The following is a 57,671-nucleotide window of genomic DNA, read 5'->3' as shown; positions in this document are numbered from 1 at the left end:
CTGGGCCGATCCCCTCGCCGCGTGGGCGCGTAGCCTCGCTGACGCGGGCGTGACGAAGATCACCGGCCGCCTCGTCGGCGACGGGCGCGCGTTCGATGCGGGCGACACCTATGCGCCGGGCTGGGACTTGAACCACCTCGACCGGCAACCGTGGGCGCCTGCCACGAGCGGCCTCAGCTATGCCGACAACCTGCTTCGCTTCCGTGTTGAAGGCACACGGGCAGGCCGGGCGGCGCGCGTGACGGCGCAACCCGAGAGCTTCTTCCGGCTCAACAACGCGGTGAGCACGCACCGGCGGCGGCGCGGCTACAGCCCGCTGCGCATCCAGCGCCGCCTCGGCACGAACACCTACGACGCCTCCGGCTCGGTGTCGTACCGCTATGCCGGGATCAACAGCATTCCCGTCGAGGCGCCGGTGCTCTACACGCTGCACCACTTCCAGCAGCGCCTGGAAGCCGCCGGGATCGAGGTGGACGCGACGCTGGTGGACGCCGCCGACCTCACCAGTCCGCCGACGGCCGCAGGGGAGCCCCTCTTCGTCCACCGCTCGCCGCCGGTGTCGTGGCTCGTGGACGAGATCAACAAGCGCAGCGACAACCTCTACGCCGAGCACCTCTTCCGCGCCCTGTCGTCGCGCGGCACGCTCTCGGGCGGGCGCAGCGCCGTGGTCAGCTTCTTCGACCGGCAGGGCCTCCCGACGCGCGGCCTCTCCGTGCGCGACGGCTCGGGGCTCTCGCGCAAAGACCTCATCACGCCTGAGATGCTTGGCCGCCTCCTCGCCGTGATGGTCGGCCACGAGCACGGTGCCCTCTACGTCGCCTCGATGCCCGGCGGCGGCGAGCGCGCCACGACGCTCTCGACGCGGCTCGAAGGCGTGCCGGTGGCCGCCAAGACCGGCTCGCTGGAGTATGTCCGCGCGCTCTCGGGCTACGCCACCGGCCCGGACGGCACGCGCTACGCCTTCAGCGTGATGGCCAACCACTACACCACGCGGTCGGGTCGCATCACCGATGCCATCGACCAGCTCGTTGCCGCCATCACGAGCGGCGGCCTAGCGCAAGGGTAGCCGTCGTTCCAGGCAGGCGCGGGGCGTAACTTGAGCGCTTCGCTGCTCCCACCCCGCCCTGCCCTTCATGCCCGCCTCGCTCCGCCTCGTGCTGACCGGCCTCGGCGTGGTGGTGCTGCAGTGGCTGCTGTTGAGCCGGCTGCCGGTCTTTGGCGTGACACCGGATGCGGTGCTGCTCTTCGTGACGGTAGCCGCTTTGCGCTATGGGCGCGTGCAGGGGGCCGTGGCTGGCTTCGGCGCCGGGCTGCTTGCGGACTTGCTGGTCAACCCCAGCCTGCTCGGGCTCCAGGCGTTCTCGAAGACGATCATCGGGTTTGTGGCGGGGCAGTTTCGGACGGAGCAGAACGAGATGCTGCGCTCAGGCCCTGCGCAGACGGCGATGTCTGCGCTGGCGGTGGCGCTGGTGCACAACGTGATCGTGGTGTTCGTGCTGGCGCTCACACAGGACACCCGCACGCTCTTTCTGGTAACGGGCCTGTGGTTGGGCTCGGCGGTCTACACGGCGGGCATCGCGCTCATCGCGGCGCTGCTGCGGAGCCGGTAGGATCGCGGGGCCAAGGGACCGAAACTCGCCTCATTTTTTTAGGGCGTAACAGTTTCGTAACCGCTTTCGGAAGCCCGGTCGCCTCCCTAACCTGCCCCTTCGTCATTTCTTGATGGGCTAGAATCAGGGCATGGAGCGGCAAAAAAACCGCTTCCTTCATGGATAACCGTGAGGCGACGGGGCTGCACTCGTGGGCTATCGACGTGCCCTTAACATTTTTAGTTGGACGACTCCCAGGCATTAATTCAATTGGCAGTCATCCATCTGGCCCGTCAGTTCGGCAGCCTGAGCGCTCCATCTCCCTTCCAAGGCGCACTCAGCCTGCACCCCTCCACGAACGGCGGCGTCGCGGTCATCTCCCCCGCCACGCTCTATCCCCACCCATCCGGATGACCCCGATGTCCCGCTTCCTCACCCTTCTCCTTGCCGCGCTTGTCGCGGCGCCTGCCTCCTTCGCCCAACTCGGCCTCGGCGCCGACGTCATGAGCCGCTACGTCTGGCGTGGCTACGACTTCGGCGAGTCGCTCAGCATCCAGCCCTTCCTCGACTACACCGCCGAGTTCGAGGGCGGCTCCGTCACCGTTGGCACCTGGGCGTCCTACTCCGTCGGCACTGACTTCGGCGGCGCCAACGAGCACGACCTCTACATCTCCGCCTCGGTCGGCCCCGTCTCCTTCGGCGTCACCGACTACTACTTCCCGTCCCTGGGTGCCGCCGACGACGACGGCGACTTCGACTTCTTCGACTATGAGAACGCGCACCTCATCGAGCCCTTCGTCAGCTTCGACGGCACCGAGACGATTCCCGTGTCGCTCTACGCCGCCGCCATCGTCTTCGGCAACGGCGACCTCAACAGCAGCGGCGACCAGAACATCTCGACCTACCTCGAAGCCAGCTACGCGCTGCCGCTCGACGAGGTCGAGCTCGGCCTCGCGCTCGGCGTCGTGCCGATGGAGAGCGCCTTCTACCTCACCGACGGCTTCGCGGTCGTCAACGTGACGCTCTCGGCCACGCGCGAGATCGCCCTCAGCGACGAGTTCGCGCTCCCCGTCATGGTCGGCTACACGCTCAACCCCGAGCTCGAGCGCACCTACCTCGTCTTCGGCGTCAGCTTCTGAACGAGAGGCAAGTGGCAAGAAGCAAGTGACATGGGTCTCCCCTTGCTACTTGATACTTGCCCACTTGTCACTCCTGTCCACTTTTCTCGTCCATCACCACCCCATCCAACACGCTTCCACCCATGTCCCGGAACCGTTCCCTTCTCCTCGCTGCGCTGTTCGTCGCGCCCGCGGCCCTGGCGCAGGACAGTCCTGACGCAGGCGTCGCCGCTGCCGAAACGGTGCAGGTCAACCTCAACTACGTCTGGACGATCATCGCCGCCGCGATGGTCTTCTTTATGCAGGCGGGCTTCGCGCTGCTCGAAACCGGCTTCACGCGCGCCAAGAACGCGGCCAACATCATCATGAAGAACGTGATGGACGTCGGCGCGGGCTCGCTCGTGTTCTTCGCCGTCGGCTTCGCGCTCATGTTCGGCACGACCGCCGGCGGCTGGATCGGCACGGATGGCTTCTTCCTGAAGGGCATCGAAGGCCAGGACCAGTCGTGGATCTATGCCTTTTTCTTCTTCCAGGCCGTCTTCGCCGCCACCGCAGCCACGATCGTCTCGGGGGCCGTCGCCGAGCGGACCAAGTTCACGGGCTACCTTATGTTCTCGATCCTGCTCACGGGCCTGATCTACCCGGTCTTCGGCTCCTGGGCCTGGGGTGGGCTGTTCAACGGCTCGGGCTGGCTCGAAGGCCTCGGCTTCATCGACTTCGCGGGCTCGACGGTCGTGCACTCGGTCGGTGGCTGGGCCGCGCTTGCGGCGGCTATCGTCGTGGGCCCGCGCATGGGCAAGTACATCGACGGCAAGGCCCAGCCGATGCCCGGCCACAGCCTCCCGCAGGCGGCGCTCGGCGTGTTCATCCTGTGGCTCGGCTGGTTCGGCTTCAACGCCGGCTCGACCACGACGGGCGACACGTCCATCGGTCTGATCGCGCTCAACACGTTCCTCGCGGCCGGGGCTGGTGCCGTCGGCGCGATGGCGATCACGTGGCTGCGCACTGGCAAGCCCGACGTCTCGTTTACGCTCAACGGCGTCCTCGCAGGCCTCGTCGGCATCACGGCGGGCTGCGCCAACCTCACGCCGGACTTTGCCATCATCACGGGCTTCCTCGCGGGCATCATCGTCGTCTTCGCCGCTATCGGCATTGAGAAGGCGGGGGTGGATGACCCGGTCGATGCCATCGCAGTACACGGCGTCTGCGGCGCATGGGGCACGCTCGCGGCCGGGCTGTTCAACGCCGAGGCAATGTTCAACATGGGCATCGTGGGCGTGCAGTTGCTGGGCATTGTGGCCGCCTTCGCCTGGACCTTCCCGGTGGCCTTCGTCCTCTTCACGCTCCTCAAGAAGACGATGGGCGTCCGCCTCAACGGCGAGATCGAAGAGATGGGCCTTGACCTGCACGAGCACGCCATCTCGGCCTACCCCGAGTTCACGGAGCCGGTGGACGAGAACAGCTACGCGACCGTCTGACACACCCGACCAGACCGCTTGCGCGGCTGCCACCTGCCGCCGTCCTCACCCCGAGGGCGGCGGTTTTTTGTGCGGCTGGCTTTTTTTTCAAGGCTATGACATTTTGTTGTCACTACTCACGGTTTATGTTGGAATCGAATCACACGCCACCCTATCCTTTCCACGGCCATGCCGCTCGTCCGACAGACTCGTCTTGCCTTTCAGGAGGGCACATCCGACAAGGTCTACGAGGTCGACCTCCACGAGGAGCCCAGCGGCTTCGTGGTGACGGTCCGCTACGGTCGCCGCGGCCAGGCGCTCCGCGAGATCCCGAAGACGAATCTGCCAGTGGACCGCGACGAGGCCGAGGCGCTCTTTGACAAACTCGTCACCGCGAAGACCAAGAAGGGCTATGTGGAGACGCCCGCCAACTCATCCACGTCGCGCCGTCCCGTCGATGCGGAAGCGCGGGCTGCGGCCATCGTCGCCCGCATCGACGCTGCGCTCGCCAACCCTGATGCCGAGACCGATTGGCCGGTAGAGCGCGTCGTCTGGCGCGCGGGCGAGCTCCGACTTACTGCGACGCTCCCAACGATCACAGCGCTCCTCGACCGCCTCGCCGCCTCGCTGATGGAAACGTGGCCCAGGTCGAAGAAGGATGACCGGCTGCTGCGCGCCTACTGCGCGCTCTGGGCGCTCGCCCGCACCGGTCGCGCTGTTGAAGACCGCACCGCACCCGAGTTGCACGCCGCACGCAAAGCGATCCTGAGGCTGCTCGATGCGCAGGGGCCGAGCCGGTGGGAGCGACTGCGCGCTGAGCACGTCCACGACCTCGCCCAGGAAGCCCTGCACCATCTCGCCAACGACGAGGAGCGCGCGGCCAACCGCCGGATGCAGCAGACCGGCTTCGCCGATGTCATTGAGCGCCTCGCGGACCCCGATGCTCGCCGCGCTCAACTCGACACCTGGCTCGGTGCCATCGCCCCGTCCGACCTCTACGACCTGCGCGATGCCATCGGCCTCGCCCTGTACGATGTGCCGGGCGCGCACGAGACGCTCCTCGCCTTCGCCACGGAGGCCCCGCTCGCCGCGCCGTTCGTCTACTGGCACCGCAGGCTGTTCAAGCTCGCCGAACTCCGCGACGCCGCCGAACTGTACGGCCGGCTCGCCTACCGCTTCGCGACCGAACCGTCTGGCCTGAGCGCGTTCGACACCGGCTACGAGTGGAACCACGACGACGGGAAATACCGCACCGTCGGCCGCCACCTGACGAAGAATGAGGAGACGGGTTACGTCGAGTACCGGCAGACCACCTCGGAGTACGACCGCAGCTCGTGGCGCGACCGCACCATCAGGAGCGAGACGCAGATCCGCACACCCGACGGCCCCGAATGGATCGACACGGACGACCTCACGCCGAATCGGGTGTTCGAGGAAGCCGCGCTGGGCTATTCCGAGAAGACGCGGGCCTACCTCCGCCGTCGCGCCTGGCGCACGCTGCGCAAGCTCGGCGAGGCGGACGACCCGGCCTACGTCAAGATGGCCGTCGGCCTGCTGCTCGCCTACACCGACGCCGACGCCGACGAGCCACGCGAGGTGGTCTTCCAGTGGTACGACTGGCAAAACCGCGCGATGCGGGCGCGGACGACGCGCTACGACGCCTTTGCGCCGTACATCGCTTTCAACCACGTGCTCTACGCCAACAGCCCGCGCTTCGAGCTAAAGAAAGGCAACAAGGCGTGGTCGCTCCGAGACGGCGTCGAGACGGGCACGCCCGCCGAGACGCGCGAAGAGGCATTCTCGCACCTGTGGGACGCACAGCCCGAGGGCCTGCTGCACCTCGTCGCCGAGAGCCGTTGTGCGCCGGTCCACGCATTCGCCGTGCGCGCCCTCCGCGCCAACCCTGACTTCCTCGACCGCCTCGGCGTGGACGAGGTCCTGCTGCTGCTAGGGCGGCCCTACGCCGACACCGTCCGCCTCGGCCTCGATCTGGCGCAGCGGCTCTACGATCCTGCCGACCCAAATGTCGCGCTCGTCCGGGCGCTCCTCGACGCGACGCTGCCTGAGGCTCGCGCCCTCGCGCTAGGCTGGCTGGCCGACGCCCCGGACGCGCTCCTCACCGACTCGGCGTTCGTGGCCGACCTGCTGGCACATCGCTACGACGACGTACGCAGCGCGGTCCGTGATCTCCTCGCACGCAAGCGACCGGCTGGTCTGGACGACGAGGCGCTCTTGATTCGCTGCATGGCGCTGCTGCTGACGTACGAGGTCGACTCAGACGCGGCCAACATCGATGCAGCGCGCTTGCGCGACCTTGGCGAGGCGATGGTGACGCTACTAGCTGGCGCGGTGCGGCGGCTTGCGCTAGGGCTCATTGAGGACCTCGTCCGGCACCCATTCCCGGCGGTGCAAGCCGTGGGAGGCCGACTCCTCGCGCACCACGGCACGCCGCCCGAGGCGTTGCCCGGCGCCCTCATCGCCGCGCTGATGACGGCCGACGACGCGGAGGTACGCGCCACCGGCCTCGCCCTTTTCGGTCGCCTTCCGGACGATGTATTGCTCGACCAGCCAGAGGTGCTCGACGCGCTCGCGCAGTCGCCGCAGGCCGATGTGCGCGCGAACGTACGCCCGGTGATCCTGCGCTTAGCCGCGAACCACCCCGACTTCGCTGTTGCGATGACCAAGCGCTTGCTGCCGCCGCTCTACCGCACCGAGCGCGTCGGCGGGCTGCACGCCGACCTCGCCGCGCTGCTCACGGACGATGCCTTCTCGGAAGCGCGTGCCGCCTTCGACCGCGACCGGCTGTGGGGGCTACTCCACGCACGTCCGGTCCCAGCGCAGGAGTTGGGGGCCCTCGTCCTCGCCGAGCGCGACTGGAGCGGCACCTTCACGATCCGCCAGATCACGCGCCTCGCCAGCCACGAGGTCGTCGCCGTGCGCGACGCCGCCTGCGCGATGGTCGAGCGGCAGACCGACCGCATGCGCGCCCACCCCATCGACGCGCTCACGCTGCTCGACGCCGCCTGGGACGACGCCCGCGCCTTCGCCTTCGACTTCTTCGCGCGGGCCTTCGACGAGGACGTGTGGACGCCCAAGTTGCTCGTACACGTCGTGGACAGCGTGCGCTCGGACGTGCAGGCCTACGGCCAGACGCTCCTCACCCGCTTCTTCGACGAGGGCGACGGGCCGACCTACCTCCTCCGCCTCAGCGAGCACCCCGCCGCCAACGTCCAGTGTTTTGCGAGCAACTACCTCGACGCCCACGCGGGCGGCCACCTCGACCGGATGCAGGCGCTGGAGCCCTACTTCCGCGCCGTGCTCGGGCAGGTCAACCGCGGGCGCGTCGCCAAAGACCGCGTGCTCGCCTTCCTGACCCGCGAGGCCGCGCGCACCCCTGAGGCCGCCGCCTTCGCCGCGCCGCTCCTCGCGCACCACTCGGCCACGATCGCCGTGGGCGACAAGGCCACGCTCATCGCTGCGATGCGCGACCTTCAGGACGCCCAGCCTGACGTCGACCTCGCCCTGCTGGAGCGCGTGCCCGTCCCCGTTCACCCCGCCTCCAATGAGGCTGCTTCCTCCGAGGTGACCGATGCAGTTTGACTATCGCTACGCCGGGTCGTCCACGGCGACGACCACGCCCGACGCCACGGGGCTGTCGTTCGCCCCGGACACGCTGCGCAAGCCGACGCACTTCGTCGGCACGCTACGGCAGCACCTTCCCTTCCGCGAGGCCATCTCAGCGCTGCACGACGTGGTCGTGTCGGACCTCCGCTTCAAGCCGAAGGACCGCACGGAGTACGAAGCCTGGCTCGCCCAGCAGGAGGAAGCCTTCCTCGCCGACGCCATCGCCCGCCACGGCGACGTGAGCGCCCGCATCAGCGACGTGCGCGCTGAGCTATCGGCGCTCTGGAACACCGAGCGCTCCGTCATGAAGCCGTTCTGGGACGCCCGCCAGCGCTTCTACAAGTACACCTACAAGAAGTACCGCGACCTCTGGTTCGTCCTCGACCCGGTCATCACCGTGCACCCCGACGAGGTCTTCTTCGAGTGCTTCAGCCAGGACGAGTCCAGCTACGGTCGCCTCAGCTGCAGCCACGAGGTCTTCGACACCATCGACGACGTCGCCTATGGGACGACGAACGTGGACTACTCGGCCGCACTCTACGATGCGTTCCAGAAAATTCGCACGTACAAGACGACCGAGTTTGCCATCGACCCGAGCGGGTTCGAGGTGCAGACCGAGCACGAGGACGCCTACAAGGAGGTCAAGATCGACCTGCCCGACAGCTGGGTGCGCGGCTTCCTGCAGGTGTCGAGCGCGATGACGCTGCCCGCGCGGCGCGTTGACCTGCACCCGATGGACGTGCACAACCTGCTCTTCGTGCTCAAGCGCCGCAAGGAGCGCGAGGGCCCGCGCTCGATGCGGTACCACCTCACGCCCGGCGCGCCCGTCCGCGTGGTGTTCGAGCCGTGGAACGTCGAGGTCGTCTGCCCGCGCTCGATCTACCGCGGCGACGAGCCGGACGAGATCCGCGTGTGGGGCCGCCGCCGCCTGACGATCCTGGAGCGGCTGATCCCGGTCGCGCGCTCGTTCTCGATCTTCCTTCTCGGCACCGGCCTGCCGTCGTTCTACCTCGCTGACCTGGGCGACCTCACCTTCACGCTCGGCCTCTCGGGCTGGACGGCCAACGACTGGTCGCGCCAGGGGCAGTTCGACCTCATGGCCCCGCGCGCTGATGTGGACGCCGCGACGAAGCAGCAGGTCTTCCGCGCGCTCGCCGAGACGTGGCACGAGGCCCCGCAGTCGCTCGCCCGCCGGACGGGCCTCGACCGGAGCACGGTGCTCGCCGCGCTGGGTGCCTACACGCAGGCCGGACGCGCCATCTACGACCTCAACAAGGGCGTCTACCGCGTGCGCGAACTCAGCCGCGAACCGCTCCCGCTCGACCGCCTCCGCTTCGCCACCGAGCGCGAGCAGGAGGCCGACCGCCTCGTCACCGAAGGCGCGGTCGAGGTGACGGCCGAGCCGCAGCAGGACGGTCGCCTCGTGCTCAGCGGCACCGTCCGCGACGGCACCCAGACCTTCGCGCCGACGCTCACCATCGACGCCGACGAACGCATCGTGGCGGGCTCGTGCTCGTGCCACTACTTCGTCAGCAACAAGCTCATGAAGGGACCCTGCGTCCACATGCTCGCGCTCCGCCGCGCTCATGCCCAGCGCGGTCGCTTTGCCGGTCGGCTGAATTAGTGCCGCCGTGATGCGGTGAAGCCGTGCGGCCGTGTTCGCACCCTCCACCCTGTTCTTTCTCGATTTGACGGCGGCGGGGCTGCCTTGCATCGGGGCCCTCAGTCTTTTGGCTGGGCGTCCCCGGGTGGCGGATCGCCATCCACGCGCAGAGTACTGCCCCGCTTCACTGGCTCGCTCATAACAGAGTGGGACACTGCATAGGTAGTCGCGTTGCCGTGTGACGCCCGAGGCGTCGAACGGCGACTACCTATGCGGTCCCACGGGGAGTTGACCGGTCCAGTCCTGTGGTTCTTCGAAGGCCCTCGCCGCCGTCATGCATTATCTCGCCAGCTGTGGCTGGGACAGCCTTGCACCGAGCCCTTCGGGGCTCCGGGCGGCGGATCGCCGTCCACGCGCAGAGTACGTACCCGCTTCCCTGGTCGCGCTCATAACAGAGCGGCCCGCTGGTCCCTACCCGCGATGACCGTGGGGCTTCCGAGAAGCCCATGCGTCGGGTAGGGACCGGGGCCGCGAGGAGTTGAGCGGCCCAGGCCTCAGGATCTACGAAGGCCCCAGCCCAGCAGCGAGCTTTTTTCCACGACGACCGCGCTCGACGATGGCCGACGACACGACCAACGATACCGCTCCGACGCCTGACGACCCCACTTCTGGAGACGGCGCCTCGCTCGACAGCGTCCAGCCGAAGTCGCGGCAAGAGCTCTATAAGCGCATCCGGGAGACCTCGCGAGACGAGCTCGTCCTCGAAGAGATGAAGCGCTTCGGCTTCTGGGACGACAGCGCCATGCCGTCGCCGCCCGAGACGCTCATCAAGCGGCGGGGCGAGCTGCAGCGCGAGTTGAACGAATTGCTCCGCGAAAAGCGGCTCGTCGAGGACCGCGAGCGGCTGCTGAAGGAACAGCGCCAGGTCCGGATGAAGGAGGCGATGGAGCGCCGCAAGGAGACACACGAGCGCCGCAAAGCCGAGCGCGCCGCCCGCGCCGAAGCCTGGGCCGAGCGCCAGTCCAAGGAGGTGACGTACCTCGGCGATGGCGTCTCCGGCGGCCTCAACCACACCGACCCCGACACCGAGCGGCTTGCTGAGAACGGCCTGCCTGTCTACCGCACCGCGCTCGACCTCGCCAGCGCGATGGGCATTGAGCTGAGCGAACTGCGCTTCCTCACGTTCGCCCGCCGCGTGGCGCGCGTGTCGCACTACCGCCGTTTCCTCATGCCGAAGAAGCGCGGCGGCACGCGCCGCATCTCGGCGCCGATGCCGCGCCTCAAGCGCGCCCAGCGCTGGGTGCTCGACCACCTCCTCGCCGCCGTCCCGCTCCACGACGCCGCGCACGGCTTCGTGCCAGGCCGCTCCATCGCCAGCAACGCCGCGCCCCACGTCGGGGCCGACGTGGTGGTGAATATGGACCTCCAGAACTTCTTCCCGACGGTAACCTATCGCCGCGTGAAGGGCCTCTGGCGCGCGCTCGGCTACGGCGAACAGGTGGCGACCGTCCTGGCCCTCCTCTGCACCGAGCCCGACACCGACGAGACGCGCCTCGACGGGCAGACTTACTTCGTCGCGAAGGGCGAGCGCGTCCTTCCGCAGGGCGCACCGACGAGCCCTGCGCTGACCAATGTCCTCTGCCGCCGCCTCGACGCGCGCATGGCAGGCATGGCTGACAGCCTCGGCCTCGCCTACACCCGCTACGCCGACGACCTCACGTTCTCGGGCTCCGGCGAGGCCGCGCAGCACGTCACGAAGCTGCTCTGGCGTTCGGTGCAGATCATCACCGACGAGGGCTTCACGCTGCATCCGGACAAGCTCCGCGTGATGCGACGCGGCGCCCGCCAGGAAGTGACCGGGCTCGTCGTGAATGAGAAACTGAGCGTGGACCGCCGCACGATGCGCCGCCTCCGCGCGACGCTCCGCCAGATCGAACTCGACGGCCCGAAGGGCAAGCACTGGGGCGACGCACCGGACGTACTGGCGGCGGTGCATGGGTTTGCGAGCTTCGTGGCGATGGTGGACGCCGAGCGCGGTGCGCCGCTCGTGGCCCGCACCCACGCGCTGCTCGTCAAGCACCGTTGGGCTCCCGACCGTTCGGCCCAGCGCCCGCGCTATCGTCGTCCCATCAACGCTGCCACCCTCGACGACCTCGGCGCCGAGGAATCCTCGATGCGCTCGACGGAAGACACCGACCGCAAGAAGCCGTGGTGGAAGCTCTGGTAGCCGGGGATCAGTCGATCCGCCGCCGCCACGTCGAGCCTGTCGGACTGTCCATCACCTCCACGCCGAGGGCGTCGATTTCGTCGCGGATGGCGTCGGCGCGGGCGTAGTCCTTCGCCTTGCGCGCCGCCACGCGCTCGGCGAGCAGCGCTTCAACCTGTTCGGCGAGCGGGTCTTCGTCGGCTTCCTCAACTACGGCTTCGGAACGGACGATGCCGAGGAGCGCGTTGATCTGGTCGAGGTAGTCCTTCGCGCTCGTCGCCATGGCGAGGCTGTCGAGGCCGCTCTTGGAGCGCGCGTCCTTGCGCTTGCCCATCGACGCGATGATGTTGACGCCGCGGTAGGCCGCCGCGAGCGCCGTGGGCGTGTTGAGGTCGTCGCAGAGCGCGGCGAGCGTGTCGGCGTAGGCCTTCGCGAGCGGCTCGGCGAGGTGGTTGGGGCCGCGCTCGTCGTACTGCTTCTCGGTGTGGAACGCGAACGCGTCCTGCACGGCGGCGTCCACCTCCTGGTAGCGGCGGCGCATCTTGGCAGCGTCGGTGAGCGCCTTGCGTGTGAAGTTGAGCGGCTTGCGGTAGTGCCCGGCGATGAGGGCGAGGCGCAGCGCGAGCGGGTCGGCCGGAGCGCCATAGTCGTCACGCCCGCCGTCGGCCGGGTCGCTCGTGAGATCCCGCACGGTGAGGAAGCTGCCGGTGCGCTTCGACATCTTCGCGCCCTCGACCTGAAGGAAACGCGTGTGGACCCAGTGCCGCGCGAACGTCTTGCCTGTGAGGCACTCGGCCTGCGCGATTTCGCACTCGTGGTGCGGGAAGCGGAGGTCCTCGCCGCCCGCGTGCAGGTCGATGGTGTCGCCGAGGTACTTCTGCGCCATCACCGAGCACTCCAGGTGCCAGCCGGGGAAGCCCCACGACGTACCCTCGTCGAACGGGCTGTGCCACTGCATGAGATGCTGGTCGTCCTTTTTCCAGAGCGCGAAGTCGCGCGGGTCGCGCTTGCCGTCGTCCGTGACCACGTCGCGCGACTCGGCCGCGGCTCCCACGTCGAGCGCGTCGGCCTCCGTGTTGCCGGAGAGTTTGCCATAGTCGGGGAACGACGCGACGCTGAAGTAGACGCCCTGCTCGGTTTCGTAGGCGTGGCCCTTGTCGATGAGCGTCTGGACCGCCTGGATCTGCTCGCGGACATGCTCGGCCGCACGGGGCCGCACGCTCGGCTCGCGGAGGCCTAGCGTGTGCCAGTCCTCGACGAGGGCCTCGGTATAGTGTCGTGCGAGGTCCCACACGTTGGCGAAGCGCTCGCCCTCCTTGCTCTTGAGCGCCTTCGCCATGCGGTCTTCGCCGGCCGCGTCTGCCGCGTCGTCCTCCGTGAGATGGCCGACGTCGGTGACGTTCGAGACGTATTCGACCTGCCAGCCGAGCGCCTCAGCGGTGCGAACGATGAGGTCGGCGGTGAGGAACGAACGGAAGTTGCCGATGTGGGCGTAGCTGTAGACGGTCGGCCCGCAACCGTAGAACGTCAGGCGCGGCGTGCCGTCCTCGGTCGTCGCGGCGGGGACGAGCGGCTTGGCGTCGCGGGAGAGCGAGTCGTGGAGAACGAAGTCGGGCACAGGTCGGAGGTCGAGGGTCGAGGCAGATTCAGCGTGTGGTGCCACGCGCTGGCTCACTTTACTTCCAACTTCGCACTTCACACCTCTCACTTCCCATGTACCTTTGATTTTTCGCACTTCCTCGGTCTCCCCTGTTTCCATGTCCGTCAACATCCGCACCGAGCGCGAGGGCGCGGTGCTCCGCCTCATCATCGACCGCCCCGCCAAGAAAAACGCGCTCACCACGGCGATGTACGACGCTATGACGACGGCGCTGACCGAGGCCGCCACCGACAGCGCCGTGCGCGTGGTGCTCATCCACGGTCAGGACGGGGACGGCGGCGCGAGCGTCTTCACGGCGGGCAACGACCTCGGCGACTTCATGATGAACCCGCCGCGCGGCGAGGACAGCTCGGTCTTCGGCTTCCTCCGCGTCGCGACGACGTTCCCGAAGCCGCTCGTGGCGGCCGTCGCCGGGCCTGCCGTCGGCATCGGGACGACGCTGCTCTTGCACTGCGACCTCGTCTACGCGGCCCCGTCGGCGCGCTTCCAGATGCCGTTCGTCAACCTCGGCCTGTGCCCGGAGGCGGCGAGCAGCCTGCTAGTCCCGCGCCTCGTCGGGCCGCAGAAAGCCGCCGAGTGGCTGCTCTTCGGCGAGCCGTTTTACGCTGAGGATGCCTACCGCTACGGCCTCGTCAACGAGGTCGTCCACGAGCCCGACCTCCTGACGGTGGCGATGCAGCGCTGCGAAGCGCTCGCCACGCGCCCGCCCGCCGCCGTGCGCCTGACGAAGCAACTGCTCCGCGCCCCCGACGCCGACGCCATCCAGGCAACGATCCGCACCGAGGGCGCCCACTTCATCGAGCGCCTCACCTCGCCGGAGACGGCCGAGGCGCTGACGGCTTTCATGGAACGCCGCCCCGCGGACTTCTCGAAGTTCGAGTAGGACACACCAAGCTAGGCGGCCCGACTCATCCGGACGTCGAGCGGGTCGCCAGCGACGGGGCGGAGCTGCACCGTCTCGAACGGCATATCGACACCGGCCTCGGTGAGCGTGGCGAAGACCTGCTCGCGGAGGTCGAAGCGGGCCTGGACGTGCTCGCGCTCGTCGCGGAGCCAGGCTTGCAGTTCCAGCGCGACGTTGTAGTCGTTGAGCGCTGTCACCACCACGCGCGGCGGTGGGGCATCCATGAACGTCGGGTCGCCCTCGACCAGCGCGAGGAGGAGACGGCGCACGCGACCAAGGTCTTCGTTCACGCCGACCGTTACCTCGATGCCGAGCCGGAGGTTGGGGAAGTTGGTGTACGACGCCACGACCGAGTTGATGACCGTCGCGTTGGGCACGGCGAGCATGCGGCCATCGGGCGTGACGACGCGCGTGGAGCGGAGCGTGATCTTGTCGACGCGGCCATAGTCGCCCTCGACTTCCACGAGGTCGTTGATGACGAAAGGACGGTCCCAGAAGATGAGGATGCCCGAGATGATGTTCGAGAGCGCGTCCTGGGCCGCGAAGCCGATGGTGAGCCCCGCGATACCGAGGCTGGCGATGAGCGACGCCGTGTTGATGCCGACTGCCGCGAGCGCCTGCACGAGGCCGAAGGCGAGGAGCGCAAACTTGCTCGTGACGAGGATGAAGCTCGCGAGCGTAGCGTCGGCGTCAGCGCGCTGGAAGGCGGCACGCAGGAGCCGATTGAGGATCCACCAGCCGACGTAGAACACCGCGAACACGGCAAGGCCGGTCAGCAAGTCGGCGAGGAAGACAGCAACGGCCTCGCCCGTACGCTCGGGTTCGAACGTGGCGGCGAGGCGGTCGAGGATGCTCTGGAAGAACGGCGACATCGGGACAACGGAGAATCAGGGAGGTGGTGACTCCGTGAGTCTACGCCGATGGCCTCGTCCGCGGCTCCGCGTGCCCTAGCGCCGGGCGACGGCCGTGCTGAGCGGCCAGATGGCGCCTTCGCTGCGCCCGTGCTCGGTGCGCACGTCGTAGTGGCGGTTGTAGTCGTCCCACTCGGCGACGATGCCCCGCACGCGCTCGTTGACGACGGCGTCCATCGTGGCGCACTCGCCCGTGACGCCGGTGAGGAACTGCTGGACCTCCTGCGCGCCGCGCTCGGCGATGCGGACGTGCTGCTGCTCGTGGCGTTCGAGGCGTGTGCGGAAGAGGTCCCAGTCGCGGCGTAGCGCATACGGCACCGTGCCTGAGGTCTGGTTCGACCGCTGCCAGCGGGGCAGGATGATGGTCGCCTCCAGCGTGACGATGGCGTCGCTCACCCAGCACCGGTCGCCCAGGCGCTGCGATGTGTACCGGTAGCCGATCTGGTAAACGGTTTGCCCGAAGAAGTCGCCGGGACCCTTGACGCGCATCTGGTGGGCAAGCTCCTGCCACGACGTGCCTGTGACGTCGTAGTACTCCGTCCGCACCCGCTTGTCCATGCGCACGCTGGGCGGATCGCCGGACGCTCTCACGCCCGAGCTGTCGTGCCCCGAGTTGCCGTGCACAACCGGGCTGCCGTGCATGCCTGCGACCATCCACAGAAGTACAGGAAGGATCGCGGAGAGGGGCACGAAAGGTAGGGCGCGGGGCTAGTAAGCGTGTGCCCTTGGTGTCGGCGAATCACGCTCTCCCATTAAGCCTGAATCCGCCGCCGATCCGCAGGCTGCCTTCGTTTCCCTCGTTTGTCCCGCTCCCGTGACGACGTGCCGCACTTACGCGGCCTCACGTGGGCAACCCGGACAGTCCCTACGCGGGCAGCCTTAGCCCCTCGCTCAAGACTTGACGCGCCGCAGGTCCATAGTTGAAGACGAGGTCGAGCAGGCCGCAGCCCGACACGAAGCCGTCGAACACCTGACGACGCGACTTCTCCTCGAATGACGCCACCGTTTGCGCCACCTCGGGCAACTGAGCACGCTCCACCGCCGCGGCATCGGGCAGGGTGAGCAGCGGTGCGGCTCCGACGTCGAGCCACACGTCGACGAGCGTAGCTGGTGTGCTGGGGCGCTCCGACGCCACGACGAGCTCTGCATCGCTGGCGAGCACCCGATGTGCCCATCGCATCGCAGCCACCGTGAGCGTGCCGAGCGTCTGCGGCGTCCCGTCGTCAGAGAAAACTGCGTCGAAGAGGTGCTCGATCTGGGGAGCATAGTGCGCGAAATACGGCGCGTTGTTGTAGCACGCCGCGAGCGTGCGGAGGTGCGCCCGCCGCCACGCCCCCGCAGAGTCGGCGAGCGGTACAGATCGGATCGGACGCCCGGGTGGGCCTTTGCGGACGGGCACGGTGAGCCACATCGCGTCGCGCCCAGTGCCCGCCGAGGTGCGGATGCGCGTCCGGTTCTGGTACGACTGGCGGCTGTACGCGAACGTGTCGGCCACCACGAAGCGCTCCGCAGAAAGCAGCAGCGCCGCGACCGGCAGCGACGGGAAGAACTCCGGCGGGCGAATCGCAGTCATCGGCGTGCAGTCAGCGGTGCTAGGCGACTGTGCTAGGCGAATGTGCGAGCCAACGTCCACCCTGCCCACGCTGCCACGAGCCCGACGGCCACGCTCCCGAGCGCGTTGACGAGCGCCCACCCGACGCGCCCCGTCTCCAAGAGCGCCAGCGTCTCCGCCGAGTACGACGAGAACGTCGTGAATCCACCGAGGAAGCCAACCACGCCGAGCAGCCGCAGCGGGTCGCGACCGGGCACAAAGGGGAGGGCGAGGCCGATCAGGAAGCACCCGGCGATGTTGGCGATCCAGGTCCCGACGGGCAGCCCCGCGAGCGCGCCGGTCACGGTCCATCGGGCGGAGGCGAGCGCCACGCCGTACCGTGCGAGCGCACCGCCTGCACCGCCGAGCGCTACCAGCGCTGCCTGCTGCCAGCCGCTCATCGTTCCGGATTCGCCTTCAGGAACGCCGCCCCGCGTCCCTTGATGTCGCGGTCCCAGCGCTCCAGCCAGGCCTGCCCGCTGTCGGCCATCAGCGTCCAGTCGAGGTCCATCGGGCGGACGGGCTGGCGCATCCATGCAGGGAGGCTTCCGGGCGGGATGTCCTGCCGCGCTGGGAGCCGGTGGAACTCGTGCGCCTGCCGAATCAAGGCTTCGCGCGTCGTGACGAACTCGACGAACTGCTGCGCGCGCTCAGGATTCGGCGCGCCCGCGGGGATGGCGATGGCGTCGACGAGGACGGGCGTACCGCTCTCAGGAAAGACGGAACGGAACGGGTAGCCCACGTCGCGCGCCTGGAGTTCGATGTCGGGGAGGTTCCAGAGCGTGAGCGCCGCCTCGCCGCGCGCGAGCTTGAGATAGAGCTGCGTCGGATCGGCGGTGTAGCTGCGGGTGACCGTGTCGAGGCGAGCAAGCCAGCGGAAGCCCGCCTCGGTAGTCGGCTGGCGCTGGATCATCGCGCCGAAGATGGTGCGCATCGTGCCCGACTCCAGCGGCGAGCGGATGAGCAGCGGCTGTGCCATGGCGGGGTCGAGGAGCGCGTCCCAGTCTCGCGGCACCCGCGTGGAGTCGAGCGTCGCGGTGTTGTAGGCGATGACCTCGGGCGTGAGGTAGGTGCCGATCCAGCGCCACTCGGCGTCGCGGGCAGCATCGGGGAGCACGTCGGCCCAGGTTGGCTCGTAGGCGGCGAGCAGGCCCTCGTCGGCCGCGCGCATGAAGAGCGGCTGCGGCGCGCCCCACCAGACGCTCGCCTGCGGGTTGACGCGCTCCGTGCGCACGCGGTCAAGCACCTGCTGGCTGCCCATGAAGAGCCACTGCACGTTGACCTCGGGGTAGGCTGCCTCAAACGCTGCCTCGTAGGCACTCAGCAGCTCCTTCCCGTGCGGCGAGTAGACGACAAGCGCTTCGCGATCGTCCCGCGCGCAGCCGCTCTGGCTAAGGGCGTAGGTGACAGGGAATAGGCTATAGAGTAGGAGCCAAGCCGGAAGGGCCGTGCCTCGAAAGCCTCGGTGACGCAGGCTCGGACCAAGACGCGCACAACACCCTGCCCCGAAGGTCCACGAGCGCTGCCCCCTATCCCTTATTCCCAAGGCCCTTCCCCTAGCTAGGCTTGCGCGTTGATGCCCGCCATGAGGTGATCGCGGGTGGCCTGCTCGATAGCTTCGCGCTCGCGCTGCGCCTCGTCGGCGGCGAGCTCTTCGAGCGCCTCGGCGACGAGCGTCTTGAGGTACCCGCGCCGCTCCAGGAGCACCTCGCGGAGCGCCTCTTTGACGAGCGCTTTGAGATCCGTATTGGCGGGAGTAACCGTGGGCATAGGCCGGGGCGGGCGGGACGCCGTCAGGAGCGTGAGCGAGGTGAGGGCCCCAAGGTACGAACCCCCTACGCCGATTCACAGCGCACAACTGGGTGCCCCGGCACGGTGGCGTGAATGGCGGCAGGGCGCCGTGAGGCCTGCCCGCTGAGCGTGAGGGTTGCCAGCCCCAAGCCTGAGCGCCAACAGCTGCAAGCCGACGGCGTGTCGCTAGATCACCGTGTGGTCGGGCACCTTGGCGTTCTTCGGGATCACCACGATGCCGTCGCGGATCGAGTAAAAGTCGCCCTCCTCGCTCTCCACGCCGCGGTCGTTGGTGATCCGACAGTTCTTGCCGATCTGCACGTTCTTGTCGATGATCGCGTTCTCGATGTAGCTCCCCTCGCCGATGCCAGGCGCGTCGGGGGCCTGGTTGAGGTAGCGGCTCGCAGGCGGGTGCCAGGGGAAGTAGTCCGAGCCCATGACCACGCTGTTCTTCACGACCGCGCCCCTGCGGATCGACGTGCGGAGGCCGATCACGGAGCGCTCCACGTAGGCGTCCGAGATCACGGCGGCCTCGGCGATCATCACGTCCTGGAGCATCGTGTTCTGCACCTTGGCGGGCGGGAGCATCCGCGCGTTGGTGTAGATCGGCATCTCGGCGTCGTAGAGGTCGAACTCCGGCTCGCGGTCGGCGAGGGCGAGGTTGGCCTCGTAGAACGAGCGGATGGTCCCGATGTCGCTCCAGTAGTCGGCGAAGGGGAAGCTGACCACCTTGCGGTTGCCGATCTCGCGGGGGATGATCTCCTTGCCGAAGTCCGTGCAGGTCGGGTCGGCGTCGAGCGCGGAGCCGAGGACGGAGCGGTTGAAGAGGTAGATGCCCATCGAGGCGAGGTAGATGCGGCCGTCGTCTTGCAACTCCTGCGACACCTTGCTCTCCTTGCCGTCGAGTTCGTCCAGCGCGGGCTTCTCGTGGAACTCCGTGATGACGCCATCATCGTCAGTCTTGAGGATGCCGAAGCCGGGCGCGTCGTTGGCGTGCACCGGCACGGTCCCGATGGTGATCTCCGCCCCACTGCTGATGTGGTGCTGGTACATCTTCCGGTAGTCGAGCCGGTAGAGCTGGTCGCCGGAGAGGATGAGCGTGTGCTCGTGCGGGAAGGCGTTGATGTGCGGCATCGACTTGCGCACGGCGTCGGCGGTGCCCTGAAACCAGTCGCGCGAGTCGGGGGTCTGCTCGGCGGCGATGATGGTCACGAAGCCGCGGCGGAAGCGGTCGAAGCGGTAGGTCCGGTGGATGTGCCGGTTGAGGCTCGCCGAGTTGAACTGCGTCAGCACGAAGATGCTCGTGACCTGCGAGTTGATGCAGTTGGAGACGGGGATGTCGATGAGACGATACTTGCCTGCGAGCGGCACCGCCGGCTTCGAGCGCGGGATGGTGAGCGGGGCGAGGCGCGTCCCGGCTCCACCACCGAGGATCACCGCCATGAGGTCGCGGGGGTTGGCGCGCAGAGCTTCGGGGTCCATGGTCGCGTGTCGAGAGGGGTGAACGAGAAGGGGCCTGCCAAGGTAGGGGATATCGGATTACGCGTGCCACCGTTCCCGCAGGCAATGCGAGCCCAGCTGCAAACGTTACCGGCTTGCGAACCCATCGTGTACGTGCGAGGTTGTCCGCCCTGTGTTTCTTCTGCGCAGCAACTCCCTCTGCGCGCCCGTTTTTCTCTGCCCCGATGAGCGACACGTCCCTCCGCCTGCTCGACGCGATTCGCACCCGCTTGCGGGCGGCGCTCCGCCGCCAGACCGCCGCGGAGGTCGCCTTCGGGGCGCTGGTGCTCGCGGGCGCGCTTGCGCTGCTGCTGCTCGCCGGCGCGGGCGCGGAGGCTGTGTGGTGGCTCGGCAGCGGACTGCGCGGGCTGTGGCTCGCGCTGTTTGTGGTCGCTGCGCTGGGGCTACTGGGCTATTTCGTGGCGTGGCCGCTGCTGCGGCTCTATGGCGTGCTGCCGGGCCGCGACGAACGCACCGCCGCCGCCGCCGCGGGCCAGCGCTTCCCGGAGGTCGGCGACCGGCTCTCGGCGCTGCTCGACCTCGCCGACGGGCGCCGTTCCGACGCCCCGACGCCGCTCGTGGACCGCGCCGTGACCGCGCTCGGCGCTGAGGTCGAGCCGATCCCGTTCGAGCGCATCGAGGACACCCAACCTGTGCGCCGCGCCGCGCCGTTTGCCGCCGTGCCCGTGCTCGGCGTGCTCGCGTTCCTGCTGCTCGCGCCAACGGCGTTCACGGGGGCCACCTACCGCCTCTTCAACCCGACGGCCGCCTTCGACCGCCCCGCGCCGTTCCGCCTCGACGTGACGCCCGGCGACATCGAGCTCGTGCGCGGCGACAGCCTCACCGTCGCCGCACTGCCCGTCGGCACCGGCTTCCCCGCGACCGCCACGCTCGTGCTGACGCGCCCCGGCGAGACGCGTGCCGAGCCAGTCCGCGTCGCCCTCGGCTCGGACGGCGCGTTCAGCCACACGCTCCGCAACCTCCGCTCGACGGTCACCTACCGCGTCGAGACGGCGGGCGTGACCTCGCCCGCCTACACAGCGACCGTCGTGGCGCGCCCGCTCGTGCGCGGCCTCCGCGTGACGCTCCGCCCGCCCGCCTACACCGGCCTGCCCGCCCAGCGCCTCGCCCCCGGCATCGGCGACGTGACCGCGCTTCCAGGCACCCGCGTCGAGGTCGCCGTGCGGCTCGGCGATGAACCCGTAGCCGACGCTGCGCTCGTCTTGGAAGACATCGAGGGCACGCCGACCGACAGCGCGGCGCTGGCCCCCGACGGCGTGGAGGCGACAGGCGCATTCGGGCTGCGACGGCCCGGCTCCTACCGCGTCCACCTCGAAAACGCCGACGGCTTCGCCAACGCCGACCCGGTCCGCTATCGCCTCGACCTGCTCCGCGACGAGCCGCCCGAGATCACGCTCCAGGGCCCCGGCGACGTCGACCTCGCCGACCGTCTCCAAGTACCCGTCCAGGTGCGCGTCACCGACGACTTCGGCTTCCGCAGCCTGCGCCTCCACTGGCGGCTGACGGAGAGCCGCTACGGCCAGCCCACCGAGACGTTCGAGGCCGTCGACCTCCCCATCGACGCGCGCACGCTCGACCAGCAGGTGCTCTACGACTGGCTCCTCTCGCCCACCACTGGCCTCGACCTCACGCCGGGCGACGCCATCGCCTACTACCTCGAAGTCCGCGACAACGACACCGTCAACGGTCCGAAGACCGCGCGCACGGGCACGTTCACGCTGCGCCTGCCCAGCCTCGCCGAGCGCTTTGAAGAACTCGACCGCGCCCAGGAGGAGGCGGAGGAGACGATGGAAGAGATGCGCGACGAGGCCGACGACTCTCGCCGCCGCTTCGAGGAGCTGCGCGACCAACTCCGCCGCGATCAGCAACCCGACTACGAGGACCGCCGCCAGCTCGAACGCCTCCAGAACCAGCAGCAGTCGCTCGACGAGCAGGCCGAGAAACTCTCCGAGCAGATGCAGGAGCTCCTCGACCAGATGCAGCAGGAGAACCTCGTCGACGAGGAGACGCAGCGGATGTACGAGGAGATGCAGCGCGTGATCGACGAGATCCAGTCGCCCGAGTTGCAGGAAGCGCTGCAGCGGCTGCAGGAGTCGATGGAAAACATGGACCTCCCGCAGATGATGCAGGCGATGGAGGACTTCGAGTTCAACGAGCAGCAGTTCCGCGAGCGCCTGGAGCGCGCGCTGGAGCTGTTCAAGAAGCTCGAAGTCTCACAGGAGCTCGAGGAGGCCGCCCGCCGCGCTGAGGAGCTAGCCAAGACACAGGAGGCCCTGCAGGAGCAGACCGAGGCGCTGGAGGACGGTGCATCCGAGGAGGGCGAGTCGGAAGGCGATGACTCAGAGGAGAGCGAGTCGGAGGGTGGCGAATCCGAGTCGGGCGAGCCGTCAGAGTCCAGTGAGCCATCAGAATCGGATTCGCCATCTGAATCGGGCGAACCGTCGGAGAACGGCGAGCAGCCCGAGTCGGGTGAGCAGCCGGAGTCAGGCGACAACGGACAGCAAAACAAGACTCCCGAGCAGCTGGCCGAGGAGCAGGAGCGCGCCGCCCAGGAAATGGAGGCGCTCGAAGAGTTGCTCCGCGAGGTCCAGGAGAAGATGCAGGAACTCCGCGACGAGGGTCCGGCGCAGGAGATGCAGCAGATGCGCGAGCAGTTGCAGCAGCAGCAGCTTCCCCAGCAGATGCAGCAGAACAGCCAGCAGCTTCAGCAGCAGCAGCTCCAGGACGCGCAGCAGGGCCAGCAGCAGATGCAGCAGCAGCTTCAGCAGCTCCGCCAGCAGCTTCAGCAGATGAGCCAGCAGATGCAGGGCGAGCAGCAGCAGATCAACATCGCCGCGCTGCGCCGCGCGCTCGACGACGTGCTCACGCTGAGCGAGGAGCAGGAGGGCCTCGGCCTCGACGCGCGGACGCTTGCCCGTGACAGCCCCGCGCTCCGTCCGATGGCGCAGCAGCAGGTCGGCCTCGCCGATGGCCTCGCCACCGTCGCCGACAGCCTCAACACGCTCGCCCGCGAGGTCCCGCAGATGACGCGCGAGGTGCAGGAGCACACGGGCGGCGCGCTCCGCGAGATGGGCCTCGCCACCGAGCAGCTTGCCGAGCGACGCGCGCCGCAGGCCGCCGGGCACCAGCTGGCGTCCATGACGCACCTCAACGACCTCGCGCTGCTCCTCTCCGAGTTGCTCGATCAGATGATGAACAACCCGTCCGGCGGCGGCGGCGGCGGCATGTCGATGCAGCAAATGATGCAGCAGCTCCAGCAGGGCCAGCAGCAGATGGGCGACCAGATCCAGCAGATGCTGAACGATATGGCCGGGCAGCGCCTCTCCGGCGACCAGCGCGAGCGCCTCGAACAGATGGCCCGCCAGCAGCAACAGCTTCGCGACCAACTCCAGCAACTCATGGAGCAGGGCATGGAAGACGGCACGCTCGATGCGCAGCTGCAGAGCCAGCTTCAGCGGATCGCCGAGCAGATGGAAGAGGCCGCCCGCGAGCTGCAGTCGGGGCGCGTCACCCGCCGCACCGAACAACGCCAGCAGCAGATCCTGGAACGCCTTCTCCAAGCGGAGGAGTCGATCAACCAGCGCGGCAAAAAGCAGGAGCGCGAGGGACGGTCCGGCGACGAGTACTCGAACCCAGAGCCGCCGCCGCTTCCCCCGCGCGACGCCGACGCGGACCGCCTCCGACGCGACCTCATCCGCGCGCTCGAATCGGGCTATGCGCCGGACTACCAGGACCTCATCAAGCGCTACTTCGAGCAACTCCAGGAACGTGCGCAGCCGGGCGGCGAGTAGGCGGCTCATAATCGTGGGATTGCATGGCGCGGTTGGGGAAATCGCGTGTGGTGGGTAAACTGCGCTTTGCTCCTGCCCACGCACCCCGCTTCTCATGCGCCTCTCACTCCTGCTGCTCCTCGTCGTCTGGGGCGCCGCCCCTGCCTTTGCCCAGGCGAACCTCTCCGGTGTCGTCATCAACGAGATCCTCGCCGACCCGAATTCGACGTCCGACAACTTCGACACCGACGGCGACGGCACCGCCGAGTCGAACGACGAGTTCGTTGAACTCTACAACAACGGCTCGAGCGCCGTGGACATCTCGAGTTGGGAGCTCTACGACGGTGCCGGATTCCGTCACGCGTTCACCGCCAGCACCGTGCTCAACCCTGGCGACTTCATCGTCGTGCTGGGGGCCTGGGACCCTGGCACGCCGCCTGCTGGCATCGTTGCAGCAAGTAACGGCTCGCTCGGCCTCTCCAACGGCGGCGACTCGATCTTCCTCTACAACCCGTCGAGCGGCGAGTACGTCGTTGCGCGCTACAACGGCGACACGTCGGCCTTTCCCGGTCCCGTTGCCACCCTAGTCGGCGAGACGGACTTCGGCAGCGACACCGACGGGCAGTCGCTGCAGCGCGCCCCGGACGGCTCCGCGACCATCGTGAGCGCGGCCCCCAACCCCGGCGGCCTCAACATCCCCGTCGAGTTGGTCGCATTCGACGTGACGCTCGACGGGACGACTGCACGCCTCGGCTGGGCGACGGCGTCGGAGACGAACAACGCGGGCTTCGAGGTGCAGGTGCGCGGCCCGCAGGCCGACGCGTTCGGGGCGCTCGGCTTCGTGGAAGGCCGCGGCACCACGACGGAGGCGCAGTCCTACGCCTTCCGAACCGACGCGCTCGGGCCGGGCACCTACACCTTCCGCCTGAAGCAACTCGACTTCGACGGCGTGTTCGAGTACAGCCCGGAAGTCGAGGCCACGGTTACCCTCACGGAAACCTTCGCGCTCTCGGACACGCACCCGAATCCGTTCTCCGACACGGCGCGGCTCTCGCTGAGCATCCAGCAGCCGCAGCACGTCGTGGTGGCGGTCTATGATGCCCTCGGCCGCACCGTGGCCACGCTCCACGACGGTCCCATGACCCCGGACACGCCTGCATCCATGACGCTCGACGGGCACATGCTCGCCAGTGGCCTCTACGTCATTCGCGTCGTCGGAGAGACGTTCGCCACCACGCGCCGCGTCACGCTGGTTCGATAGAGAGCCATAGAGCCAACGCCGCCGCCTGGGTCAACGCCTCAGTTGCCCAGGCGGATATCGCCGTACGTCAAGACCTCGCCCCCCGCGAGAATGCGGAGCCGGTAGGTGGCGCCCGGCGGGAACGTGCGCGTGACGCCGCCCACCGACCGACGCGGATCGAAGTCCACAAAGAACTGCGCGCCCCCATCGTACTCGACCGTGTCGAGGAAGATAGTTTCGTCCGGCTCTCGGTCATCGCCATCGCCGTCGAAGTCAAACGATGTGGTCAGGGTGAGGGCGCCAGGGAAGGCGCTCGGCTCCTGCACCCGAAGCGTGAAAGCGACGAACTCGCCACTGGGCACGGGATTGGGCGCAGGCGTTTCGAGGAAGAACGCGGCCGTGGCAAAGAAGGGCGCGATCTGCCAATCGTCGTTGTCGAGGCCGTTGGGCGGCAGGAAGGCCTGCGCGGAGAAGTCACGCTGCGCCTCCACCGAGTCGCACGCTGGCGCGGTCACGAGGAGGCCACAAAGGAGAACGCCGACGAGAAGACGGAGCATGCAAATCGAAACGGTGGGCGGTGCTGAGCGTTGCGCTACAACCCTGCCCGCTGCTCCGGTTCCCTCGTCCTCGGTTTATGCCTCCCGCCTCCCCCGCCCTGCCTCCGCGCTACGCCGCCAGCGACCTGCGCGTGGACCTCGCCGGGCGACGGGTGCTGGACGGGCTTTCCTTTCGCATCGAACCGGGCACAGTGACGGCACTCGTGGGGCGGAACGGGAGCGGCAAGACGACGCTGCTGCGGACGCTCGCCGGCCTCCTCCCCTACGACGGCACCCTCGCGCTCGACGGCACACCGCTTCGCACGTGGGCTGACCACGACCGGGCGCAGACGCTCGCCTACGTGCGGCAGCGCTCGTCGCTCGCGTTCGACCTCACGGTGCGCGAGTTCGTCGCCCTCGGCCGGATGCCGCACCGCAGTTGGCTGGCGAGCCCGTCCGCAACAGACCGCGCCGCCGTGGCCGACGCGCTCGCCACGACGCAGCTCACCGACCTGGCGGGACGCTCGGCCCGCACGCTCTCGGGCGGCGAGCACCGGCGGCTCCTCCTCGCCCAGGCGCTCGCACAGGACACGCCTACGCTCCTCCTTGACGAACCCACGGCCCACCTCGACCTCCGGCACCAACTCGACCTCGCGGGGCTCCTCCAGCGACTCCACGCAGACGGGCGGACGCTCGTGGCGGCCCTCCACGAACTCGACCTCGCGGCACGGCTCGCCGACCAGATTATCCTGCTGCACGCGGGGCGGCTCGTCGATGCGGGCCCGCCAGCCGACGTTCTCACGCCTGCTCATATCGCCGAGGTCTTCGGCGTCACCGCGACCGTCACGGCATCGCCTGACGGGCTCGACTTCCGCTACGATCTCGACTCAGGCCACAACCTGATGTAGGGCAACCCGATTCCGGGCACCGTGGCACCGGCTCGCAACTGCCGCGTACCCCTGGTCACCTCCCACATCGCCCTTCTCCTTTTCCCATCCATGAAAGTCTACACCCGCACTGGCGACGACGGTACCACCGCCCTCTTCGGCGGCGAGCGCGTCGCCAAAACCCACCCCCGCATCGACGCCTACGGCACCGTGGACGAGACAAACGCTTGCCTCGGCCTCGCCCGCGCCCACCTCAAGTCGATGGTGTCGCTCGGCTCGACGATCTACCAAGGCGACGGCTTCTCCGAGGCAGACTTCGCACACGCCGACAGCCTCCTCGACCGCGTCCAGCACGACCTGTTCGTCCTCGGCGGCGACCTTGCTTCGCCGCACGACACAAAGTATCCGGTCCCGCGCATGACGCTGGACCACACTGCCGCGCTCGAAGCCGAGATCGACCGGCTCGACGAGGACCTGCCCCCGCTTAAGCATTTTATCCTGCCGGGCGGGAGTGCCGCCGCCGCCGCGCTGCACGTTGCACGGACCACGTGCCGCCGCGCCGAGCGCCTGACCGTAGACCTCGCCCACCTGGAGCCCATCGCAGAGGCTTGCCCGCGCTACCTCAACCGGCTCTCCGACCTCCTCTTCACGCTCGCCCGCTGGGTCAACCACCGCGCGGGCATCACGGAGCCTATCTGGGCCCCCGTTGAACGCTGATCGCTGGCCGAGCGCTGAACTTCGCGCTTCGCTACACAACGAACGCGGGCGGCCCCATCTCGGAGCCGCCCGCGCGTGTTTCGACTGGCTATGCGGTGCTAGTTGAGCACGTTGAGCAGCAGCGAGAAGCGGATGGTGTCGGAGAGCGGCGAGTTCTCCTCCACGGCGTAGATGTAGGACAGGTCGACGCCGATGATCTGGTAGCGGATGCCCGCGCCAAAGGTGAGGTACTCGCGGTTGCCGTTGTACGGGTTCTCGTAGAAGTAACCGGCGCGGACCGCGAAGAGGTCGTCGTACCAGTACTCCAGGCCGAGGCCGATGGTGAGCTGCTCCAGCACACCGAGTTCGCGGCACGACGAATCGAGACCGCAACTGTACTCGTCGGCTTCGCTCACGGGGTTCTCGCCAGACTCGTTATCGTTCGGGTTGAGGTCGACCGAGATCGGCTGCCAGGCGCTGAAGATGGAGGTCATGAACGACTTCGGCTCCCGCGTCGGGTTGCCGTTGTCGTCAACCGAGTCCTCGAAGTCGATGAGCGTCTTGGTGAAGTCGAGGGCGAGGCTGACGCGGTTGAAGTCGTCAAGGAAGGCCGTCATCGCGCCGCCGAAGCGGAGGTTAGTCGGGATCGGGTCGCGCTGCTCGCCGTCGACGTATTGGATGGTCGGCCCCATGTTGGCGAGGTTGAAGCCGAGGTTGGGCTCCATGACCACGCTGCCAAGGTTGAAGCTAGGCGCACGCCACAGGCCGGAGAAGTCGAAGCCCACGGAGACGCCCGCGTTGGTCTGCTGACCGCCCACGAGGGTCGCGCCGTCGGTGAGATTCGAGTAGATGAACCGCACCCCACCGCCGAGGGCAAAGTTCTCCGTAACACGTCCGCCGTAGGAGAGGCCCACGGCCAGTTCGCCTGCGGAGAAGACGCCGAGGTCCTCGTTGTTCTGGCCCCGGTACTCTTGCTCGCCGAGGTCCAGGTAGGTGATGTGCGCGCCGAAGGTGCCGATGCCGTCGATCGCGTACTTCCCGGAGAGGTAGTAGTAGTAGAGGTCGGCCTGAAGCGAGGGGAGCCACTGCGAGACGGTCATCGAGGCTTCGATGCCGTCCTGGAAGGCGAGGCCTGCCGGGTTCCAGAAGACCGCGCTGGCGTTGTCGGCCAGACCGACACCCGCGTTGCCCATCCCAGCCGCGCGGCTGTCCGGCTCGATCTGAAGGAAGACGACGGCGGCTCCACCCACCTGAGCATGGACCGGCAGCGCGAGCGCAACCAGAGCCGCCAGCGCGAGGCAGGAGCGAAGGAAACGAGACATAGTTCGTTTGGTGTTGGAGAATGTCAACAATGCAGATGCCGTCGCAACGATCAAATAGGCGCGGGGAGGTAGGTGGACGTGAACTGGGAATAGAACGATAAACTAGCAAATCGCGGGCCGCAATGGTATCGCCTGCGCCCTACTGGGGGCGATGGCGCTGCGCCTCCTCACACAAACTCCCCCCAGCGTCGACTGCTGGGCTAACGCCGTACGAGGTCAGATTAGCGTATGATGGCGAGCCGCTCGATACGCTCGGCGATTTGCCGCTCGCCCTCGGCGCGCTCTACTTCGACGCGGAGGCGGTAGAGGTAGACGCCGCTCGCGAGCCGGTCGAAGTCGTCGTCGAGGCCCTGCCAGGGGATGCGAACGAGGTTGCCTTCGAGCGTACCGGACGGAAGCGTGGCCACGTCATCGAGGGTGGCGATCGGCCGGCCAGCCAGCGTGTAGATGCGGAGTTGCACCCGGGCCGGCGTGCCCGGCGGCTGATTGTGCTCGAAGACGAAGTCGGTCGGGCCCGGTGTCGGATTGGGGTAGTTGAGCACGTTCTGGATCACCAGGTCCTCGTCGCCGGCCACGACGTAGGACAGCGTCGCCTCCGTGGAGTTGTTGGCTACGTCCCAGGCGCGGACCGTGAGGGTATGCGGGCCCTCGGCCTGCTCCGGCAGGATGAAGCGGATAGTGCCGCTGCTCGCATCGTTGAGGTCGCCCTCGAAGGATGAGCCGATGTCGATGGCCCCCGCAGCGTCGCCGTCGAGGGTGAGCAGCAGTTGGTGGCCCACGCCGGAGCCCACTGTGTTGATGCCCGTCTCGTCTTCCAGGCGCACGACGAGCGTGGGCTCCGGACCGACCAGGCCGCCGTCGACGAAGGAAGCCTGGGGCACCTCGTCCGAACTTGGTTCGCCGCTGAGGTCAGCCTCCGTAGCGAAGCGGAGCGTCATGCGCGGGCCGGCGGTGTCGCTGCTCCCCGCCCCAGCAGTGGTGCTGATGACCACGTCTTCCGTCGCCCCTGCCCCGTCCAAGGTGGCCGAGCGGGCGTACACCGCGATGCGCGCTGGTGCTCCCGAGTACGACACGTCCCGCGGCACCACGAAGGCGACGCGGAAGCGGCCTTGGCTCACGCTCGCGCGGCCCTGGAAGAGCCGGTCGTTGCGCACCTCGAACTCGCCGCCCGCCTGGAAGCGCTGTGCCTCCTCAGGGACGGCGACCCGCCGCGCAGCGTCGAAGACGGTGACCTCGACCTCGCCCTCGAACGCAGCGTCGACGGTGCCGGCGGCCGTGAGCACTTCGCCCTCGACCTCGGTGCGTTCGAGCGCGCGCAACTCGGGCGGTGCGCCCTCACTGACTGGCTGCCCGTTGACGGAGGTCAGCCGCACCGTGCGCGTCGGCAGGCCGATCCGCAACGTCGGGTCGCCGAGCAGGGCGAACTTGCGGTTGTTAGATTCGGCCCCGTCGTCGGTGTTTTTGGTCGTCCGCACGATGTCCCCGAGGCGGCGCGGGCGGCCGTCTGCCTCGCGCACAAAGAGCGCCTCGTTGAGCCGCAGGTTGAGCGCCGTGTTGAGCGTTTCGAGCGACGCCGACGTGAACACCACCCGGAGCGTCGTCAGCATGGCGATCCCTCCGCCCTCGGGCAGGAGGAACATCCGCTCGGCGGCGCTCTGGTTGTCGATCATGTCCATGCGTCCGAAGGAGCACGTCGCCGTGATGCAGACGGTGGGGCGGCCGACGTTGGTCAGCCCAGCGATTGCCTCGCGGTCGAGCAGGCTCTCGTCGGCGAGCCGCTCGATGCCGCCGTGGCCGGCGTAGTTCCAGACGAGCGTTCCCTCGTTGATGGCGCGCACCGCGTCGGCGCTGGCCTGCGGATAGCGGCGTCCCACGGCCGTCACCTCCGGCGTGTAGGAGAGGGTGTAGACCTTCTGCTGGTTCATGTAGGGCGCTGCCGGCTGGACGGCATTGACGGCCACCACGTCGATGTTCTGGAGGTGGAGATCGGCGTCGCGCGGGGACGGATTGTTGTCGTCCGAGAGGAAGGTGTAGCGGGTACGCCAGGGGCCAAAGTTGGCGGGGTCCTCGTAGCGCTGGACCTTGGCGACCATCGCCTCGGCCTCGGCCAGCGTGCGCACGGGAAAGCGACCGATGCCCACGTCCACACGCTCGTTGCTCACGGCGGCGAGGCTGATGTAGGGCCACTCGCCTTCGTCATCGTCAAGCAGGCCGAAGTAATCGTCCGAGGTATAGGACTGCTCTAGCACAAGTGACTCGTCCGACTCGAACATCGGGACGTAGTTGTCCACCACACCGCCGTCGTCGCGGCGCCCGGCCTGGATGCCGCGGAAGTCGTAGTGCCCGTCCCCGAAAAGCAGGAGGTAGTCGGGCAACTGCCCGGGCGTCTCGGCTCGGTCGTAGAGGAACTTCATGAAGTCCCGCGCGGCGCGCATGTCCACGTGGCCACCTGAGAACTCGTTGTAGACCTGCTCAACATCGACGACGAGCACGCGGAGCCCGTCTCGGTCCCGGCGGTAGTCGGCGAGGGTCTGCGCTGCCGGGAGAAAGTCGGCGTGGGTGACGATGATGAAGTCGGGGAAGCCGGTGAGGCCATGCAGGTTCTGGTTGGCGACGGCCTGCCCCGCGGGCGGCTGCGCGATGCGTCCGCTCGTCGGCACAAACGCGACGAGTTCGCGCGGCGCCGTCAGGTCGGTCACCTCGACCTGCACCAGATAGCTACCGCCCTCCGCCTGCGTTCCCAGCGCCCGGATGGCGTCCGGCTCGGTGATGTCCCACACCTGCGGCGCGCCGGAGAACCCGCTCAGGACAAACTCGAAGCGGCCCAGTTCGCCCCCTGGGGTGTGGAAACGGAGGTACCCGTCCTGTGCCTGCAGTTGACGCGGCGCGAAGGCCCGGAGCCAGTTGAGGTAGGCGGTGGGGTTGTTCTGCGTGCCGATCAACCGGAGATCCAGTTGGAGCGCCTCCCCAGCCGGGAGGTCTTGCTCGAACGAGAGGCGGGACAGCCGGGCGTACGCGAGCGTTGGCGAGTTCAGCTGAACGACTGATGGGCTTGCCGAGGCCAGCACGGTCCCGTCGCGTTCCAGTTGGATCTCGGCGCGCGGGTTGGCGCGCGTCGCCGTGAGCGCTTCGAAGCGCACAGGCCCGGCGAGGCGACCGGCGATCGTCGTGTCGAGCACGCTCCGCAGGGGGCGGGCCGCCACTACGTCCTGCCCGAGCCAGTCGAGGCCGGAGCCGCCACCGCTGGACTCCGCCATGAACACGTCCTCTTCGACGAACAGGCGATCGACGAACTGCGTCCGACGCTGCGGGCTCGCGAAGCCGGGGAACGGCGCCGTGGCCACGCGCTGGCCGCTGTCGGACCCCACGCGGAGGAAGTACGCCGTCGTGACGGTGAACGGGTTGACGTAGTGCTCCCAGTCGGTCTCGGTCGTGTCGTAGCGCCAGCCGTTGGGCGCCTCGGCGAAGAAGTAGAGCGCACCGCCGTCGGCGAAGGTCGGGCCGCCTTGCGTCCAGGCTGCGTTCTGGGCGAGGTCGGCGGTGCGTGGATCGCTGTTGAGGGCGGGCAGCGGCTCGCCCCCGTTGCTGTAGACCTGGAGTTGGTCGACGCGCACGCTGCCGGGCTCCAGGCCGAGGCTACTCACATAGTCGGCATCAACCCGGTAGATGCCCTCGCGGGCGACGGCCAGTTTGAACCAGCTTCCGTCGGCAAGCGCGCTTCGTTCGACGGCGACGTGCAGCGAGGTTCGGGCGAACGCGGTGCGTGCCAGCGGGCTCGCCAGGTCGGTCTCCGCCGTCCGTCCCGCCGCGAACGCCGTGGCGTACGTCACACGCACGACGACACGCCGGTAGCGGCGCAGCACGCCTGCTTCGGGGTCCGCACGCAACACGCCCACGCTGAGCGTCCCGGTCGGCTGCTTGCGTTCCATACCGATGGCGTGCACCCGGGCAAGGTCGAGCGTCAGCCCACCCCAGCGCTCCAGATCTGCTCCGGTCGGCAGCGTCACCTCGTCGAAGTCGGCGGCGAGCACGTCCACACGCGGCGAGCGGGACGTGGGCAGCGGGAGACTCGCGGAAGCGTCGCGCCAGCCGCCTGCAGCATTGGCGAGCAGCAGATCCGGGCTCGTGAGGCGCGCGGCGCGGTCAGCCAGCGACGCCGCCCAGGTCACGGTCATCTCGTACGTCGCACTGCTCGCCGTCGCAGCTACAAGCGTGACACGGGGGGCCACGCGGACCACCGGCGGCTGGGTCCGGTATGCCTCAGGGAATTCCAGCGTGCGGCCCGCTGCATCCTCCGCCGTAGCGTCCATAGCCGGCCGCGACATGGGCGATGCTACCGCTGGCGCGTCCACCTGAGGCGTGCGGTCCTGGACTGGCCGCTGTGCCAGCGCCGGCGGCAGGCCCGCCAGCCACAGGCACAACAGGACAGGTACAGAGCGTGAGAGGAGAGCTCGCAAGAGAGCGGTCATCATTCGGTCGAGTCAGGGGGGACGGCCTCGGCAGGCCCAGGGTGAGTAGCACCTCGTGGAAGAAAGCGGCGCAACCCGAAGATCCTGGATGAACTCGATACACGCGAGTCGGTGGCCGCGTCTAGCGAGCGCTAGCGGGGCGTGCCGGAAGCCGGTCGGGCAGCAGTAGCGCTACGGACTCGATGCGACGGGCGTGGTGCGTGTGAGGACAAACAAGCGTGAGCCGTTCCTGCGGCCTAGCTTGGCATGGACGGTCTGCCGTCCGATGCAGTGGAGGTGCGAATATAGCCGCCTCGTCTAGCCAGGACAAGGGCATCCCTGTTCCCCACGGTCCCTGCGACTGGTCGTACCAACGCCAACGCGCCACGGCGGCCCTCCGTTTGAGAGGCCACCGTGGCGCGTTGGCACGGACAGGCTGGGGTGAGGCCCGCGACGCGCGCTGGCGTCGAGCGCCCTAGCTGTTGATGTTCCTGTGGATCGCCTGGCGCGTCAGCCCGATGCGCTCGCCGAGCTGCGATCGGTTGTCGATGCCGGGGATGCCGACGAAGCCGTTGACGAGGCTCGTGAGGTACTCCTGGCGCAGCTTGTTGATCGGGACCGGACCCAGGATCTTGGCAATGTCGAGCGCGCCGAGGTCTTCCTGGCAGGTGCGGATGTCGGCTTCGAGGCGCTCCTTGATCGAGTTCCAGACCGGCACCTTGGCGAAGATCTGCCGGGCCTGCTCGTAGTACTCCAGCGCCAGGCCGAAGAACCGGAACTCGCGGTGGTAGAGCGAGGCAAGCTGGTGAAGCACGACGCCTTGCTCCGCGATCAGGTCGTTGCGCGTGGCGAGCTCGAACGCCTTCTGGATCAGCTCTTCGCCCTCGGCCGTGTTGCCCTGCTTGACGAAGACATAGCCTTTGTGCATGAGCGCCTTCGGGATGTACTCCACGAGGCCGTTGCGCCGGCTGAGGTTGTAGACGCGGTCGAACTGCTCGACGGCCTCTTCATACTGCCCCTGCTCGGCTAGGATGCCGGCCTTCTGATAGACGGCCGCGATTTCCCACGGCCGGGTGCCGAGCGAGCGAGCTTCCTCGCGGACGCGGTCGAAGTACTGCAGCGCCGCAACGGGGCTAGCCAGCCGGTGTCGCATCAGCCAGCCGAGGCGGTAGTCGAGAACGACTGTCTGGTAGGCGTCGTTCGGCTCAACGAAGGCGAGCTCAGTTTTGACGCGCTCGATGGGCGCGTCGCGGAGGCAGCGGACTGCCTGGAGCTGGACGTGCGTGCGTCCAATGGCGTCGAGGGCCGGGTCCTTGAGCAGTTCGTTGAACTCGAGGAAAGCGTCGTAGACTCGTGCCTTGTCCATAGCTGCGACGGCGCGGAGCCAGCGGCGGCGCTGAGCTTCTGGCAACGCGCCAAGGTGGTCGGCAGCCCGCTCGATGTGCTCGAGCTCGTGGGACGGGTTCATCGGGACGGAGGGCATGGCTCGAAGCAGGGGAGTGCGTGGGAGGGGATACCGCTGCGACCCGGCGACGAACTGAGGCGGTGAAGCCCGAAGCGGCGTCGTCCAGCGTGCTCCAGGTATCGGGCTGCCCCCTGTTTGCTTTAGCCATCTGTTTCGTTTTCTCTACAAGTCGCCCCCTCACCGCATTCAATTGCCCGAAATGTCACACAAAATGATTCCTTTGTACCCGGTGATAAATTCCCACTTCTGTTCGCACCACAGCGCCTCGTCTGCGTGCCTCAGCGCGTCCGGCCCCACGAAACAGGGCCGCAACGAAAAGGGGCGGTGCCGTAGCACCGCCCCCGAGGTTTGCCTAGGACCAAGCCGCTAGTTGGGCAGCGCAGCCTCATGCCCGACGTGCTGGCGCAGGTGCTGCTTGAGCCGGTTCAGCTTGTCGAGCTCGTTGGTCAGTTGCTGGCTGGCTTCAGCAATGTGCTCGATGGCGGTGGCGATCATCGGATCCAGATCCATCATACCTCCGAGTTCTTTGACGAACTGGGCGTTGCCAGAGATGGTGGTCATCGGGTTGTTGATGTCGTGCGTCACGGTGCCCACCTCAGTGCAGAGCGCACGGAGCAGCCCGCGCAAGTGGTTGATCTCACCACTGGCGGCCGCGAGGGGCAGATCGCCATCCTCGGCGAGTCCGAAGACCCGGCGGAGGTGCGCGATGCGGTCGGCAGGCTCGGGCGTGCAGGCCACATCGACGGCGCCCGCATCGAGAAGCGCCGCATGCGTGCCATCCGGCAGCACCATCGCTTGCACGACGACGGGGGCTGCGATGCAGTGTTCGCGCACGTATCGAAGCACGTCCAGGCTGGTTGCATCCGGCAGCACCCCGCTGGCCAGGATCAGGTCAACCGCCGCGGCACCGAGGTAGTCCTGCGCGTCTGCGAAGGAGCGGCAGTGCGTGATGTGCGCAGCCGGAAGCGTGTGGCGAAGCCACCGCTTGACAGGCTGCATCACGTCGTCGTCGGCGTCGATGAAGAGAACTGTGGCATGGCCGTTGGCGACATCAGAGGGTAGCAAGGACATACGAGACCGTACGGGGGTGAACCGTGCTGGGTGGTGGAAGGGGTGAACCTGAACGTTGTGGGAGACTCAGGGTCCGCGCTATGTGTTCAGGAAGATGGGCAGTCAACAGGGGGTTACAATGTAGCTAAACCATTGAGCCATACCCAGCTTGATTTCGGGCTGCGCCGGTTTTGGCAGCGGCTAGGTGGACTCAAAGGTGGACGCTTCGGATTCGTCGTGCATGGGGTCGTCGCCGAGCGGGGCAAAGTCGTCGCCCGAGAGGAAGTCGGCGCCATCGCCGAACCCGGCGAGGCGCGAAGGCTTGGCCCTGAGCGCGGAGGCGGACTCCGGCAACGACGCGGTGTCATCGGGCAGCACGGTCGCACGGGTCATGATGTTCTCGATCATCTGGGAGGCCCCGTCGATCATCTGGAGGCACGTCTCGGCCTCGCGCGAGAGGGGGTCCGTGTTGCTGTGCAGCCGCAGCGTGTAGGTCCGCAGCGTGTCGAGCGGCGCGCCGAGTTCGGCGCGGAGAACGGCGATGTGCTCTTGCGCCAGGGCCTGGGCCTCGGCAACCAATTCGAAGGGATCGGGCTCGGGGTCTAGCTCGTCGAGGGATAGCGCCGCCCCCTCGGGCTCGGCGGGCACCACTTCCTCCTCGGGTTCTGAGGCTGGCAGCGAGGCCTCCTCGGATTCCGCGGCGGGCGGCGGGGCCTCCTCAGGCTCCTCAAACGGCGGCAAGGCGACCCCGACCAGGACCCGGCGCTCCTCTAGGGCGCCCTCGTCCACGCGAGCCCGGTGCCAGGCGTATAGCTTGGGGTCGCTCGCACGGGCATGCACCGTGACCACGCAGGCCTCGGCAGCGTTGCCAAAGAGCCACGCTGAGAAGACCGAGGTGTCTTCCTCGTCGAGGCCCAGCGCCGCGGGCACGTCGTCCAGGTGTGACACCTGCGCGAGCTCGCACCCCGTGAGCTTGGCCGCCGCCTCGTTCCAGCGACGCGTCCCGCCAGCCCGGTCGAACGCCATCAGCACGGCACCCGTCGCCGCCACCAACTCGTCGACGCGCTGCTGGCCGTTGGTCAGTTCCTCCATGCGCTTGTCCACCATCAAGTCGAGCGAGTCGGAGAACGACTCGATCTGACGCTCCAGCGTGCGCTCTTTCATCTTGTCGGAGGCCACGACGAGGACGGCCGGGCGGCCATCTGAGCGCACGGCGAGCAGCGACAGCTTGACCGGGCGTGTGGCGTCTTCCAGGCTGCGGATCGCGTAGTCGATGTCGGCGAAGGCCGCCCCCTCGCTCTGGCTGCGCTGGGCCAGCTTTAGGACGGGCTCCATCGGCATGATCTCGTCCAGCACGTCCGACGTGCAGCCACGTACGGCCTCCTGGGGCAAGCCCGTAACCGCGTAGAAGGCGGGGTTGGCGTCCACGATGGTACCGTCGAGGGTGACGAGCAAGACGTAGCTGGTGTGGACCTGAAAGAGTGCATTGAGGTGCGCGCGCGCTTCGTCGAGCTGGGCGCGCAGCCCGCCGACGGAGTTCGCCATGAGGAACAGCGGCTCGGCGACCTCGCCTATGTCGTCCTTGACCTCGGCCTCCATGGCCTTGAGCGCCTTGCTATCGGCGTCGGCCTCGATCTGAGCGCCGAGCTTGCGCGTGATGCGGGCCAGTTGCTCCAGCGGCCGCTGTTGCGCAGCCCGCATTGATACCCACAGCGCGAACCCGAGCAACAGCCAAGCCGTCCCGACCACGCCGCCAGCGAGGAGGAGCAGAAACGAGCGGCCGTTGGACACCGCCGGGGCTACGAGGGCGAGGTAGGCGCGGCCGTTGCGTGCCGCGTGGATCGCCACCATGTACGGATCATCGGGCAGCGTGACCGTCTGCACCGGGTTTGTCTCCGCCGCCGCCAGGTGCATCTGCCAGTCGATGCCCTCTTCGGCTCCGGCACGCACGCCGTCGGCCGGGGGGCGGTAGATCAGCTGGGGCTCGCCGTTGCGATCGACGACGAACAGCGACGGCGTGTGGGCGAACGTCGAATCGCTGCCAGGCCCTTCGAAGTAGCGCTCCGCCATGTCGCCCAGCGAGGGGGCGCCGCTCTCGACGCCCGCGAGGAAGAGCGCCGCTTCATCGCCGAGCACCGCTGCCTGCTGGTCCGTGGCCGTGCTCCACTGCATCGCCACGAGCACCGCTGCCACTGCGACAAGCAGCACCAGGGCGAGGCCCCAGAGCGGCAGCGCGGCACGGACGGGCGAGGGGTGAGCCATGTCGCTTCGAGGCGCGGCGCGGCGCAATAAGTTCTGGTGGCGGGTACAATCGTAGCGTCCCATGTGCACGGAAGCACGCACCAGCGACTTCCTGAGCATACAGTGATGACAGGATTAACCTGCAGCAAAGCGTATGCCGGTCCACCCGCCTTGAACCCAGCCACTTATGCCCTAGATGACGTTCGGCCAGCGCCCTGCTCCACCGTCCCGGTCCGCCGTCAACCACTCGTGCGGCGAGTTGAGCCGGCTAGGGCGGCGACGCGCCTGTTTTGTGCGCCCGGAGCGCTCATTTCATCGCCTTCGCTCAGGTGTTTGCTGTCCTGGACCGCCTCGGCCGACGGCTCAGAGCGTAGGTGCGGCGTCTTCGACCACGTAGTCCCCGCGCTCCGAACGCGCGATGCGGCCCGTTGTCACCGCCGCGTCGTGCTCGAAGAAGATGCGCCACTCCTCGTCAGCCGCCTGGGCGAGAAGCCGCTTTTTCTCCGCGAGCGTGTCGAGCGGAGCGATGTCGTAGGCCATGATCCAGAGCAGCGGCACGTGCGCGACCGTCGGAAGCAAGTCGGCAGCGAAGAGCAGGGTCTCGCCCGACCCATTCGTCTCGGCGGTGAGCTTCACAAGCTGCTGCCCCCGCGTGTGACCGTCCACCGTGAGCAACTCGACGTGCGGGAAAAGGCTGCCGGGGCCGCTGTGCGCAGCCGTGAGCAGGTGTAGCTGCCCCGAGGCGTCGAGCGGGCCGAGGTTTTCGGCGAGGAACGACGCGCGCTCGCGGGGGCTCTCGTGCGCCCAGGCCCAGTGCGTCGCCTGGACGTGGTGCGTGGCGTTGGGAAAGACAAGGCGCAGCGTGCCGTCGGCGTCGCGCGTGGTGGACCCACCGCAGTGGTCGAAGTGCAGGTGCGTCAGCACAACGTCGGTCACCTCGCTCGCGTCGAAGCCCGCTGCCCGTAAGGAGCGGTGCAACTCCGAGTGCTCGTAGTCGACGGCGTAGATCGACCCAAACTTCTCGGTGTACGTGTCGCCCAGGCCGTTGTCGATAAGGATGAGCCGCTCGTGCCCTTCGAGGAGGAGGCAGCGCATGCCCATCGGGATGCGGTTTTTGCTGTCCGGCTCACTATGCCGTGCCCAGAGCGCGCGCGGGATGATGCCGAACATCGCCCCGCCGTCGAGGCCGAAGCGGCCCGTGTCGAGCGCGTGGAGGGTGTAGCCGCCGAGGGTGGTCATGAGTGTTGCGGTGTTGCAGTGAGGCCGTGTTGCAGTGGTCCAAAGTACCCACAGGCACATCGCTTCACTGCCGCACTGGTCCACCGCCTCACTCCAAACTCGGCAGGCCGCCTGCGTAGCCGTCGCCTTGGGCGCGGCGCTTGACCTCCTTGGCCAGCCGCACGCGCCGGAGAACCTCTTCGAGGTGCTCCGTGAGGAAAACCAGGCGCTCCTTCTCGGTAAGCATTTCCAGGAGTTGCTGCTTCTGCTCCAGCTCCAGCCCGGCGTTGCGCGCGACGATGTACGAGATCGGCGATGTGGTCTGGTAGGCAGCGGGGCGGATGTCCTCGCCGGCCATCTCCAACAGCTTCATGTGCTGCGTGATGAGCCGCTCGCGCGCAGCCAGATCGGCGTCGGCGATGCCGGACCCATCGGGTTCGAAGTCAACGGCGTCGGCCGTGAGGTAGGGTTTCTCACGGTAGACCTGGGCGATGCGGAAGCGCTGCTCGCCACGGCAGAGGATGTCCGAGCGCCCGTCGTCGTAGCGCTTGAGCACGCGCTCGATGCGCACCGTGCAGCCCACGTCGGCGAGCTTGGCCTCGTGCATGAGCACGATCCCGAAGGCGCGCTTCTCTTCCAGGCACAGGCGCACCATTTCGCGGTAGCGGAACTCGAAGATGTGCAGCGGCAGTGGCTCACCGGGGTACACGACGAGGCCGAGGGGAAACAACGGCAGCCGGTCGTCGGGATTCATACGCGGAGAAGGGCAAGCGGACGAGATGGCCCGGTCTTACGCGCGCTGGGCTGGGACGTTCACGAGCGCGGGGCCATAATCCAGTTAGTCTGCGTGGCCGTGGTATGTGCCCGCCGACGGGACTCCGGCACCACTCGTCCTACCCGCGAACCGCAAACGCGAAGATGACGGGCAGCTTGGCTGGGTTCGGGTCCGCCTCGAAGTCGACGAGCCGCTCGCCTACCTCGGCCGCATGGGAATGGGTGACAAACCACGGCGGCTTCGGGAGGTAGCGGAATGGCCCGCGCACCACCGCTTTCTGCGCCGCGTCGAAGAGCTTGGCGTTGTGCACCATGCCGATGCCGCTCTGGATGTCGTCGAGCGTATGGCCTGGAAAGGCACCCCAGGGCGTCGAGCCCAGGCCGTAGCAGACCCCTGGCCAGTGGTTGAGCGCGATCCCACCGTAGCGCAGGTCCGCGATGGCGTCTTCGACCGTATACCGCGCCTCCAGATCCAGCGTCCCGCGCGTCGCGTCATCGACGATGATGCCGGCGGCGAGGGTACCGCTTAGCCGCTCGTTGCAGAACGCGACCGCCTGCTTCAGGAACCCGGCCGCGCCGTGCCCCGAGAGCGCCACCTCGGCCGTGACCTGGCAGAACGCCTCCATCTCGAACGCGAGCTGCGACTCTGGGTCGGTGTCTACGTCCACGATGAGGGTCGGCGGGACGGCGCCAGGGCCGAGCAGGTTAGCGTCCGGGTAGGTGTCGACGAATTGCCGGAAGCGGTCGAGCGCGCCAGGGTAGTAGGCCGGGCGGCCTTCCAGGCTCCGCAGCACGCCGCGCAGGCGGTCGAGGAAGGCGTCGCGCAGCGGCCAGTCGGCGTGGGTGACCAGCACCTTGGCCGCGTTGCAGTTGAACCCACCGTTCTGCGTCATCATCGTCGCGACGTTCTCGGCGTGGAACTGCAGGTCGGCGCGGTTCCAGGCGCCCGGCACGATGAGGATGGGCGTGACGTTGCCCAACTCGCTCGTGATGCGCTTCTGGAGGCGCGGGCGGTTCTCAGCCTTGCGCTTAGCCCCCTCCTCCCCTGGTCCGAAGACGATCACGTCGTGCGTGCGGGCGCTGCCCGTGATGTGGATCTCGTCGATGCCGGGGTGCTCCACGAGGTAGGCGCCCACGTCGGCGCCGCCGTAGGTCATCTGGAGGAAGCCGTCGCGGATAAGGTCGGCGAAGGCCTCGGCGAAGAGCGGGCCGAGGTAGTCGTTGACGGGGTTCCACTTGAGCAGGCAGACCTGGCCCTCGTGAAACAGCTTGGTCATCACGTCGAGCGGGCCGATGGAGGCCACGTTGCCCGCGCCCAGCACGAGCGCGACGGCGGGCTCGGCCGTCTCGGGCTTGGTGAGCACGCCACCCGTGTGCGCGTCGAGGTTGAGGCGCGTAACGTGGGGCTGCTGCCACACCTCGGCGGTGAAGCCGTTGTAGAGGATGCGATCGTAGGCCCCCTCCGGCATCACGTCCACGACGAGTTGCCCGTCGGGGCGGGTGTGCACCTGGTGCGCCTCGATGCCGACGCGGCCCGTCGCGTCGATCTGCTCCATCGTCGCCTTGAGGATGCGCAGCGTACGCAGGATGATGACCGGCCCAGAGATCCAGTCCTCGGCCGCGCGGGGGTCGCCGGGCTCCATGCCCTTAGCCTCCACGGCCGCGGCCACCATGCGCGGTGCCACGACTGCTACCCCTTCGATCATCGACTGCACGTAGGCAATCATGCGGGCGAGCGGTACGGCAAGCCAGTCTGTGGCCTTGTCGCGCAGACCCGCCACGAGCTGGTCGAGCTCGGCGCGCGAGGTGATCTTCGTGTCGATGGTCGTGTCGATGGTCGGGGGCTCGACGGACGGCAGAACGACAGCAGACATGGGAGCGACGGGTTGGGGGAGAAACACCACCGTGGAAACGGTAGAACGCTGTTAAGTTCGCGCATCTGCGCGGCGATGGCACCCCCAATCGGGTGCGGCATGTGCTTTGTGCCCGCATGGCCTCTGTCCCGCTCACAGGTTTTCGCGTTACGATGCGTGCTCTCCTCGCTTCTTTCCTGCTCGCGCTGATCCTCGCGGCCCCGGCTCTCGCTCAGCCAGCGTCTGCCAGCGGCGAGGGCGTCACGACCGTGGACGGCGTGGCCATGATGCTTCCGGCAGGCTGGGCCTCAACGCCTGCGGCGTTCACCACCGACGGGGTCCGGCGCATCGTAGCTGAGGAGGGCGCCTCCAGCAGCTACCCAGGTGCCAAGCTCGTGGTGGAGGTACTGCCGGGCCTCAACCGGCTTCAGCAGGAGCGCTGGCTTCGCGGCCAGTTGCTGCGCGGCCTTGATGCGTCGTACGAGATCGAGCCAGTACCGACCACCACTGTGGGAGGCGACGTCGGCGCTGCCGTTTCGTTCTCCAAGGGAGGACACCGTGGGTATGCGCTCTACACGCGCGGCGGAGCGTCCTACAGCGTTCGGCTCAGTGCCCCCTCCGCGCTGTGGGACGACGCTTCGACCCGGCAAGCGCTTATCCGGCTGATGCAGAGCATACGCGTCGCAGGCTGAGGGCGTGTCAACGTCTAGGCGTTGCGTTCGGACCGACGCTGCGCGCGTACGAGTTGGACGAGCGAAGTCGTCGCCTGCAGCCCAAACGGCCCGGTCGGCTCGCCGTGCACCTCTAGGCACAGGGGTCCATCGAAGCCGCAGGCGCGGAGGGCTGCCAGGTGCGTGCTCCACCCGACGGCGCCCTCGCCCGGGGCAGATTCGCTCCATGCCTCCGCCCCGCCACGCCCGTCGCGCACTGTCACGAAAGCCACGTGACCTGCGAGGGCCCCAACATCGGCTGTGAGGGCATCGGCTGCGAGGGCATCGGCTGTGAGGGCATCGGCTTCCAGGGCATCGGCCGCGAGGCCTCCGCCTCGGAGAGCTGCAACCGGGTTCCAGGCGGCACGCACGTGCGGATGCCCTACAGCGTCCAGGAGTTTGGCCAGGCTGAGTCCCGAGGCACAGGCGGTGCCCGCCGCGTTGCTGACGGCGAGGACGAGTTGATGACGCTGGGCGACGTCTCCGGCGCGACGTAGCAGGTCGGCTCCGGCGGCTAGGTCAGCGTCTGGGTCGTCTGCGAGCGCGCCCACCAGTGCGATTCCGCACCCAAAACGCTGGCAGAACGCCGCCACCTCAGTCAGTTCGCCGAGGTCGGTGAACCCTTGCGCCCGATCGGAGGCCGTGCCCTCGAACAGCCCAGGCACGACTGCCACGAGTGGCATCTCGTGCTCGTCGAGCCGGCGACGGAGCTTGGCTTCGTTCACGTAGGGTATGCGTTCGCCGTGTCGGCCCATCGTCCGCAGCACGAGGCCTTCGTGCCCCCAGAGCAGCGCATAGTGCAGGGCGCGGTCTAGATCCGTCGACACGGTATCGGTCAGGAGAACAGGAAACATGGGAGCCGTTATTCGTCGTCGTGAGCTGCAGCCGTCAGGATGGCGTCGGTGAGTTCGTCCGCCCAGCGCACGACGGCTGCCGTCTCGCGGGCCCGCTGCATGCGTTCGAGGTCACTGGTACCCTCGCGCCCTCCCTCAGGCGGTGTCACCATTGTCACGGTCGCGTTCTCGAAGGAAGACAACGCGGCGCGGACGGCGGGCGCGGCAGTTGTGTCTGCCGTCACATACAGGACGGAGGCGACTTCGGTGGTCACCCAGCCTGGGAACCGCGCCAGATCAGCGAAGCCGCTGACGCTCGTCCGGGGGGCTCCCCACAGACCGATCAGCACCGTGCGCCCCGGTGCGTACTCGTAGATGGCACGCCGTGCTAGCCGCTGCGCCGTGCTCAAGACGGCGGCTGCGCCTTCGCCGTCGAGGTCCGCCGCGACCACGACGAGTTCGCTGCGCACGCGCCCGTCGCGCCCGGGAAGGAGGCCCTGGACGTGTGCCCGCGCTGAGTCCTCCGTGACAAAGCGGGGCGACGCGAAGTGGGGGTGCAGAAAGGACGAGCCAGCCACGGGCAACCAGCCGTAGCGCTCCAGCCGCTCCGCCGCATAGATCAGGGCCTCGGCCCGGTCGGCTTCGGAGAACGATTCGCCGTCGTCGGGGACGAACTGCCGGAGGGCGCTCCGCACTTCGCTGTCGCTCCCCGACGGCGCTACCGAGGTCGAAGGCGCAGCACACCCGCCAAGCCCCCCTACGCCGAGCATCAAAAAAGCGGCCGCGCGCAGCCGGGCAGCGCACAGTCGGGCAGCGCACAGTCGGGCACGTCGCAATCGGGCACGCATCGGGGCTGGGGAGGAGCGTGAAAAGCGAAGGGCCGCCCGGCAACTGCCAGACGGCCCTCGGGACAGCCGAGGCTACCGTGTTTCAGACCAGCGCGGCTCAGTCGAAGCCGATGCTCAGCGTGGCCGTGAAGCCAAAGTTGGTCTTGAAGTCGTTGGCGCCCCCGAGCGAGAGGCCGTAGTCGGCGTACTCGTTCTGGACACCGCCCTTGAGCGAGAGCGCGGCCGGGAAGTTCGGCGGGCGGATGATCAGGTAGGGCAGGATCGAGCCCTGGTGGCCACCGCTGGCCGGGGTCGGCGTGGCCGTGGCGAGGGAGGCCGACGCGAAGCCGTCGCTGACGAACGTCTCGTCGAGCTGCGTACGGAGCTGGAGCGCGGCGCCGATCTCGAAGAACGAGACGCGGAAGCCGAGGCCAGCCTTGAACACGAGGAGGTCGTTGATGCCGTCGAGGTCTTCGACATCCTGCGACTGCTGACCGAAGGTGCCGGAGGTCGGATCGAGGTCCGTCTCGATCACGTCCTCCTCGCCGTCAAGCAAGAGGAAGTAGTCAACGCCGCCGAAGATGCGGAACCAGTCGGCCGGGTAGTCGAAGTCGGCGCCGAAGAAGATGGCGTCCTGCAGGTCGGTCGAGTTGAAGTTCGAGCGGCGCTGGTAGCCCGTGACCGTCGTGGTTGCGCCGGTGGCCGTCACCACGTTCTGGATGTCGCCCGTGGTGAACTCACGGTCTTCGCCGAGGTCGAAGATGTAGCCACCGTGGAGGCCGAGGGTCTTGCCCTGGAGCATGCCGTAGACCTTGAGCGACTGGAGCCCGAAGGCCGTCTCGATCGACTCGTAGGGCACGTCGCCGAGGGTCGCGCCTACGCCGGTCTGCGTCGGGGCGATGACCGGGAAGGTCGTGGTGCCGTTCTCAACATCGAAGACGTTCTGACCGATGACGAGCTGCGCGCCGCCGCCGAACTTGAAGCGCGGGAAGTTGATCAGGTTGATCTGGCCACCCACGAGGATGCGCTGCGAGGTGATCTCGCCGGGCACGAAGCCGCTCGCGGCGTAGTCGACGTCGTCGCCGTTGGCGTCGTAGGCCTCGCTCACCACGCCGTAGGCGTAGCTGACCCACAGCTTGACGGGCGCCTCGTCGGCCGAGCGGCCGAGCGCGAACGTGTCGTTGGTGATGTCCTCCTCGTCCGAGGGGGTCGCTTCGTCGCCGATCACGACGACCGACTGGGAGGCGGCAGACTCGGTGGCGGCCTGCTCGGTGGTGGTGGCGTCCTTCTTGGTGCCATCCGGCTTCTCGCCATCCGGGCTGCCGAAGAGCAGCGAGCCGGAGAGCAGAGCCACGAGTGCCAAGTTGATCATGGGGTAGATCCTCTGGTTGAGAGAAAGGTCGGGGAAGTGGAGGTGCAGACGGGAATCGCGCGGGGCCCACGAAGGCGGGCCGGCCGGTCCTATGCAGGTCGGGGATGGAAGGGTCCCGCCCTCTTGGGAGCCGAAGCATGCGGGACTGGTTCCGATTCGGCAACTTACAATGCCGCCCCAAACACTTCCAAGCCTACTTTAGAACTCCTCATTTCCCGCCTCTAGGTTCTTCAGCGCCGTTTCCGGATGCCCGCTCTCGTCTCCCCCCAGGCCGACGCCCTGCTCGACGCCGAGCGCGCGTTGCTCGACCGCCTAGCCGCTCTGCTCGCCGCCGCCGACGCGGACCCAGCCACCGCGGCCCGCCTCGCAGAAGTGGCCGCGAACCTGTCGGACCTGTTTCTGGTCGTGGTCGTGGGCGAGTTCAACGCGGGCAAGTCGACGGTGCTCAACGCGCTCTTTGGCGAGGTCGTGATGGAGGAAGGCCCAGTGCCGACGACGGACAAGATCACGGTCCTCCGCCACGGCGACGCGCCCGAGACGCACCACCGCTCGCCGTTCGTAACGGAGCGCCGCCTCCCCGCGCCGTTCCTCCAAGGCCTCACGCTCGTCGATACGCCCGGCACCAACTCGATCATCCAGGAGCACCAAGCGCTCACTGAGGACTTCGTTCCGCGCGCCGACCTCGTGGTGTTCGTGACGAGCTTCGACCGCCCGCTCTCGGACTCGGAGCGCACCTTCCTCGGGTTCATCCGCGACACGTGGGGCAAGCAGCTCGTCTTCGTCCTGAACAAGGCCGACCTCGCCGACGACGCCAACGAAGACCCCGACGCCGCGCTCGCTCAGGTGCTCGCCCACGTCCGCGAGGGCACGGAGCGGCTCATGGGCTTCACGCCGAAGATCTTCCCCGTCGCTGCCCGCCTCGCCCTCAAGGCAAAACTGGACGAGTCGACCACCTTGGACGCTGATCCGCGTTGGGAGGCGAGCCGGTTCGCGGCGTTCGAGACCTACCTCACGGACACGCTCACGGATGCGCACCGCTACGCCCTGAAGCTCCACGCGCCGCTCGACGCCGCGCGCCAACTCTTCGGGCACGTCGAGGCGCGCCTCACTGAGCGCCAGACGGTCGTGGACGACGATGCGGCCGGACTCGACCGCCTCCACGAGCGCTTCGCCCAGAAGGAAACCGCCCTCGCCACGACGACCGAGCAGGCGCTCACGGCCATCGACAACGAACTGCTGGAGCTGGAGCAGCGCGGACGGCAGTTCCTCGACGACTCGATCCGCGTCTCGAAAATCCGCATGCTGCGCGACCGCGACCGCTTCAAGACGGAGTTCCAGCAGCAGGTCCTCCGCGACGCCGAGGGCCGCATCGAGACGCGCATGGGCGAGGCCGTGGACGCCCTGCTGCGCACCGTCCTCGACCTCTGGAACGACACCTACACACACCTCGCCGACCAGAAGCGCCGCCACGAGGGCACCGCCGCCCGCCAGGACGACGCGTTCCTCTACAACCGCGACGAGGTCTTTACGGCCGTCGCCCGCGAGGCTCGCCGCACGCTCGACGGTACGGACCTGCAGGAAGAAGCCCGCCGCATCCTCGAAAACGCCCGCTCCGCCGCGACGCTCTTCGCCGGCGGCCTCGGCACCGCCGCTGGGATCGGCATCCTGGTCACCGCCATCGCCACGACGGCCGCGTTCGACGTGACCGGCGGTCTCCTCGCTGCGCTGGCGATTGGGGCGCTGGGCTTCCTCGTGCTGCCCCGCGAGAAGCGCAAGGCGATCCGCGAGTTCAAGGAGCAGGTTGGGCGGCTGCGCGAGAACCTCCGCGACGCCCTCCGGCAGACGTTTGAGCAGGAGACCGACGACGCGCTCGCCCGCGTGCGGACGCTCGTGCGCCCCGTGGAGACGCTCGTGGCTGAGGAGCGCGCCAAGCTCACCGCCGCCGAGACGGAGCTAGAGACGCTACGAGCCGAGGCAAAGGACCTGCGCGCGCGGGTGACGAAGGCGTTCGGGGAGGCAGAGGTGTGAGCTGAAAAGTCACAGCCAAAACTGGACTGCTATGAATCATGCTGAAGACAACTCCGACGATTATATCTTTAGATATGGCTTCAAGTACTCCTCGACTTTCTCGACGGCTAGCGAGACGCTACCTGTAAATGAATCCTCGGAAGGATCGTCGCTCGTCCAATAAATAATCTTATCAGCCTCTTCCCATCTCTTTCGGTCAACTTTTCTCCGCCTCTCCTCTGCTCTCATCAATCTGAAGTATGTTCTCAGACTAGCATTTAGACTAATTGTACAGGAACGCAACGGCTTCACGGCTTCAGATATCTCTTTCCCCCACAGCACCTCAGCTTCGGTTATTTCTAACTCAAGGTCTGACCATGCTTCTCCAAGCCGATTCATCCTTCGCTGGTATACGGCAACGTTGTCCTCAATGGAGGAACCGACAACTTGTGGATTTTCTTCTATGCCTGCTTCTTCTCGCGCGACCTTAAACTCTCCTGAAGAAATCCCCGGATGTCGAACCGACTGTATCTCATTACGAACTTTATAGGTTGCTCTCAAAGTCCGGCGTGCTAAATCATACTGAGTGCGGCCACGGAGTTGGCGACGCCATGCCTGAAGACCAAGAGCGGCGACGGTAAGTCCTCCAATGGCTACTATGCCCGTCACTATGTCTTTAATCAGCGAAACTAGATCGAGAAGATGTGGACTCATGGAATAGAGCACTTTTGGGTTGATGCCTAAAGGTTAGGCACAAGATACCCGTAGTCTTCGAAATTTGGTGTCGCGTGAGCTTCGAGGCTCAATCAGCTAACCGAAGCATCTTGTCATCCTGAGCAAAATCCGCGCAGCGGATGGTGTCGAAGGATCTGCGGGGTAGCACCTAAGCCTCGTGGAGAGCGCCGAGGTGGACAGAGATCCTTCGACTCCGCCGTTCAGGCTACGCTCAGGATGACAGAGGAGGTGAGTAGCCCCGTTGAAAAAACTCTCCGGCCCCTGCGCGCCCAGTCCGATCTTCGCCATAGACAACGGACCACCCACTACGGACACCTGTGCGCTTTCTGATCGACCAGCGGCTCGTGCTGAGCGTGATCGTGCTCAACGCGGTCGCGCTCTTCGTGGCGGCGTTCCCCGACCTCGATCCGGGCACGCGCGCGGCGATGCGGTGGGTCGACTTCGGCTGCCTCGTCTACTTCGTCGTGGAGGCCGTGCTCAAGATCTGGGACGCGCGCGGCTTTCGCGGCTACTGGGCCGACGCCTGGAATCGGTTCGACTTCGTGATCGTGGCGGCGAGCCTCCCTGCGCTCGCGGAGCCGTTCGTGACGTTCTCGATGAGCGCGTTCGCCGTGCTGACGCTGCTGCGCCTGGGGCGGCTCTTGCGGCTGCTGCGGCTCTTTCGCTTCGTTCCCGAGATCGACAAGCTGCGGCAAGGCATCGTGCGGGCGCTCAAGGCGTCGGTGCCGGTGTTTCTCGTGCTGGCGCTCTTCAATGTGATCCTCGGCCTCGGCGCGAACATGCTCTTCGGGCACATCGCGCCGCAGCACTTCGGCGACCCGCTGCACGCGCTCTACACGCTGTTCAAGGTGTTCACCGTCGAGGGGTGGTACGAGGTGCCGGACGCGCTCGCCGAGGAGGGCGTCGCTGCCGGGTGGATCGTGGCGGTCCGCGCCTACTTCGTGATCGCGCTCCTCTTCGGCGGCTTGCTCGGCCTGAGTCTCGCCAACGCCATCTTCGTCGATGAGATGACGCTCGACAACACGGAGAAGGTGGAGCAGATGGTGCAGGACCTGCACGCCGAGGTCCGCGCCCTCCGCGCCGAACTTCATCTGCAGGATCACAGCGGGCACGGTAACGGCCTCACGACCACCGTGCCCGAGGTCGCGCCCTCAGACGGGCCGGTCGAGGTAGCTCGCCCCGAACCCGGCGACGACGACGACCGCCAGCAGGCCTAGCCCGACGACGAGCAGCCGCATCGCCCAGCGGTCGAGCCGCGCCACGCGCTCCTGAGCCGTCCGGTCGCCCTGCTTCGGACCCACGGTCGCCAAGAACGCCCGCCGCGTCCACACGACGCCCTTCAGCACCACGCCCACCGCGAGCACCGCGACGGTCAACCAGGCGAGGACGGTGAGGAAGGACCACATTCGAAGTGGGAAGTGGGAAGTGGGAAGTGGGAAGTGGGAAAAGGTGCCGTGCTTACGGCGGGGCGCCAAGCCAATATCGCGAGACGGCATCGGGACGGCTCCCCCCGCTTGACACGCCTGCACGGCGGTCAAGCTGTCCCCCTCACGTGTGAGGAGGACAGTTTTGGTTGACACATGAGCGGAGCGACTGTCAACCAAAACGGGGGGAGCCGCGCCGAGCACAACCGCTAGTCCCCCGTCGCGACTCGCTCCTGCGCCACACACCGACTCGGCAGCCCGTCCGCGTCGAGTAGCACGGCAGCCTCGCCACGGAGGACGCGCAAGAGGTCTGCGCCGACGATCTCGCGGCGCCAGCCTTGGAGGACGGGGTGGTCGGCGGGGTCGGCGTCGGGACCCGCTTCCACGAGCGCGCCGATGCCGGACTTTGTGCTGAGTAGGATCGGGTCGAGGTCTTCAGCGGTGCCGCGTCCGACGACGAGCGCGTTGAGGAGGTAGGCCTGGCTGCGCTCGGCAGGGTCGTCGCGGTGGAGCGGCGTGGGCGGCGGGAGCGCGTCGTCCGGCAGACTGTGCGCGTATTCGACGGCGTCGCGGAGGGCGTCGCCGTAGCGGTCCCGGTCGCGGTCGTCGAGGGCGCGCACGCCGAGCAGGTTCGAGCGGCGCGGGTTGCGCTGGGCGATCTGCACGAGCGCATCGTCCGAGACGACGCGGCGGCGCGGGGTGTCCTGGTAGCGCGCCTCCTCCTCGCGCCACGCGGCGAGGGCGTCGAGCGTGACGCGCTGGCGCGGCCGCAGCCGCCCCTGGCCCTTGAACGAGAGCCGCTCGGCGACCTCCTCCGGCGTCTCCTCGGTGTAGAGCGACGGCTCGTCGTAGGCCGCCCGCTCCTCGTCCGCGATGGCCTGCCGCCCTTTCGCCACGACGAGTTCTTCCAGCCGGTCTTTCACGTCGAGGAGGTACTCGACGTCGGCGAGCGCATACGTCTGCTGCTTCTGCGAAAGCGGGCGCCGCAGCCAGTCCGTGCGGGCCTGCGTGGCGGGCATCTCGACGCCCACGAGGTCCTCCACGAGGCCCGTCAGCGACGCCGTCGCCGTGAGGCCGACCAGCCCGGCGATGCGCTGCGTGTCGAAGACATTGACCGGCAGCCCGCCCGTCGCACGGTGGAGGATCGTGAGATCCTGCACGGCATCGTGGAGCACGACGGTCACGTTCGGGTCGGCCAGCACCGTGCCCAGCGGCGTGAGGTCGAGTGCGGGCGCGTCGAGGAGGTGCGTGTCGCCGCGCCCAAGGCCGATCTGCACGAGGCCGAGACGCGGGTAGTAGGTCCGGTCCCAGACAAACTCCGTGTCGATGGCGACGGCGTTCGCCGCCAGCATGCGGTCTACGAGGGCGGCGAGGGCGTCAGGCGTGTCGATCATCGGGCTGGGCAGTTCGGCTGTCGGCGAAAACGCCTCAATATCCGAACGCGTCCCTACTCTGCCTGCCTCACGCTCGACTCTTCACGGACCTACAGCCGCAGCGAGCAGCCGAACGCAGCAGCCGTGGCCTCGGGCGGCGTGCCGCCGACGCCGAGCGCATCGAGCGCGTCGCGGGCATAGTCGCTCTCGACGAACGACGGGTCCGAGGCGCTGTCGTCGAGCGCGCCCTGATAGGCAAGCGTGCCGCTCCCGTCGAAGACGAAGACCTCAGGCTGGCGCGCCGCGCCGAGCGCACGAGCGAGACGACCGCTGGGATCGACAAGGTAGGGCACGTCGCCGTAGCGGCGGGCCTGCTCGGTGCGGGCAGCGGCGTCCACGTCGGCGGCAGGCGTCGGGTCCACTAGGGCAAAGCCGAAGCCCTGGCTGCGGTAGTCGCCCACGAGCGCGAGCAGGCGCTCTTCGTAGCGGTCGACCCACGGACAGTCGGCGCCCCACAGCACGACCACGAGGCCCTGCTCACCTTGGATGTCGGCAAGCTGCACCGTAGCGCCGGTCACGGTCCCGAACGACGTCGTGGCCTCGGGCAGCGCGCTGCCGGGCTGGAGTTGCGCCTGAGCATGGGGTGCGCCTACGAGCAGAGTGGCGAGCAGAAGAAGCGTCAGGAGCGTGCGCATCGCGCTGGGGGTCGCATGAGGGGAAGATCGACGCCCGTTCAACGCGCCAACGCGGCGGTTTCTTCCTGGGCGGTGGTGTCCGCGAGCGCAGCGCGGGCTGCTGCGACGCGGCGGTCCAGCGTCTCGTAGTCGACCATGCCCTCCCAAAAGTCGACCAGGTTGCCCTCGCCGTCGTAGACGAACGAGGCCGGGAGGCCGCCCGACCAGCGCGGGTTCATGTCGCGGAGGAACGTCGTCGAGCCCGGCTCCTTGATGTAGGTCACGCCCTCGACCTCCTGCTCCTTGAGGAAGTCGATGGCGAGGCGCACGTCGTCCTCATAGTCCATGCTCAGGAAGCGCACGGTCACCCCGTCGGCGGCCTTGCGGCGGCCGTACTCCATGAACTCGGGGAACTCGACGCGGCACGGCAGGCACCACGTCGCCCACGCATTGAGCACCACGATCTCGGCGTCGAGCGCGACGAGGTCGGCCTGCAACTCGCTCGCGTCGACGGAGCGCAGATCCGGCTCGCCAGGCGCGACGCTGTTGTCCGCGCAGCCTACGACGAAAAGGAGAAGGAGGAATGAGAATAGACGCATCGCTATCGCCTGAAAAAGGAGAAGAGACGGCTGAACCATGAAACACGTGGAATCGAAACCTGCCGGATGACGCGGTCTGCGTACGTCCAGAGTAGATCTCGCAGGTGCTCAAACTCGTCATATGTCTCGGGGCTTGCCCCGATCAATTGAGGAGCGTCATTGAAGCTGCCCATTCCTCCGTAGGCACCTCTAACCTTTCTCGCTGCTCTGTTTGGATCGCCCTTTAGAAACAGGTGCTCCGCTTCCTCCATCCATACCGTCCATACTGGGTCAGGATGAGACCGCAAGATTGCTGTCATCTTGGAGAGCGTTCGACCGAAGGCTTCTTCAGTTGGATGCATTCGCTTGACAAGCTGAGTCCGCTGATTAGCAGGCTAGATTCGGCTGATCGTAGTCGGCCTTGTCATGCTGAACTTGATTCAGCATCTCAACAGAGCTGCGTTGTATCGAAATCGTCAGAGATCCTGAATCAAGTTCAGGATGACACATCCGTGGCTGGTTGAGGGGCTGGACATCAATTCCCGCCTATGCAGCCCGTTCCGCTCATCGTCGAGCGCAGGCCGTCCTCATCGGGAATCCGCAGGACCGGGTAGAGCTCACCTTCCTGGAGCGCGTCGCCGAGGACGTTCCAGGCAACGGCGCCGTCGTCGGAGCGCGGCTCCAGGATGGTGAAGGCGAGGCGCGCGAGCGGCTGCGTCATCGGCACGACGACGCCCGCGACGGGGCCCTCGACCAGCTCCCAGGATCCCGTCACCTCGGTGATCTGCCGCTGCTGGAACTCGCCGAGCACCTTCACGGAGTCGATGCGGAAACCCTCGGCGGGACCGCAGAAGCCTTCGCGTGGAATACCCCATGTGATGCCGTGCACGTCGAGGAGATCGCGGAGTGCCTGCTGGTCGCGCGGGAAGACGTAGGCGGCGGGCAGCGTGTTCGTCTCCGTCGCCTCGAAGCGCGTGAAGGCGGGCATCACCTCGGGCGTCACCACGTCGAGGCGGCTCCGCATCGGTTCGCCGTTCTTGGGGTGCGGGACCTCTTCGGTGTCGCCCATGAGGATCGTCGTGTCGCCCTCGCTCACGTGCTGGGCGCGCAGCGCGAACGGCTCGCCCCGAAGCGAGCCCTGCTCCGCCTCGGCGTCGAGGCGGTCGGTGAGCGCCTGGATGCGGTCGCCGTGGGCCACCACCGCGTCGGCGATGGCGGTCACGAACGCGAGCGACGCCTCGACGCGGTCCTCGAACGTGGCGTAGCTGTAGGCCTCGCTCAGAATCCCGATGCGGTTGCGGAGGCCGACGTAGTTCGTCGAGAAGCGCGGGCGACCGTCGAAGGTGTACCACCCGCGCGGGCGCGTCGCGGGCTCGCCGAACGCGCCAGGGACGTTGCCGTAGTCGAAGATCTCGTAGCCTGTGCGGGCGCGGACGGAGTCTTGAACAACGGGCAGGATCTGCTGGCGGACCAGTTCGTCGAGCGCGGGCGCGGTGTTGGGCGAGAGCGGCGGGCTGTAGGTGAGGTGGTAGGCGTGCTGCGTGCCGTTGGTCGTGTGGAGGTCGACAATCACGTGCGGGTCGTAGTCCTCGAAGAGTTGCAGCATGGCACGCGTCTCGGGCGCGGCGACCTTCACGAAGTCGCGGTTGAGGTCGAGGCCCTGCGCGTTGGCGCGCTGCCCCATGCCTTCGACGGGCCCGAGTTGATAGGGCCGGTTGTCAGGGGCGACGCGCTCGTTGCCGTCGGCGTTGTAGATCGGCGCGATCAGCACGACGATGTCTTCCACGCCGTAGACCAGCTTCCAATGGTCGCGCACGAATTCGAGAAGGGCCTCCTTGCCTGCCACCTCGCCCGCGTGGATGTTGGCGAACAGGAGCAGGCGCGGCTTGCCCGTGGCCAAGACGGCTTCCGCGGACGAGGAGTCGGCCCCGATTACGACGAGCGGCAGCGGCCGGCCTTCCGCCGACTCGCCGAAGGTGGTCAGGTGCATCCGGCTCGACCGGAATGCGAAGTCGCGCTGCGATTCGAGGTAGGCCATCGCCGCGTCGTAGGTCGTGGTGGCCTCGAAGCCGGACAGTTCGGCGGCCGTGAAGTGCAGCTCGGGCGGGGGCGGGCAGCCGAGGAACACGACGGCGAGGACGAGGGACAACAGGCGGGGCATAGGCAGCAACCGGTCGAGCAGAAAGAGCGATCGAGCAGAGTATAGCCCCGACCGCGCTCTGGCGCGCTTTGGCGGGAGGCCCCCTGCCCCAACGCAGCATCGCACGGCGCAGCATCGCACGGCGCAGCAGCGACGCACACCCCGGGGCCCACGTAAGCGGAACGCCGCTTGCACGCGTCTGGTAGGCCCCACAGCCAACCTCTTACGTCGCCATGACTGACTACACGCCCATCGCCTGCGGCTTCCACGACCGGCTCGAACACTGGGCCGTCCGCCGCGACCCGATCACGCTCGTCTGGCGCGACACCCTCGCCGCCGGTGCACCGGAGCGCACCGCGTGCGTCCGCATCGCCGACCTCTTCGCCAACAACGGCGCCGATTGGGTCCGCCTCGCGCTGACCGATACGGAGGGCGACGGAGCCCCCGCCGAGGTCGTCATCCGTGCCGACCAGGTCGTCTCCGCCGACGGCCACCGGCTCGTCCAGGCGTGCTGAGCTGTTTCGGTACCTCCATCTTGTCTTCCTGAACTACCCGATTCCTGTCCCTCTCCCCATGCAGTTTGACCCCGCAAAGCTCGCCCGCCTTGCTGAGAAGGCTGACCTCAAGCGCCTCCTCGATCGCCTCGACGGGATGAGCGCCGACGAGATCGCTTCGTTCGTGGGCACGAGCGGCGACGGCGCGCAGGGCGAACCTGTGCCGCCGAAGCCACGCACCGTGAAGGAGCCTGACGTGGACTTCTACCGCTTCTTCGAGCAACACCTCACGGCCGAGCAGCAGCGAACCCGCGAGGTCGTCCACGGGTGGATGCTCGCCGAGGTACGCCCGATCATCAACGACTACTGGGAGCGCGGCGAGATGCCCTTCGAGTTGGTTCCGAAGATGGCGGCGATGCTACGGGAAGCCTACGGCGAGAACCCGGGGCGGCGCTACTGCTCCGACCCGCTCCTGACGGGCCTCGTTGGGATGGAGGTCGCCCGCGTGGACCCGTCGGTAGGCACCTTCCTCGGCGTGCACTGGGGGCTGTGCCTCATCTCGCTGCACTTCTTCGGCAGCGAGGCGCAGAAGGCGAAGTGGTACGACCGGCTCGAACGCTTCGAGGCCATCGGCAGTTGGGCGCTCACCGAGCCCGAGCACGGCTCCGACGCCGCCCTCGGCCTGGAGACCACCGCCGAGCGGCGCGGCGACACGTGGATCCTCAACGGTGCCAAGAAGTGGTCCGGCAACGCCACCTTCGCCGACGTGACGGTGATCTGGGCCAAAGACACGGCCGATGGCAACGTGAAAGGCTTCCTCGTTGAGAAGGGGACGCCTGGCTTCACCGTCGAGAAGCTACCCGGCAAAATCGCCAAGCGCTCGGTCGAGAACGTGTTGATTGGCCTGGAGAACGTGGAGGTCCGCGAGGCCGACCGGCTACCAGGCGTGAACAGCTTCCGCGACGTGGCCGCGCAACTCGCCACGGCTCGCGCGGGCGTCGCGTGGGAGGCCTGCGGCATGGCGATGGGGCTCTACGAGCAGACGCAGCGCTACTGCACCCAGCGCGTCCAGTTCGGCAAGCCCATCGCGGGCTACCAGCTCGTGCAGAACGGCCTTGTGGAGATGCTCGGCAACGTGATCGCTATCCAGGGCATGGTGCTCCAACTCGCCACACTCTATGACGACCTCAAGGCGCTCCACCCGCGTGCGTCGCTCGCCAAGGTGTTCTGCGTGAGCAAGATGCGCGAGACGGCCAGCATCGGGCGCGGCCTGCTCGGCGGCAACGGCATCCTGCTGGAGCACGACGTGGCGCGGCTGTTTGCCGACGCTGAGGCGGTCTACTCCTACGAGGGCACCCACGAGATGAACACGCTCATCGTCGGCCGCGCGATCACCGGCCTGAGCGCGTTCGTCTAAGGCACGTAACTGCACTCGTTACGCGTTTAGCAAGTGCCTTCGGTAGCTATGAGAAGCTTCTCACCAGGGCCTCTCAGAATGTCCCCATGAGTGCGACCGGGAGCGCTTTTTGTATGAAGCAAGGCTGACATAGGGTAGCGCGTATTATGTTGGGCTAACCAGCGTAGACTTCGACCCACATCCAAGTCAAGGATTTTCGCTTGCATGCCTAGTTCCCCTTTCACTCACGTCTGGCGACGTCTAGCATCAGTCGGCTATCCAAGGCCGTTTGTGAAAGACGCCATTTTGCCTGAGTGGTGGGAGAAGGGTATGGGCAAAACGCAAGCTGGGTACGAGATGACCATCGGGATTCTGGCGACGCGCCTGGGCCTGACCCATGAGTCGCTCCGAGATGAACAGTCCGAGCCATTATTTCGAGATGATGCCCCCGTCAGATTTAAGCTTAAGAACGGGACAGTCTCTCACGAGGTCAGTGCCTCTCAGACTTTCGCGGTTCAAGTTGCACGTCTAGTTCTAAAGGGAGCAACAAGCGACACTTTGGTGGAGGTGGAGTCCGCCTCAGACGTGCGTGAGCGGATCTTGAGCGCTGGCTTGCCTTGGATCGATCTGCGTGCCCTCCTAGAATGGAGTTGGAGCGTGGGAATCCCCGTCATCCATGTGGACTGCCGGAAGATAAAGGGAAGAACAATGGAGGCGATGGCTGTCCGCGTTGATGGTCGTTATGCTATCGTCCTAAGTCTGAATCACAAATCACCTGCGCGACTCCTCTTCCATCTCGCCCATGAGCTCGGTCACATAATCCTCGGACACTTGGAACAGGATGGAGTGATTGCGGACGAGGGAATCGCTGATGGAGCCGAAGGTGACATGACCGGTCAGGATACTCAAGAGTTGGAGGCGAACGCTTTTGCGGTGGAGCTTCTCACAGGAAGTGCTAAGAAGGTGTACAAGCTCGGTGCTAAGTCAAAAACGGAAACTTTGATCAAGAAGGCCGTCGAGAAAGGAGAAAAAGATCGGGTACTCCCGGCAAGCGTGGTAATGCTGAACACTCAGTACCTCAGAGAGGAAATGCCTCACATTAAACCTTGGGGCCGAGCGTCCAAAGCACTACGGGTACTTGAGACGGGGAGACCAGCTCGTGAAGAGATCAACTCTACCCTCTGCAGTCGTATGCGGTGGTCGTCACTAACGGAAGACCAGACTGAGTTTTTAGAGGAACTTCTACAAATAGATTCGGAGATTACGATTTAGACGTGCAGGTTCTCTTCGACACTGACATCGTTCTGGAGCTGGCAGGTCTGGATCTGCTATCAAACGTGTGCGAGACACTTGGAGTGAATCCCTCTGAGGTGTGTGTACCTCCATCTTCAATATTCAAGCTGAGACGTGATAAGAAGGGAAAGCTCGCTAGTGCGTATGGTGCGGAAGGACTTGCTAGGGCCATAAGCTTCTTAGAGGATGCGAGGTCGTGCGAAGTAGACCCAGCCTTGCTTCAAGACTTGAACATGTTCGCTGCGAGAGCAGATGTGGAAGGGCTAGGCCGCGTTGACATTAGGCGAGCAAGAGTAGCGTCGACACCACGTGCACGAACGCCAGATAGTTGCGCCCCGTC

Annotated in this window: 45 protein-coding genes (1 of these 45 running past the window's edge); 19 read left to right on the top strand and 26 right to left on the bottom strand. The window is 67.3% G+C overall.

What is annotated here, in order from left to right; all coding sequences use genetic code 11:
- The 7 genes from dacB to AAFU51_13945 all read left to right on the top strand — a co-directional run.
- On the top strand, positions 1–1,066 hold the 3' portion of the coding sequence (gene dacB, locus AAFU51_13975; protein MEO1572357.1) for a D-alanyl-D-alanine carboxypeptidase/D-alanyl-D-alanine-endopeptidase. Its footprint begins 500 nt before the window's first position; only the last 1,066 of its 1,566 coding nucleotides appear in the window; its start codon lies beyond the left edge, outside the window; the stop codon is at positions 1,064–1,066.
- A 67-nt stretch (positions 1,067–1,133) separates the two neighbouring features.
- On the top strand, positions 1,134–1,610 hold the full coding sequence (gene mreD / locus AAFU51_13970; GenBank protein ID MEO1572356.1) for a rod shape-determining protein MreD: 477 nt from the start codon (positions 1,134–1,136) through the stop codon (positions 1,608–1,610).
- A 398-nt stretch (positions 1,611–2,008) separates the two neighbouring features.
- Positions 2,009–2,728 carry a hypothetical protein gene (locus AAFU51_13965; protein MEO1572355.1) on the top strand — a complete coding sequence of 240 codons (720 nt, stop codon included), beginning with the start codon at positions 2,009–2,011 and terminating at the stop codon, positions 2,726–2,728.
- 122 nt (positions 2,729–2,850) lie between these two features.
- Entirely contained in the window at positions 2,851–4,185 is a 1,335-nt protein-coding gene (locus AAFU51_13960) for an ammonium transporter (protein MEO1572354.1), read from the top strand.
- 168 nt (positions 4,186–4,353) lie between these two features.
- Complete coding sequence (locus AAFU51_13955; protein ID MEO1572353.1) at positions 4,354–7,764, top strand: WGR domain-containing protein; 3,411 nt, start codon at positions 4,354–4,356, stop codon at positions 7,762–7,764.
- On the top strand, positions 7,754–9,412 hold the full coding sequence (locus AAFU51_13950; GenBank protein ID MEO1572352.1) for an SWIM zinc finger family protein: 1,659 nt from the start codon (positions 7,754–7,756) through the stop codon (positions 9,410–9,412). The genes AAFU51_13955 and AAFU51_13950 overlap by 11 nt, the downstream gene beginning before the upstream one ends.
- Before the next feature lie 595 nt (positions 9,413–10,007).
- Entirely contained in the window at positions 10,008–11,618 is a 1,611-nt protein-coding gene (locus AAFU51_13945) for a reverse transcriptase family protein (protein MEO1572351.1), read from the top strand.
- Between the two features lie 7 nt (positions 11,619–11,625).
- Here AAFU51_13945 and cysS read toward each other — a convergent pair whose 3' ends face one another.
- Positions 11,626–13,215 (bottom strand): cysteine--tRNA ligase, encoded by a 1,590-nt coding sequence (cysS, locus tag AAFU51_13940; protein ID MEO1572350.1) that lies wholly within the window; start codon positions 13,213–13,215, stop codon positions 11,626–11,628.
- 139 nt (positions 13,216–13,354) lie between these two features.
- Between cysS and AAFU51_13935 the strand changes: the two genes are divergently transcribed.
- Positions 13,355–14,140 carry an enoyl-CoA hydratase gene (locus AAFU51_13935; protein MEO1572349.1) on the top strand — a complete coding sequence of 262 codons (786 nt, stop codon included), beginning with the start codon at positions 13,355–13,357 and terminating at the stop codon, positions 14,138–14,140.
- Positions 14,141–14,151: 11 nt separating this feature from the next.
- On the opposite strand, the gene AAFU51_13930 is transcribed toward AAFU51_13935, so the two are convergent.
- From AAFU51_13930 to AAFU51_13900, 7 genes are all read right to left on the bottom strand, one after another.
- Positions 14,152–15,033 (bottom strand): mechanosensitive ion channel family protein, encoded by an 882-nt coding sequence (locus tag AAFU51_13930; protein ID MEO1572348.1) that lies wholly within the window; start codon positions 15,031–15,033, stop codon positions 14,152–14,154.
- A gap of 75 nt (positions 15,034–15,108) precedes the next feature.
- A complete protein-coding gene (locus AAFU51_13925) occupies positions 15,109–15,762 on the bottom strand; it encodes a DUF922 domain-containing protein (protein MEO1572347.1) in 654 nt (217 codons plus the stop codon).
- A gap of 175 nt (positions 15,763–15,937) precedes the next feature.
- Entirely contained in the window at positions 15,938–16,645 is a 708-nt protein-coding gene (locus AAFU51_13920; GenBank protein MEO1572346.1) for a WbqC family protein, read from the bottom strand.
- A gap of 32 nt (positions 16,646–16,677) precedes the next feature.
- A complete protein-coding gene (gene crcB / locus AAFU51_13915) occupies positions 16,678–17,064 on the bottom strand; it encodes a fluoride efflux transporter CrcB (protein ID MEO1572345.1) in 387 nt (128 codons plus the stop codon).
- Entirely contained in the window at positions 17,061–18,209 is a 1,149-nt protein-coding gene (locus AAFU51_13910; protein MEO1572344.1) for an extracellular solute-binding protein, read from the bottom strand. Before AAFU51_13910 ends, crcB begins: the two co-directional genes overlap by 4 nt.
- A gap of 14 nt (positions 18,210–18,223) precedes the next feature.
- Positions 18,224–18,433, bottom strand: a complete 210-nt coding sequence (locus tag AAFU51_13905) for a hypothetical protein (GenBank protein ID MEO1572343.1) — start codon at positions 18,431–18,433, stop codon at positions 18,224–18,226.
- Positions 18,434–18,640: 207 nt separating this feature from the next.
- Entirely contained in the window at positions 18,641–19,936 is a 1,296-nt protein-coding gene (locus tag AAFU51_13900; GenBank protein ID MEO1572342.1) for a glucose-1-phosphate adenylyltransferase, read from the bottom strand.
- A gap of 203 nt (positions 19,937–20,139) precedes the next feature.
- On the opposite strand from AAFU51_13900, the gene AAFU51_13895 reads away from it, so the two are divergent.
- Together AAFU51_13895 and AAFU51_13890 are read left to right on the top strand one after the other, a co-directional pair.
- On the top strand, positions 20,140–23,766 hold the full coding sequence (locus AAFU51_13895) for a DUF4175 family protein (protein MEO1572341.1): 3,627 nt from the start codon (positions 20,140–20,142) through the stop codon (positions 23,764–23,766).
- Positions 23,767–23,860: 94 nt separating this feature from the next.
- Positions 23,861–25,006: a lamin tail domain-containing protein gene (locus AAFU51_13890; GenBank protein ID MEO1572340.1), complete on the top strand. Its 1,146-nt coding sequence runs from the start codon at positions 23,861–23,863 to the stop codon at positions 25,004–25,006.
- Between the two features lie 38 nt (positions 25,007–25,044).
- Here the strand turns inward: AAFU51_13890 and AAFU51_13885 are convergent, their stop codons facing one another.
- Entirely contained in the window at positions 25,045–25,542 is a 498-nt protein-coding gene (locus tag AAFU51_13885; protein MEO1572339.1) for a hypothetical protein, read from the bottom strand.
- 77 nt (positions 25,543–25,619) lie between these two features.
- On the opposite strand from AAFU51_13885, the gene AAFU51_13880 reads away from it, so the two are divergent.
- Positions 25,620–26,429: an ABC transporter ATP-binding protein gene (locus tag AAFU51_13880; GenBank protein ID MEO1572338.1), complete on the top strand. Its 810-nt coding sequence runs from the start codon at positions 25,620–25,622 to the stop codon at positions 26,427–26,429.
- Positions 26,430–26,519: 90 nt separating this feature from the next.
- Positions 26,520–27,125, top strand: coding sequence for a cob(I)yrinic acid a,c-diamide adenosyltransferase (locus AAFU51_13875; protein MEO1572337.1), 606 nt, complete (start codon positions 26,520–26,522; stop codon positions 27,123–27,125).
- A gap of 98 nt (positions 27,126–27,223) precedes the next feature.
- Here AAFU51_13875 and AAFU51_13870 read toward each other — a convergent pair whose 3' ends face one another.
- From AAFU51_13870 to AAFU51_13835, 8 genes are all read right to left on the bottom strand, one after another.
- Positions 27,224–28,426 carry a PorV/PorQ family protein gene (locus tag AAFU51_13870; GenBank protein MEO1572336.1) on the bottom strand — a complete coding sequence of 401 codons (1,203 nt, stop codon included), beginning with the start codon at positions 28,424–28,426 and terminating at the stop codon, positions 27,224–27,226.
- Positions 28,427–28,647: 221 nt separating this feature from the next.
- The gene (porU, locus tag AAFU51_13865; GenBank protein ID MEO1572335.1) at positions 28,648–32,751 is read right to left on the bottom strand and encodes a type IX secretion system sortase PorU; all 4,104 of its coding nucleotides are present in this window, start codon (positions 32,749–32,751) and stop codon (positions 28,648–28,650) included.
- A gap of 598 nt (positions 32,752–33,349) precedes the next feature.
- The gene (locus AAFU51_13860) at positions 33,350–34,357 is read right to left on the bottom strand and encodes a hypothetical protein (protein MEO1572334.1); all 1,008 of its coding nucleotides are present in this window, start codon (positions 34,355–34,357) and stop codon (positions 33,350–33,352) included.
- Between the two features lie 348 nt (positions 34,358–34,705).
- On the bottom strand, positions 34,706–35,410 hold the full coding sequence (locus AAFU51_13855; protein MEO1572333.1) for a histidine kinase dimerization/phospho-acceptor domain-containing protein: 705 nt from the start codon (positions 35,408–35,410) through the stop codon (positions 34,706–34,708).
- Positions 35,411–35,590: 180 nt separating this feature from the next.
- Positions 35,591–37,651, bottom strand: a complete 2,061-nt coding sequence (locus AAFU51_13850) for a PAS domain-containing protein (GenBank protein MEO1572332.1) — start codon at positions 37,649–37,651, stop codon at positions 35,591–35,593.
- Between the two features lie 342 nt (positions 37,652–37,993).
- Positions 37,994–38,869, bottom strand: coding sequence for an MBL fold metallo-hydrolase (locus tag AAFU51_13845; GenBank protein ID MEO1572331.1), 876 nt, complete (start codon positions 38,867–38,869; stop codon positions 37,994–37,996).
- 88 nt (positions 38,870–38,957) lie between these two features.
- Positions 38,958–39,602: an LON peptidase substrate-binding domain-containing protein gene (locus AAFU51_13840; protein ID MEO1572330.1), complete on the bottom strand. Its 645-nt coding sequence runs from the start codon at positions 39,600–39,602 to the stop codon at positions 38,958–38,960.
- Between the two features lie 139 nt (positions 39,603–39,741).
- Positions 39,742–41,496 (bottom strand): aldehyde dehydrogenase family protein, encoded by a 1,755-nt coding sequence (locus tag AAFU51_13835; protein MEO1572329.1) that lies wholly within the window; start codon positions 41,494–41,496, stop codon positions 39,742–39,744.
- A 152-nt stretch (positions 41,497–41,648) separates the two neighbouring features.
- Between AAFU51_13835 and AAFU51_13830 the strand changes: the two genes are divergently transcribed.
- The gene (locus AAFU51_13830) at positions 41,649–42,167 is read left to right on the top strand and encodes a hypothetical protein (protein MEO1572328.1); all 519 of its coding nucleotides are present in this window, start codon (positions 41,649–41,651) and stop codon (positions 42,165–42,167) included.
- A gap of 14 nt (positions 42,168–42,181) precedes the next feature.
- Here AAFU51_13830 and AAFU51_13825 read toward each other — a convergent pair whose 3' ends face one another.
- The 3 genes from AAFU51_13825 to AAFU51_13815 form a co-directional block, all read right to left on the bottom strand.
- Positions 42,182–43,039, bottom strand: coding sequence for a TIM barrel protein (locus AAFU51_13825; protein MEO1572327.1), 858 nt, complete (start codon positions 43,037–43,039; stop codon positions 42,182–42,184).
- 8 nt (positions 43,040–43,047) lie between these two features.
- The gene (locus AAFU51_13820) at positions 43,048–43,713 is read right to left on the bottom strand and encodes a hypothetical protein (GenBank protein MEO1572326.1); all 666 of its coding nucleotides are present in this window, start codon (positions 43,711–43,713) and stop codon (positions 43,048–43,050) included.
- A 250-nt stretch (positions 43,714–43,963) separates the two neighbouring features.
- Complete coding sequence (locus AAFU51_13815) at positions 43,964–45,217, bottom strand: hypothetical protein (GenBank protein MEO1572325.1); 1,254 nt, start codon at positions 45,215–45,217, stop codon at positions 43,964–43,966.
- A 246-nt stretch (positions 45,218–45,463) separates the two neighbouring features.
- Here AAFU51_13815 and AAFU51_13810 point away from each other — a divergent pair, with 246 nt between their 5' ends.
- Positions 45,464–47,245 carry a dynamin family protein gene (locus tag AAFU51_13810; protein ID MEO1572324.1) on the top strand — a complete coding sequence of 594 codons (1,782 nt, stop codon included), beginning with the start codon at positions 45,464–45,466 and terminating at the stop codon, positions 47,243–47,245.
- Positions 47,246–47,305: 60 nt separating this feature from the next.
- Here AAFU51_13810 and AAFU51_13805 read toward each other — a convergent pair whose 3' ends face one another.
- Positions 47,306–47,938 (bottom strand): hypothetical protein, encoded by a 633-nt coding sequence (locus tag AAFU51_13805; protein ID MEO1572323.1) that lies wholly within the window; start codon positions 47,936–47,938, stop codon positions 47,306–47,308.
- Between the two features lie 338 nt (positions 47,939–48,276).
- Between AAFU51_13805 and AAFU51_13800 the strand changes: the two genes are divergently transcribed.
- A complete protein-coding gene (locus AAFU51_13800; protein MEO1572322.1) occupies positions 48,277–49,176 on the top strand; it encodes an ion transporter in 900 nt (299 codons plus the stop codon).
- On the opposite strand, the gene AAFU51_13795 is transcribed toward AAFU51_13800, so the two are convergent.
- From AAFU51_13795 to AAFU51_13775, 5 genes are all read right to left on the bottom strand, one after another.
- Complete coding sequence (locus tag AAFU51_13795; GenBank protein ID MEO1572321.1) at positions 49,111–49,365, bottom strand: hypothetical protein; 255 nt, start codon at positions 49,363–49,365, stop codon at positions 49,111–49,113. The genes AAFU51_13800 and AAFU51_13795 overlap by 66 nt on opposite strands.
- A gap of 227 nt (positions 49,366–49,592) precedes the next feature.
- Positions 49,593–50,777: an HRDC domain-containing protein gene (locus AAFU51_13790; protein ID MEO1572320.1), complete on the bottom strand. Its 1,185-nt coding sequence runs from the start codon at positions 50,775–50,777 to the stop codon at positions 49,593–49,595.
- Between the two features lie 89 nt (positions 50,778–50,866).
- Complete coding sequence (locus AAFU51_13785) at positions 50,867–51,451, bottom strand: redoxin domain-containing protein (protein MEO1572319.1); 585 nt, start codon at positions 51,449–51,451, stop codon at positions 50,867–50,869.
- A 38-nt stretch (positions 51,452–51,489) separates the two neighbouring features.
- The gene (locus AAFU51_13780) at positions 51,490–52,029 is read right to left on the bottom strand and encodes a TlpA disulfide reductase family protein (protein MEO1572318.1); all 540 of its coding nucleotides are present in this window, start codon (positions 52,027–52,029) and stop codon (positions 51,490–51,492) included.
- 514 nt (positions 52,030–52,543) lie between these two features.
- Positions 52,544–54,169, bottom strand: coding sequence for a M14 family metallopeptidase (locus AAFU51_13775; protein MEO1572317.1), 1,626 nt, complete (start codon positions 54,167–54,169; stop codon positions 52,544–52,546).
- Positions 54,170–54,381: 212 nt separating this feature from the next.
- Between AAFU51_13775 and AAFU51_13770 the strand changes: the two genes are divergently transcribed.
- The 4 genes from AAFU51_13770 to AAFU51_13755 form a co-directional block, all read left to right on the top strand.
- Positions 54,382–54,663, top strand: a complete 282-nt coding sequence (locus tag AAFU51_13770) for a hypothetical protein (GenBank protein MEO1572316.1) — start codon at positions 54,382–54,384, stop codon at positions 54,661–54,663.
- A gap of 58 nt (positions 54,664–54,721) precedes the next feature.
- Positions 54,722–56,059, top strand: a complete 1,338-nt coding sequence (locus AAFU51_13765; protein ID MEO1572315.1) for an acyl-CoA dehydrogenase family protein — start codon at positions 54,722–54,724, stop codon at positions 56,057–56,059.
- Between the two features lie 270 nt (positions 56,060–56,329).
- Positions 56,330–57,310, top strand: coding sequence for an ImmA/IrrE family metallo-endopeptidase (locus AAFU51_13760; protein ID MEO1572314.1), 981 nt, complete (start codon positions 56,330–56,332; stop codon positions 57,308–57,310).
- A 2-nt stretch (positions 57,311–57,312) separates the two neighbouring features.
- Positions 57,313–57,671 (top strand): hypothetical protein (locus AAFU51_13755; GenBank protein MEO1572313.1); only part of this gene is annotated, 359 nt, incomplete at its 3' end.

Source organism: Bacteroidota bacterium (genome assembly GCA_039821555.1).
Taxonomy (GTDB): Bacteria; Bacteroidota; Rhodothermia; order Rhodothermales; family Rubricoccaceae; genus JBCBEX01.
This window is presented reverse-complemented; position numbering and strand designations above follow the sequence as displayed.

Coding starts and splice junctions, on each gene's coding strand:
- mreD (MEO1572356.1), top strand. CDS start 1,134: ATGCCCGCCTCGCTCCGCCTCGTGCTGACCGGCCTCGGCGTGGTGGTG.
- AAFU51_13965 (MEO1572355.1), top strand. CDS start 2,009: ATGTCCCGCTTCCTCACCCTTCTCCTTGCCGCGCTTGTCGCGGCGCCT.
- AAFU51_13960 (MEO1572354.1), top strand. CDS start 2,851: ATGTCCCGGAACCGTTCCCTTCTCCTCGCTGCGCTGTTCGTCGCGCCC.
- AAFU51_13955 (MEO1572353.1), top strand. CDS start 4,354: ATGCCGCTCGTCCGACAGACTCGTCTTGCCTTTCAGGAGGGCACATCC.
- AAFU51_13950 (MEO1572352.1), top strand. CDS start 7,754: ATGCAGTTTGACTATCGCTACGCCGGGTCGTCCACGGCGACGACCACG.
- AAFU51_13945 (MEO1572351.1), top strand. CDS start 10,008: ATGGCCGACGACACGACCAACGATACCGCTCCGACGCCTGACGACCCC.
- AAFU51_13935 (MEO1572349.1), top strand. CDS start 13,355: ATGTCCGTCAACATCCGCACCGAGCGCGAGGGCGCGGTGCTCCGCCTC.
- AAFU51_13930 (MEO1572348.1), bottom strand. CDS start 15,033: ATGTCGCCGTTCTTCCAGAGCATCCTCGACCGCCTCGCCGCCACGTTC.
- AAFU51_13920 (MEO1572346.1), bottom strand. CDS start 16,645: ATGACTGCGATTCGCCCGCCGGAGTTCTTCCCGTCGCTGCCGGTCGCG.
- crcB (MEO1572345.1), bottom strand. CDS start 17,064: ATGAGCGGCTGGCAGCAGGCAGCGCTGGTAGCGCTCGGCGGTGCAGGC.
- AAFU51_13905 (MEO1572343.1), bottom strand. CDS start 18,433: ATGCCCACGGTTACTCCCGCCAATACGGATCTCAAAGCGCTCGTCAAA.
- AAFU51_13900 (MEO1572342.1), bottom strand. CDS start 19,936: ATGGACCCCGAAGCTCTGCGCGCCAACCCCCGCGACCTCATGGCGGTG.
- AAFU51_13895 (MEO1572341.1), top strand. CDS start 20,140: ATGAGCGACACGTCCCTCCGCCTGCTCGACGCGATTCGCACCCGCTTG.
- AAFU51_13890 (MEO1572340.1), top strand. CDS start 23,861: ATGCGCCTCTCACTCCTGCTGCTCCTCGTCGTCTGGGGCGCCGCCCCT.
- AAFU51_13885 (MEO1572339.1), bottom strand. CDS start 25,542: ATGCTCCGTCTTCTCGTCGGCGTTCTCCTTTGTGGCCTCCTCGTGACC.
- AAFU51_13880 (MEO1572338.1), top strand. CDS start 25,620: ATGCCTCCCGCCTCCCCCGCCCTGCCTCCGCGCTACGCCGCCAGCGAC.
- AAFU51_13875 (MEO1572337.1), top strand. CDS start 26,520: ATGAAAGTCTACACCCGCACTGGCGACGACGGTACCACCGCCCTCTTC.
- AAFU51_13870 (MEO1572336.1), bottom strand. CDS start 28,426: ATGTCTCGTTTCCTTCGCTCCTGCCTCGCGCTGGCGGCTCTGGTTGCG.
- porU (MEO1572335.1), bottom strand. CDS start 32,751: ATGTCGCGGCCGGCTATGGACGCTACGGCGGAGGATGCAGCGGGCCGC.
- AAFU51_13860 (MEO1572334.1), bottom strand. CDS start 34,357: ATGCCCTCCGTCCCGATGAACCCGTCCCACGAGCTCGAGCACATCGAG.
- AAFU51_13855 (MEO1572333.1), bottom strand. CDS start 35,410: ATGTCCTTGCTACCCTCTGATGTCGCCAACGGCCATGCCACAGTTCTC.
- AAFU51_13850 (MEO1572332.1), bottom strand. CDS start 37,651: ATGGCTCACCCCTCGCCCGTCCGTGCCGCGCTGCCGCTCTGGGGCCTC.
- AAFU51_13845 (MEO1572331.1), bottom strand. CDS start 38,869: ATGACCACCCTCGGCGGCTACACCCTCCACGCGCTCGACACGGGCCGC.
- AAFU51_13840 (MEO1572330.1), bottom strand. CDS start 39,602: ATGAATCCCGACGACCGGCTGCCGTTGTTTCCCCTCGGCCTCGTCGTG.
- AAFU51_13835 (MEO1572329.1), bottom strand. CDS start 41,496: ATGTCTGCTGTCGTTCTGCCGTCCGTCGAGCCCCCGACCATCGACACG.
- AAFU51_13830 (MEO1572328.1), top strand. CDS start 41,649: ATGCGTGCTCTCCTCGCTTCTTTCCTGCTCGCGCTGATCCTCGCGGCC.
- AAFU51_13825 (MEO1572327.1), bottom strand. CDS start 43,039: ATGTTTCCTGTTCTCCTGACCGATACCGTGTCGACGGATCTAGACCGC.
- AAFU51_13815 (MEO1572325.1), bottom strand. CDS start 45,217: ATGATCAACTTGGCACTCGTGGCTCTGCTCTCCGGCTCGCTGCTCTTC.
- AAFU51_13810 (MEO1572324.1), top strand. CDS start 45,464: ATGCCCGCTCTCGTCTCCCCCCAGGCCGACGCCCTGCTCGACGCCGAG.
- AAFU51_13805 (MEO1572323.1), bottom strand. CDS start 47,938: ATGAGTCCACATCTTCTCGATCTAGTTTCGCTGATTAAAGACATAGTG.
- AAFU51_13795 (MEO1572321.1), bottom strand. CDS start 49,365: ATGTGGTCCTTCCTCACCGTCCTCGCCTGGTTGACCGTCGCGGTGCTC.
- AAFU51_13790 (MEO1572320.1), bottom strand. CDS start 50,777: ATGATCGACACGCCTGACGCCCTCGCCGCCCTCGTAGACCGCATGCTG.
- AAFU51_13785 (MEO1572319.1), bottom strand. CDS start 51,451: ATGCGCACGCTCCTGACGCTTCTTCTGCTCGCCACTCTGCTCGTAGGC.
- AAFU51_13780 (MEO1572318.1), bottom strand. CDS start 52,029: ATGCGTCTATTCTCATTCCTCCTTCTCCTTTTCGTCGTAGGCTGCGCG.
- AAFU51_13775 (MEO1572317.1), bottom strand. CDS start 54,169: ATGCCCCGCCTGTTGTCCCTCGTCCTCGCCGTCGTGTTCCTCGGCTGC.
- AAFU51_13770 (MEO1572316.1), top strand. CDS start 54,382: ATGACTGACTACACGCCCATCGCCTGCGGCTTCCACGACCGGCTCGAA.
- AAFU51_13765 (MEO1572315.1), top strand. CDS start 54,722: ATGCAGTTTGACCCCGCAAAGCTCGCCCGCCTTGCTGAGAAGGCTGAC.